41 protein-coding genes are annotated in these 44,948 nt (G+C 48.9%); 23 read left to right on the forward strand and 18 right to left on the reverse strand.

Going from position 1 to position 44,948, the window contains the following annotated elements:
- Both A1D16_RS05950 and A1D16_RS05955 read right to left on the reverse strand, forming a co-directional pair.
- A partial coding sequence (locus A1D16_RS05950) for a hypothetical protein (RefSeq protein WP_290708372.1) occupies window positions 1–630 on the reverse strand: 630 nt, incomplete at its 3' end.
- Between the two features lie 10 nt (window positions 631–640).
- On the reverse strand, window positions 641–2,551 hold the full coding sequence (locus tag A1D16_RS05955; RefSeq protein ID WP_290708373.1) for a patatin-like phospholipase family protein: 1,911 nt from the start codon (window positions 2,549–2,551) through the stop codon (window positions 641–643).
- Window positions 2,552–2,641: 90 nt separating this feature from the next.
- Between A1D16_RS05955 and A1D16_RS05960 the strand changes: the two genes are divergently transcribed.
- The 12 genes from A1D16_RS05960 (at window position 2,642) to A1D16_RS06015 (ending at window position 12,906) form a co-directional block, all read left to right on the forward strand.
- Entirely contained in the window at window positions 2,642–3,907 is a 1,266-nt protein-coding gene (locus A1D16_RS05960) for a hypothetical protein (RefSeq protein WP_290708374.1), read from the forward strand.
- 10 nt (window positions 3,908–3,917) lie between these two features.
- Entirely contained in the window at window positions 3,918–4,292 is a 375-nt protein-coding gene (locus A1D16_RS05965; RefSeq protein WP_290708375.1) for a hypothetical protein, read from the forward strand.
- A 113-nt stretch (window positions 4,293–4,405) separates the two neighbouring features.
- Window positions 4,406–5,476: a serine hydrolase gene (locus A1D16_RS05970; RefSeq protein WP_290708377.1), complete on the forward strand. Its 1,071-nt coding sequence runs from the start codon at window positions 4,406–4,408 to the stop codon at window positions 5,474–5,476.
- A gap of 91 nt (window positions 5,477–5,567) precedes the next feature.
- A complete protein-coding gene (locus tag A1D16_RS05975; protein WP_290708378.1) occupies window positions 5,568–6,326 on the forward strand; it encodes an SDR family oxidoreductase in 759 nt (252 codons plus the stop codon).
- Window positions 6,327–6,342: 16 nt separating this feature from the next.
- Window positions 6,343–7,254 carry a response regulator transcription factor gene (locus tag A1D16_RS05980; RefSeq protein WP_290708379.1) on the forward strand — a complete coding sequence of 304 codons (912 nt, stop codon included), beginning with the start codon at window positions 6,343–6,345 and terminating at the stop codon, window positions 7,252–7,254.
- A 9-nt stretch (window positions 7,255–7,263) separates the two neighbouring features.
- Window positions 7,264–7,797 carry a DinB family protein gene (locus tag A1D16_RS05985; protein WP_290708380.1) on the forward strand — a complete coding sequence of 178 codons (534 nt, stop codon included), beginning with the start codon at window positions 7,264–7,266 and terminating at the stop codon, window positions 7,795–7,797.
- A 105-nt stretch (window positions 7,798–7,902) separates the two neighbouring features.
- Window positions 7,903–8,475: a hypothetical protein gene (locus A1D16_RS05990; protein ID WP_290708381.1), complete on the forward strand. Its 573-nt coding sequence runs from the start codon at window positions 7,903–7,905 to the stop codon at window positions 8,473–8,475.
- 211 nt (window positions 8,476–8,686) lie between these two features.
- The gene (locus A1D16_RS05995) at window positions 8,687–9,286 is read left to right on the forward strand and encodes a helix-turn-helix transcriptional regulator (protein ID WP_290708382.1); all 600 of its coding nucleotides are present in this window, start codon (window positions 8,687–8,689) and stop codon (window positions 9,284–9,286) included.
- A gap of 98 nt (window positions 9,287–9,384) precedes the next feature.
- A complete protein-coding gene (locus tag A1D16_RS06000) occupies window positions 9,385–10,338 on the forward strand; it encodes a hypothetical protein (protein ID WP_290708383.1) in 954 nt (317 codons plus the stop codon).
- Window positions 10,339–10,341: 3 nt separating this feature from the next.
- Window positions 10,342–11,286: a hypothetical protein gene (locus A1D16_RS06005; protein ID WP_290708385.1), complete on the forward strand. Its 945-nt coding sequence runs from the start codon at window positions 10,342–10,344 to the stop codon at window positions 11,284–11,286.
- Window positions 11,277–12,212 carry an arginase family protein gene (locus A1D16_RS06010; RefSeq protein WP_290708386.1) on the forward strand — a complete coding sequence of 312 codons (936 nt, stop codon included), beginning with the start codon at window positions 11,277–11,279 and terminating at the stop codon, window positions 12,210–12,212. Before A1D16_RS06005 ends, A1D16_RS06010 begins: the two co-directional genes overlap by 10 nt.
- Entirely contained in the window at window positions 12,205–12,906 is a 702-nt protein-coding gene (locus A1D16_RS06015) for a phytanoyl-CoA dioxygenase family protein (protein WP_290708387.1), read from the forward strand. Before A1D16_RS06010 ends, A1D16_RS06015 begins: the two co-directional genes overlap by 8 nt.
- Before the next feature lie 480 nt (window positions 12,907–13,386).
- Here A1D16_RS06015 and leuS read toward each other — a convergent pair whose 3' ends face one another.
- Window positions 13,387–16,164: a leucine--tRNA ligase gene (leuS, locus tag A1D16_RS06020; RefSeq protein ID WP_290708388.1), complete on the reverse strand. Its 2,778-nt coding sequence runs from the start codon at window positions 16,162–16,164 to the stop codon at window positions 13,387–13,389.
- 145 nt (window positions 16,165–16,309) lie between these two features.
- On the opposite strand from leuS, the gene A1D16_RS06025 reads away from it, so the two are divergent.
- From A1D16_RS06025 to A1D16_RS06045, 5 genes are all read left to right on the forward strand, one after another.
- The gene (locus tag A1D16_RS06025; RefSeq protein WP_290708389.1) at window positions 16,310–17,182 is read left to right on the forward strand and encodes a permease-like cell division protein FtsX; all 873 of its coding nucleotides are present in this window, start codon (window positions 16,310–16,312) and stop codon (window positions 17,180–17,182) included.
- A 63-nt stretch (window positions 17,183–17,245) separates the two neighbouring features.
- Window positions 17,246–17,506, forward strand: coding sequence for a DUF3098 domain-containing protein (locus tag A1D16_RS06030; protein ID WP_290708390.1), 261 nt, complete (start codon window positions 17,246–17,248; stop codon window positions 17,504–17,506).
- Between the two features lie 14 nt (window positions 17,507–17,520).
- Window positions 17,521–18,351 carry an undecaprenyl-diphosphate phosphatase gene (locus A1D16_RS06035; RefSeq protein WP_290708391.1) on the forward strand — a complete coding sequence of 277 codons (831 nt, stop codon included), beginning with the start codon at window positions 17,521–17,523 and terminating at the stop codon, window positions 18,349–18,351.
- Between the two features lie 30 nt (window positions 18,352–18,381).
- Window positions 18,382–19,722, forward strand: a complete 1,341-nt coding sequence (locus tag A1D16_RS06040) for an MFS transporter (RefSeq protein ID WP_290708392.1) — start codon at window positions 18,382–18,384, stop codon at window positions 19,720–19,722.
- Window positions 19,703–20,566: an MBL fold metallo-hydrolase gene (locus A1D16_RS06045; RefSeq protein WP_290708393.1), complete on the forward strand. Its 864-nt coding sequence runs from the start codon at window positions 19,703–19,705 to the stop codon at window positions 20,564–20,566. The genes A1D16_RS06040 and A1D16_RS06045 overlap by 20 nt, the downstream gene beginning before the upstream one ends.
- Before the next feature lie 19 nt (window positions 20,567–20,585).
- Here the strand turns inward: A1D16_RS06045 and A1D16_RS06050 are convergent, their stop codons facing one another.
- Entirely contained in the window at window positions 20,586–21,380 is a 795-nt protein-coding gene (locus A1D16_RS06050; RefSeq protein ID WP_290708394.1) for a DUF3108 domain-containing protein, read from the reverse strand.
- A 1-nt stretch (window position 21,381) separates the two neighbouring features.
- Window positions 21,382–22,398, reverse strand: coding sequence for a lysylphosphatidylglycerol synthase transmembrane domain-containing protein (locus tag A1D16_RS06055; RefSeq protein ID WP_290708395.1), 1,017 nt, complete (start codon window positions 22,396–22,398; stop codon window positions 21,382–21,384).
- A 21-nt stretch (window positions 22,399–22,419) separates the two neighbouring features.
- On the opposite strand from A1D16_RS06055, the gene ruvC reads away from it, so the two are divergent.
- On the forward strand, window positions 22,420–22,992 hold the full coding sequence (ruvC, locus tag A1D16_RS06060) for a crossover junction endodeoxyribonuclease RuvC (RefSeq protein ID WP_290708396.1): 573 nt from the start codon (window positions 22,420–22,422) through the stop codon (window positions 22,990–22,992).
- On the opposite strand, the gene A1D16_RS06065 is transcribed toward ruvC, so the two are convergent.
- The 6 genes from A1D16_RS06065 to rsmA all read right to left on the reverse strand — a co-directional run bounded on the left by A1D16_RS06065 (window position 22,976) and on the right by rsmA (window position 28,898).
- Window positions 22,976–23,395 carry an HIT family protein gene (locus tag A1D16_RS06065; RefSeq protein WP_290708397.1) on the reverse strand — a complete coding sequence of 140 codons (420 nt, stop codon included), beginning with the start codon at window positions 23,393–23,395 and terminating at the stop codon, window positions 22,976–22,978. The genes ruvC and A1D16_RS06065 overlap by 17 nt on opposite strands.
- Window positions 23,392–23,916: a hypothetical protein gene (locus A1D16_RS06070; protein ID WP_290708398.1), complete on the reverse strand. Its 525-nt coding sequence runs from the start codon at window positions 23,914–23,916 to the stop codon at window positions 23,392–23,394. The genes A1D16_RS06065 and A1D16_RS06070 overlap by 4 nt, the downstream gene beginning before the upstream one ends.
- 249 nt (window positions 23,917–24,165) lie before the next feature.
- A complete protein-coding gene (locus A1D16_RS06075) occupies window positions 24,166–26,535 on the reverse strand; it encodes an alpha-L-rhamnosidase (RefSeq protein ID WP_290708399.1) in 2,370 nt (789 codons plus the stop codon).
- A gap of 112 nt (window positions 26,536–26,647) precedes the next feature.
- Window positions 26,648–27,121 (reverse strand): transcription elongation factor GreA, encoded by a 474-nt coding sequence (greA, locus tag A1D16_RS06080; RefSeq protein WP_290708400.1) that lies wholly within the window; start codon window positions 27,119–27,121, stop codon window positions 26,648–26,650.
- A gap of 96 nt (window positions 27,122–27,217) precedes the next feature.
- Complete coding sequence (locus tag A1D16_RS06085; protein WP_290708401.1) at window positions 27,218–28,141, reverse strand: NAD(P)-dependent oxidoreductase; 924 nt, start codon at window positions 28,139–28,141, stop codon at window positions 27,218–27,220.
- Window positions 28,134–28,898, reverse strand: coding sequence for a 16S rRNA (adenine(1518)-N(6)/adenine(1519)-N(6))-dimethyltransferase RsmA (gene rsmA, locus A1D16_RS06090; protein ID WP_290708402.1), 765 nt, complete (start codon window positions 28,896–28,898; stop codon window positions 28,134–28,136). Before rsmA ends, A1D16_RS06085 begins: the two co-directional genes overlap by 8 nt.
- 77 nt (window positions 28,899–28,975) lie before the next feature.
- On the opposite strand from rsmA, the gene pdxA reads away from it, so the two are divergent.
- Window positions 28,976–30,067, forward strand: a complete 1,092-nt coding sequence (gene pdxA / locus A1D16_RS06095; RefSeq protein WP_290708403.1) for a 4-hydroxythreonine-4-phosphate dehydrogenase PdxA — start codon at window positions 28,976–28,978, stop codon at window positions 30,065–30,067.
- Window positions 30,068–30,073: 6 nt separating this feature from the next.
- Here pdxA and A1D16_RS06100 read toward each other — a convergent pair whose 3' ends face one another.
- The 4 genes from A1D16_RS06100 to A1D16_RS06115 all read right to left on the reverse strand — a co-directional run bounded on the left by A1D16_RS06100 (window position 30,074) and on the right by A1D16_RS06115 (window position 36,151).
- On the reverse strand, window positions 30,074–34,345 hold the full coding sequence (locus A1D16_RS06100; protein WP_290708404.1) for a T9SS type A sorting domain-containing protein: 4,272 nt from the start codon (window positions 34,343–34,345) through the stop codon (window positions 30,074–30,076).
- 91 nt (window positions 34,346–34,436) lie between these two features.
- Window positions 34,437–35,126, reverse strand: coding sequence for a hypothetical protein (locus tag A1D16_RS06105; protein WP_290708405.1), 690 nt, complete (start codon window positions 35,124–35,126; stop codon window positions 34,437–34,439).
- Window position 35,127: 1 nt separating this feature from the next.
- Window positions 35,128–35,967 carry an ABC transporter permease gene (locus A1D16_RS06110; protein ID WP_290708406.1) on the reverse strand — a complete coding sequence of 280 codons (840 nt, stop codon included), beginning with the start codon at window positions 35,965–35,967 and terminating at the stop codon, window positions 35,128–35,130.
- Window positions 35,945–36,151: a hypothetical protein gene (locus A1D16_RS06115; protein ID WP_290708407.1), complete on the reverse strand. Its 207-nt coding sequence runs from the start codon at window positions 36,149–36,151 to the stop codon at window positions 35,945–35,947. Before A1D16_RS06115 ends, A1D16_RS06110 begins: the two co-directional genes overlap by 23 nt.
- Window positions 36,152–36,215: 64 nt before the next feature.
- Between A1D16_RS06115 and A1D16_RS06120 the strand changes: the two genes are divergently transcribed.
- The gene (locus A1D16_RS06120; protein ID WP_290708408.1) at window positions 36,216–36,545 is read left to right on the forward strand and encodes a hypothetical protein; all 330 of its coding nucleotides are present in this window, start codon (window positions 36,216–36,218) and stop codon (window positions 36,543–36,545) included.
- Window positions 36,546–36,610: 65 nt separating this feature from the next.
- Here A1D16_RS06120 and A1D16_RS06125 read toward each other — a convergent pair whose 3' ends face one another.
- Entirely contained in the window at window positions 36,611–38,152 is a 1,542-nt protein-coding gene (locus A1D16_RS06125) for a Gfo/Idh/MocA family oxidoreductase (protein WP_290708409.1), read from the reverse strand.
- 105 nt (window positions 38,153–38,257) lie between these two features.
- A complete protein-coding gene (locus A1D16_RS06130) occupies window positions 38,258–38,998 on the reverse strand; it encodes a dienelactone hydrolase family protein (RefSeq protein WP_290708410.1) in 741 nt (246 codons plus the stop codon).
- Window positions 38,999–39,205: 207 nt separating this feature from the next.
- Here A1D16_RS06130 and A1D16_RS06135 point away from each other — a divergent pair, with 207 nt between their 5' ends.
- Genes A1D16_RS06135 through A1D16_RS06145 form a run of 3 tightly spaced genes read left to right on the forward strand, consistent with a single transcriptional unit; the run spans window position 39,206 to window position 42,116 of the window.
- Window positions 39,206–39,850, forward strand: coding sequence for a DUF2760 domain-containing protein (locus tag A1D16_RS06135; RefSeq protein ID WP_290708411.1), 645 nt, complete (start codon window positions 39,206–39,208; stop codon window positions 39,848–39,850).
- A 17-nt stretch (window positions 39,851–39,867) separates the two neighbouring features.
- Window positions 39,868–41,262 carry a trypsin-like serine protease gene (locus A1D16_RS06140; RefSeq protein ID WP_290708412.1) on the forward strand — a complete coding sequence of 465 codons (1,395 nt, stop codon included), beginning with the start codon at window positions 39,868–39,870 and terminating at the stop codon, window positions 41,260–41,262.
- Window positions 41,253–42,116: a VCBS repeat-containing protein gene (locus tag A1D16_RS06145; RefSeq protein ID WP_290708413.1), complete on the forward strand. Its 864-nt coding sequence runs from the start codon at window positions 41,253–41,255 to the stop codon at window positions 42,114–42,116. The genes A1D16_RS06140 and A1D16_RS06145 overlap by 10 nt, the downstream gene beginning before the upstream one ends.
- A gap of 306 nt (window positions 42,117–42,422) precedes the next feature.
- Here the strand turns inward: A1D16_RS06145 and A1D16_RS06150 are convergent.
- A partial coding sequence (locus tag A1D16_RS06150; RefSeq protein ID WP_290708414.1) for a c-type cytochrome occupies window positions 42,423–44,948 on the reverse strand: 2,526 nt, incomplete at its 5' end.

A 44,948-nucleotide genomic window follows, 5' to 3' on the forward strand; every position in this document is an offset into this window, starting at 1 on the left:
CGCAATTATATCATGGCTCAGGCAGGTAAATACCGTACTGCCAGGCACCTGCAGGCGCGCATCGCCCGACCTGGCCGGGAAATACCCGAACAAAAGGGCTTTTTTTGCCGGGTGATAATAGGCATTGGCTCTTCGAAGGGCATGCGGATACACTCTTAACTTATGTACATAATGATTCCTGGTTTTGGCAGCATCCGGAATCCGCCTGTCTGACCATTGAATTTTTCTTCCCAGTGCCTGTTCAAAATTTTTGATGGTAACCATAATAACCGCATATACCATTTGCTGATGAAAACGCGGATCTCCTACATCCGGATTAAGCCCATCCTGAGCCAATACATGCGGATGATCAAGGTCTACCGGTTCATACAGCACTCCTGAAGCAGGATCAATATCTATAATTTCAATGTAATCGCCGGAAGGCACCGTTCTGTGCCAGCTTTCGGGCGAACGTTGTTTTGACTTATTTGCTTTCCTGTCGAAGGAGTAAAAATCCAGGTCTTCCCATTCTACGCGGTAAGTAATGGTATTAACCGTAACCGTATCAACGGCCAGGGATAATGAAGGATCAAAAGCATAGGCCCTTAGTTTACGAAACGGCGGCCTGGTGTAAGCAGCAGTAGTTGCCATAAAAATTAGTTTAAAGGACAGTTTCCATTTCTTTTACCAGCCAGTAGGGATCTTTGCGAAACTTCTCCATCAATGCTTTTAATTGCAGCACCATGTCAGATACAACCTGTTTATAATGGGCAGAAAGATGATCGTTATACCGGCTTTGCTCCAATAATAGCGCATATTGAAACAACTCATAGGCCGTAGTAAATTGCCCGCAGGCGATCAATGCTTTTCGTTTATTCCTGCCGGTATCGGCTCCTTCCTCTTCGGGCGAAAACCATAAGGTGGTGCCCATTGAGTAGGCCAGGTCTGCCACTTTTTGCATTTCGGGCGAATACATATTGTGTTGCGCCAGCAAAAGGCGGAACTGCTTTTTTCTTTCCGCATAAGCGCTATCCGCTTCTTCTCCCTGGATATCAAAAGCAGGGTTTTTCCTTGCTTTATTATTGGTTTTGCTTAGCGAATAAATAGGAATATAGGTACGACGATAAAAGGTCTGTTGATCTGAATACAGTTTATAATAAATCTGCCGCCTGATTTGTTTCAGGAAAATATCACCCAACAATGTTTTACCCGAACTGACACGGTCCATTACCCAGCGGCTCAATTCTGAAATCGGTCGCTGCCGCAGGTAGTTTACCAATTGATTGCCCAGCTCAACACTGAAACCTGCACCTGGGAAAAGCCGCAGCAATATGTTTTCAAGATCTGGCTGGTGCAGGATTGATACAAAACTGCCGGGCTTGTTTTTATACTTTTTAATGGCGCGCTTAGCAGCAAATGCCGTCAGCATTACCAGTATGCTCAGTACCCCCAAAATAAGGGCCGGAGCCTGCATACCATGTTGCCAGCAATACCAACCCAGGTAAAGCACTAAACACAATCCACCCCAACTCAGTAAGCCCAGGGCCAGCGGAATTTTAGTCCACCAGGCATGCAGTTTGCTCCAATAATTATCCAATGTTTTATTCCGTACCTGCAACGGAATGGCCGGATCGCTGAAAACTGCAGGGTGCATATAATGGCTGGCCACATCGCAAACCAGCAGCAGGTCAAAAGCATCCCCTTTGGAGTTGTTTCGATTAGCCAGCAGGGGTGCTCTTCGGAAGGCATTGAGCAGGGAGTCGAGGCCCTGGTTATCACAGATGCCGCCATCCATGAGGGCAAGTGTTTTAACCGGCTTACCGATGGTTGGTTCAATTTTTAATGCCTGCTCAAGAGCCGAAACAGGGAGCTCTTCGTGAGCGAAATCAGCGGGATACCGCATCGGCTCAAATCCGCCGGGAAAACAGGAGGAACTGGCCAGCACATCCGCAAGCCGGATAGAATCGATCGTATTCCAGGAATCTTTATCTACCAAACTGGCACCATCACTGCCAAAATCACCTCCGCGGGCTAGAGGATTTTCGGGTTCCTGGCAACATTGAAACCGGAAGGATAAACCCGTTGTAAACTCAGAAGCATTAAAACATACTTCTTTTATATGAGACGGTTGGGCTGGCTTGCGCAGATCCCCCAATTTACCGGGAATACCCGCAAACAGTATTTTATGGTAAACCAGGCTAAATGCATTGATCGGGTTCCGGCATTTTCCCTCTGCCGAACCCGCTTTCCAATTCGCATCGTCTTTTAAAACAGTAAATACCTGATTAAGCAGTACCTGCCCCTCCAGCTTCGGATACAGGTGCCGGTAAAACGCGTCAAATGACATTCCGGCGGATTTACAGGCAGCATACACACTTAAGGTAATGGTTCCCCCACTGGCCGAGGAAACAAAATGCACTTGTTCAAGTAAGGGCTGGGTACTGCCATCGGGCTGCAACACCCTTATTTTGTTTAACAATGATAATACACCCAGACCATAAGCGGCGGCACGAAACCCGCCACCGGAAAGTGCCAGCGCAAGCGACTGAAAAGGAGTATCCGGGAAGAGCATGACTTGGAGAAGGTTTAACTATAGAAAGTTAAGACAGCGCAGGGAAGTTACCAAGGGTGTTTTTCCGGTATTTTTTATGGATATTCGCCCATGCGATTATTCTTTTTATGCCTTATCCTTTTCGCATTTAACCTCGTAAACGGACAAACCGAAAACAGGTTTGTGCAGGAAGTAAATGCGCTTGATTCACTCTTACAGAAAACCACCTCTTTCCGGGAACAACTAATCCCTAATCGATTAACGGAGTACCAGCAACTTAAAACGGCTATTCGTCAACGGACAGATACCGCCACTGTTCACCAGCGCTTTTTCCACCTTAGCGAATTGATCAGCCTGGTCCGCGACAATCACCTGGGCTTTTACCAGCGGGTGAATTATTCCCTGTATAAAAGCAATACCCAAATTGACTCCTTGTATGCTTCCGATTATTTCAACACCTGGCCGGTTAGCCCCCTACCTACAGATTCGCTGAAACAAGCGCTTTCAGATCTACCCCGGCAGGAGTTAACCGGCATTTATACATATGGGGAGTATTATAAAATGGCATTGGTTAAAACAGGACCCAGGCAGTACCAGGGCATAGTAGTAGAATCCGCTGTTCCTTATATGAAACCCGGTCAACTTATTGCCTGGTTAACCGAAAAAGGCGATAACCGGTTTTCCGCAATATACCTTCACCCATTGACCCATAATTTTCTCTACCACCCTATTGAACGATTTGAGGAAGGAAAACTGCTCTATTCAAGTTTTTACCAATCCTATTACAACGGGGTATATAGTAAAGCCGGAAATACGGTGGATTATTGCAACCTGCCCGATACCGCAAAACCATTTCTCCTTACGGAACCAAGGCCTTCCGTCCGATATGTGCGGGTAAGCAGTTTCGCCAATAACGGAATACATCGCCGGCAATCCGACAGCCTTGTGCAATTGCTTGGAACAACTTTACCCCTGCCCTACACTATTGTCGACCTTCGGAATAATACCGGCGGTGCCGGATCAATGGCAAAGCCCTATATCAGGTGGATTAAACAACAACGCAAAAAATCAAAGGTACTGGTACTGATCAATGCCAATACCATTAGTATGGGGGAAATAACGGCAGTGCGTTTATCCAAACTGAAAGGGGTATTACTAGCCGGCCAGCAGACTAAAGGCATGTTGGCTTATGGCAGCAATTACGGCAAACATATTCCATTACCCTCCGGAGAATTTTCCTTTTATCCGACCGATATGCGAACCCCCGGCTTATTGTACCTGGAAGATAACGGAATAGCGCCTGCACTACCTTTATCCGGCCATACAGACTGGTTGCTGCAACTCTATCGATACTTGAAAATAGATACACTCAACTAAATCTTCACAGATGCAAAAACGCTTTGAAGCAGGTATAAATATTGCTTTAAAAATCCCGAAAAGCAAGTACCAAGAAACTGTTCGATTTTACAAAGAAATTCTTCAACTGGAAGTGGAAGAAAAGCCGATTGAAAATCCGACGATCTCCCGAACACATGCTGTTAAATTCGGAAACAATATACTATGGCTCGATTGTGTTGATAATTATACGCATTCAGAAACCTGGCTGCAACTCACGGTTCCGGATGTGGAAGAAGCAACTGCTTATCTGAAAGCAAAAAGTATCGATACCTGCGACGAACTGGAAGAGCTTCCTCCCGGCATGCATTGGATTCAGGATCCGGCAGGTACTGTATTTAATATTCAAAAGCGATCAAATATCTAAAATAAAAACGCATCATACACGTTATCTTTTTTTGTAATTCTAGATTTTTATGCCTGTCTTTAAACCTTTTGAATAGTTTCCTGTCCAATGATCAACCAAATCACCAATCCTGTATGAAACCTTTTCTGTTGCTGTCAATAGTTTTATTGACTATTTCCGGCTGTAAAAAAGACGACCCCAAGTCACCGGATACTCCCTCCGATTCCATGTATTTCCCTCCCAATTCTGGTACTGCCTGGGAAGCGCAAACAGTTGCCAGCCTGGGCTGGAACCTGACTGCTATTCAGCCATTAAAGGATTTCCTGGTTGCCAAAAACAGCAAATCCTTTATGATACTGGTAAACGGAAGAATTGTGCTGGAAGAATATTTCAATGGGCATTCTTCTGCTACCGACTGGGAATGGAACAGTGCAGGCAAAACGCTGGTAGCTACCACAACGGGCATAACACAACAGGCTGGCCTGCTGAATATCAATAACCGCGTATCGGATTATATCGGTACCGGCTGGACAAGCATGTTACTGGAAAAAGAAAATCTTATTAAGGTCCGGAACCTGTTAACGATGACCTCCGGAATTGATGATACCAAACAATTGGTTATAAAATCCAACCTTAGTTATGTGGCAGATGCGGGAACCCGCTGGGCCTATGGCAACGTATTTCAAAAGCTAACCGATGTAGTAGCGGCTGCAAGCGGTCAGAACTTTGAATCCTATTTTAATACCAAGCTTAAGAACAAGATAGGAATGGATGGATTCTGGAATTTCGGTACCATTTTCACCATCTATCACAGCACCACCCGCAGCATGGCACGTTTTGGACTACTGGCCCTTAACAAAGGGAAATGGAAAGAAGAACAGGTGGTACCTGAAGCTTACTTTACCGAAAGCACCAGCAGTTCCCAATCCATTAATCCCTCATATGGATACCTGTGGTGGCTGAATGGAAAAACAACCTATATGTTACCCAGCGACCAAACTGTTTATACAGGCACCCTGGTTCCTAATGCCCCGGCCGATATGTATGCAGCAATGGGTGCCAAAGATCAACGCATTTATGTGATTCCAGGCAAAAAAATGGTGGTGATCAGAATGGGAGAAGCGTCGGATGCTGCCAACCCTGATTTTGCCGTGTCGGGTTTTGACAACGCATTATGGGAAAAAATAAATGCTGTCATAAATTGATCATCTGATTTTCGGCTACAAATTCAGCAGATCTGGCTAAACCTGGTAAATAAGGGAACCGGAAATTTGTGCTTCATTAAATCCATAAAAAATGAGTACAAAAATTGCCCTGGTAACAGGTGGCAGCCGCGGTATCGGAAAGGATATAGCATTGGCAATGGCCAAAAAAGGGATAGACCTGATTATTACCTATCATTCCAATAAACAAGCTGCTGAAGAGGTTGTAAATGAAATCAACCAATTGGGGCAAACTGCGGTTGCCTTTCAGCTCGATACCGGCAATACCGGTAGTTTCAGTGCCTTCCTGGGCCAGGTGACCGATTATTTACAGAAAAGCCGGGGATCTGAACAGTTTGATTTTCTTGTCAATAATGCCGGAACCGGCCTCTATGCTCCCATAGCAGAGGTAGCCGAAATTCAATTTGACGAAATCTTTACTATTCACTTTAAGGGTGTATTTTTTCTTACTCAACAATGCCTGCCTTATATTAAAGAACAGGGAGCCATCCTCAACATATCTTCCGGACTAACCCGTATAACCATGGTTGGTTCGTCGGTATACGCATCCGCTAAAGCCGCCGTTGAAACCCTTACGCGTTACCTGGCAAAAGAACTAGGACCCAGGAAAATAAGAGTAAATGTATTGGCCCCTGGTGCCATTGAAACGGATTTTGCCGGTGGCAGGACCAGAGACAATAAAGAGATCAATTCGTATATTGCCGGTATTACTGCTTTGGGCCGGGTAGGCCTGCCCGGCGATATAGGTGGTGTAGCCGCCTTTTTATGCACCGATGAAGCTGGCTGGATAAATGGCCAGCGGATCGAAGTTTCCGGAGGGCAAGCTATTTAAGTAATGAATCAAAGCAATGACAACCAGCCAACCGGTTCGGATTAAAACGATCAGCGAATTTCACCGGATGAGAAATCTGCCGGCACCGGAACATCCGTTGATCAGTGTGCTGAATGTGCATGATTTCCAGTATCCACCCGAAACAAGGCAGTTGAGAATAGTAATGGATTTTTATTCCATTTCACTTAAACGTAACTGTGGGAAAATCCGCTACGGCCAGCAACAATACGATTTTGATGAAGGTGTTTTATATTTTATTGCTCCCAACCAGGTTTTTCAGGTAGAACATAACCCGGAGGAACCCAAACAATCAGGAAGGATGTTGCTCATCCATCCTGATTTTCTTTGGAAAACACCGCTGGCAAAAACCATCCACAACTATGAATTTTTCAGCTATTCCGTAAACGAAGCCTTGTTTCTGTCGGAAAAAGAGGAGGCCATTTTATTAGATATACTCCAAAACATACAGTTGGAATACAATACCAATATTGATCCCTTTTACCAGCGTATCATTGCCTCACAAATTGAAACGTTTCTACATTATTCCGAACGTTTCTACCAGCGGCAGTTCATCACCCGAAAGCCAACGAATCATCAGTTGCTCAACCGGTTGAACCAACTAATTACCGATTATTTCAACAATGAAGCACTTAGCAGGACCGGGTTACCCAGTGTTCAGTACATTGCCGACCAGTTGCATGTTTCCCAGGGTTACCTGAGCAGCTTACTAAAACACCTAACCGGTCAGAGTACCCAATACCATATTCACCAGGCATTAATAGAAAAAGCCAAGATAAAATTATCCACCACTAATTTATCAATAAGCGAAATTGCGTATGAATTAGGTTTTGAACATCCACAATCTTTCAGCAAATTATTCAGAGCAAAAACAAATTTTACGCCTTTGGAATTCAGGCAGTCTTTTTAACTATAAAATATGGATAGCAAACTTATCAGGGAACTATTATGGAGTCAGTTCGGCGCTTGCATAGAAATGCTTTCCAATTGTATTAAAACAGTTCCGGACGATTATTTTTCCACTCATCCACGTGCTTATTTCATCACCTATCATACGATTGTTTTCCTGGATTATTATTCCTGTTTTCCACCGGCAGCATTTTCGACCGGGCTTGCCTTTACCCAATTGCCACCGGAACAATGTCCACCGAACTCCATCGGCGATATGGTACCGGATAAACTATATTCCAATAGCGAAATGCTTGAATACATTGATGCCATTCGAACAAAATGCCAGTTACTGATCAATGGCTTAACAGAAGAAACACTGCAATTGAGGTTTATCGAAGGAAATGAACCTGGTGATATGAACTATTCGTTCCTGGAAATATTCCTCTATAATATGCGCCATACAGCGCACCATATAGGGCAACTACACCTGCTCTTACGGCAGGATTTAAACCTGCATGCCGCATGGGTTTTTCAGGAATCCAACGATTACCAGGGAAGCTAACAAACTACCATATAAACGCATTCTGCAACGGCAACAACTTAAAATATTACCCTAAGTCAAGAAGCAAGAATAGCCTATGCACTAATTTTGAAAAAATCTTGCACAATGCAAACCAGAAAGCTGCATTTAGTTTCAGGTACACTTTTAGCTGCTTTTATAGGCATTCACCTTTTCAACCACCTGATCAGTATTTGGGGAGTAGAGCAGCATATACAACTTATGAACCAGCTCCGAAAAATTTACAGACACCCGGTGGTAGAACTTATCCTATTCCTCTCTATTGGCCTGCAGTTATTTTCCGGCATTCGCCTCGCACGGAGAAAAGAAAAAAACAAGCTGCCTGGTTATGAAAAACTACAGCTGTTTACCGGGCTATACCTTTCCTTCTTTTTACTTATCCACATTGCTGCCATTTTGGTTGGCCGATACTACCTGCACCTCAATACCAATATTTATTTCGGGGCTGCCGGCATCAACTACTTTCCTGTAAACCTTTTTTTTATTCCTTATTATGCGCTGGCAATTTTATCCTTTTTTGGTCATATTGCAGCCTTGTTGAAATCTCGCATCTTACTGATTGCCGGTTTATTCATCACCTTACTTATTTTCTACGGTTTAACCAATCATTTTAGCGGAATTGATTTACCAAAAGAATACATGCTCTTAATCGGCCGATAAGCATCTTCCCGGCTTTTAGGAATTATTACTGATTCGAAACGATCCGCATAGAAAACTAATTTCACCAATTGTAATACCCAGGTATTCCTGCGTGTGTATCTCCAAAAAAATAGCTATCCCTTCAGGTACAGCATCCCTGAACTACGCAACCAGTTCAGTGCAGATCTTATCAAAATTTCCAGGTGGTCTTATCTTTACTAAAAGAAAGCCTTTGGAACTCTCTCAAAAAATAAGCACCGCAAGAAAAATAAAAGGGCTCACCCAGGAAGAACTGGCTGATAAGGCGGCCATTACAGCCCGTACCATTCAACGGATTGAAAGTGGAGAAACCAGGCCAAGACCCTATACCCTGAAAACGCTGGCCGCTGCGTTGGACATACCTTATGAAGAACTTGTCGACCACCAAATCAGCACTGCTGATTCTAGTGATACTAACGACATCCTCCCTACCGACCGCGAACATTACCAATTGCAACTGATTTGCATTTCCTGTTTCAGTTACCTGGTAGTTCCCTTGGTTCATTTTCTTATCCCAGCTATCTTATTAAAAAAGTCAGGGCTTCAAGATCACCGGTTAGTAACCTTTGCAAGAACTGCCATACGCAGGCAAGTTTATTGGACAATTTCCCTATGGCTTATTTTATTTGCCACCATGGGCTATAATTTCATCCGTGTCATTTACTTTGAAAAAACCGGTATTGTAAATTTTCTCTGGCCTTTCTTCCTTTTGTATACAGGCAATGCGGGGCTTATTTTTTTGCACTTGTATCACTTAAAGCGCATAGCATCAATACAGTTTGCTGCCAAATAACTCATTGATTGTCAATATCTGTCGGGCAAATGTCGGGTAAATGTCGGGGGGCAGCATGGCTCACCTGGCTAGTTTTGCTGCAGATAAAACAATCGAATATGGCAAGAAAAAATTCCTTTTTTAGCAGCAGTAGCCTCCTTTTTTTATGTAGCCTCCTGGTCGGAACGGGCACCTTAACCGGACAAACCCGAACCAATGCCACCCAAATAATACCCCTTCACTGGCTGGGAGATAGTATTGACACAGTTTGGGAACCTTATGCCGCATTAGTAATACCCGTAAAACTCAAAGATTGTCCCCGGCAATTTTATATGCAATTTGATTTGGGTGCCCCTTCATCCCTACTTTACCGGAACAAACTATTGTCAATTCAATCAAAATACCCCAGCGTCCTTCAACTGAAGGATACAAGTACTTTAATCGGCCAACTTTGCTTACAGGCTGGCAAAACCGTCATAGAGCAGAAAAACATAGCCATACGGCAATTCGAGAACGACTCTATAAACTGGACCAATCCGGCAAGCATAGAAATAATTGGAACATTTGGCGTAGACCTTATTGATGGGAAAGTAGCTGTCATTGATTATCCTGGCGGAAGTCTTCAACTTTCTGACACCCTGGCTAATACCAGCCCCCATTTAACGCTCTCCAAATTTATTTATCAGCAAAAAAGAATCTTACTGCCAGCAACAATAAACGGCCAGTCAACCCTACTGTACTTCGATACGGGATCCAGTATGTTTGAATTGCTCACGGACAAAGCAACTGCCCAGAATTTATCGACACCGCCCCATCAACCCCTTCGTTACCAGGTGAATTCCTGGGGAAAAACCCTAACAGCAAATAGTATTGCAGCAGCTTCCGGCATTACAGTAAACAACCAACAACTCCCTATTCGGTTTGTCACTTATATAGAGGGTGTAAACAGTGCACAAATTCAACAAATGCAACAAATGGGCATTGGTGGCATGACGGGTAATAAGCTATTTCTTGCTTATAAGCTGGTACTTGATACCAGAAATCAGTATTTTGGCCTTATACCGGAAAACTAAACAATGGCTCCAATTTTCTCAAAACGGCATATTTTCAAGTTTTATATTTCGGTAGCTATCGGCTTCATTTTTTTATTGTTAATGGGCCTGACCTTGCTTTTCGCATACCTGAGTACGCCTGCAAGTCTTGAAAAAATGCCCAAACAATTACTACTGCTACTTGCTGCCATCGCAACCTGTATGCTGGCCTTTTATACCGTGTACAAGTATGTAAAAAACGTTCCTACAATAATCCTTGACGCGGACATTATATATATAGGAAACAATGTTTACGCTTACTCCGAAATAAAAAGAATCCGATTAACCGGTAAACAGGCCTTTCGACTACTTATAGATTTTCCGATGGAAGCAACGGCCATTACATTGGAGGACAACCGAACAATCTTTCTGTTTGATGATATGTACTCAAATTCCTGGGAAATCAAAAGCTTTTTGAAACAAGTAATTCAGGAAAAAAAAGAATATATAGCACCGTCCCCGTCTTTTCTGCCCAAGGATACGGGGAAGAATGAGCTCTACGAAAATTTTAAAGGTAATCCTGTTACATCTCTGAGGGGATTATCTATTGTTACTTTCTGTCTTTTAATCGGATTTGCGTTGTTGACCAATAGCAAGCCACTTTCCGTAGTTACCATTCTTTTCTTTTCCGGGTTTACCAGCGGCTGGATCTTCCTGAATGCCTGGATGATGCATTTTTTCCAGGTATCCGCCCAATATTTTGTTGTAAGAAATCATCTGTATTTTTGGAAAAGAACCGTATACGATCTAAACCAGGTAAAAGAAATTGTTTTTGAAACACAGGGTAAGCTACCTAATTGCGTTCGAATTATTACGAAGGATTTCAGGAGCAAACTTTACCCGGCTTGCACACTTCGCAAAAGGCACTGGCTGGCACTTAAAGAAAAAATCAGAGCTCATAAAATAAAACTGAGGAATGAATGCATTTAGACAAGACCATCGGAAATAGAAGGAACTCACTGGTAGTGCTTGAACTTCCGTTTAATGCAGGTCTGAAAGAACCCTTACCCGGTCATGAACCCGGCGTAAATAAACTACCTGATCACCTAAAAAAATATGGTTTTCATGGGGCCTTACAGCCGGTAGAAGTTCAACGACTTCCTGCTCCGCCCTATACGTCTATAATGGATGCAAAATCGGGTGTAAGGAATGTGCCGACAATTATATCTTATGCAATACAACAGGCGGAGCTACTGCAAACCATACTCAACAGGCATCAGTTTCCCCTCCTACTTGGCGGTGATTGCAGCATCTTAATCGGGACCGCCCTGGCATTGAATAAATTAGGCAGGTATGGCCTATTCTATCTCGACGGACATACCGATTACATGAGTGCGTCGCTTTCCCAAAGCGGCGGTGCGGCCGGAATGGACCTGGCCATCGTTACCGGATACGGGCATCCGAGCCTTACCAATATTGGTCAGCAACAGCCTTATTTTCAGCCATCACATGTTTGGTGTGTTGGCAACCGGGAGTATGAGCAAGCTTATGTTAATGAAATTCTTCAATCTGCTATTCAATATACAGACCTGGCGGGTTTACGAAAAAACGGTTCTAACGCCTGCACCAATAGTTTTCTTCAAATGATTGAACAGGAAAAACTAGACGGCTTCTGGATACACATAGATGTTGATGTACTGGATGATGCCATTATGCCCGCAGTAGATAGCAGAACGCCGGATGGATTAAGCTATGCTGCATTCAAGGAAATCTTGCGCCCGCTCCTGGCAAGTAATAAATTAACCGGCTTGCAAATTACCATTCTCGACCCCGACCTTGACCCCGATGGCTTGTACACCAAAGAATTTATTACTAATTTTTGTGAAATAGTAACCGCAAGTTGGCGTTATGAATAATTTTGAACAGAATGGATTCGAGCTCATTGATTCCGTTTATACGGGAGAAGAAACGGCTCAGATACTGCAAACCATCAACCAACATACAAACCAGCAGAATAGTGTCCAAACAGCCTCTTCTCTTTTTGCCATACGACAGTTTTTTAAAGAAATTCCGGACTGCCTTCCACTTGTTTTTACCAACAAGCTCAAGTCTCTCCTTTTTAACCGTTTTGGCAACGCTTATTTTATCGTAAAGTCGATATATTTTGACAAACCCCCAGCCTCAAATTGGTTTGTAGCCTATCACCAGGACCTGACTATTTCTGTGGATAAAAAAACCGAAATTCCGGGCTACGGCCCCTGGACCACCAAACAGGACCAATTTTCGGTACAGCCCCCGACCGCAATACTTGAAGATAATTTTACGATTCGTATTCACCTGGATACGACAACGGACGAAAATGGCGCCTTGCGCGTAATACCCGGCTCACACCAAAATGGCGTTATTCGTTTAAACGCTGCCGATCTGCAGCAGATGAAGGAGATCGTTTGTACCGTAAAGGCCGGCGGCGTTATGCTGATGAAACCCCTGCTCTTACATGCCTCCGGCAGAACCACCAATAACCGGCAAAGACGGGTAATTCATATAGAATTCAGCCGTTCACCATTACCCGATGCCATACATTGGTCAGAAAAAACCAGTATTCCCTGATATACCACCCATAAAAAACCGCCCCACAAGGAGGCGGTTCAATTTTTTCCGGACGAGACATCAACCTACGGTTTCATAGAAATAGACGATTCAATACTTGCTTCATGCATATTACGCTCTTCATTTTCAGGGAGCCCGGACAATTGTCTATCAATGATGGACACATCAATAAACCTTCTTCATTGGGTTGGATTTTACTCGTTTCACGGACATGGATTCATTACTGCTGTTTCAAAGGATTGGATCAACTGCATTTCACAAACAACTATTTTTCTTAGGATATGATCTTAGTTTTTCAGGAACCGGATAATTAATGCTTTCAATGGATTTGGATCTTTCAGTAGTTGTATTCTGTGTTGCTGATACAAAGATGGTGTGTTTTTTCGCCCTTTTAAAACTCTTTCGGTATTCAAACAAAAACCGTCGATAAACAGACGTTTACGACGGTTTTTTGGATTATTCCTTGTTCTTCACAGGTGCTCAGAGTACAATATTGATCATCCTGTTTTTTACATAGACCACTTTCTTCGGTGTTTTGCCTTCCAGCCATTTCTGTACCAATTCATTTCCCAAAACAATGGCCTCTACCTCTGCCTGTGTAGCCTCTAATGCAATGGTAATTTCTGTTCGGGTTTTACCGTTGATGGCCACCGGGTAAGCTTTAGCCGATTCTCGCACAAATTCCTCCCTGAATTCAGGAAAAGCAGCATCCAGCACCGAGCCCTGCTGCCCCGCTAATTGCCAAAGTTCTTCGCTAATATGCGGCGCATAGGGTGCCAACAATATCAGCAAGGGTAGCAATACTGATTTTTTCCGGCATTTCAGCTCATTCAGTTCGTTAACACAAATCATGAACGTACTAACCCCGGTATTAAAAGAAAACCGTTCGGTATCTTCTTCCACTTTTCGAATGGTGCGATGCAATATCTTGAGTTCAGCGGCAGTAGCAGCTTCATCACTCAGGTTCATGCCTTTCAGCTCATCTACATACAAACGCCAGAATTTTTTCAGGAAACGATGCACCCCTTCAATGCCCTTGGTATCCCAGGGTTTGCTGATTTCCACCGGCCCCAGGAACATTTCATACATCCGGAAGGTGTCAGCTCCAAATTTCTCAACAATATGATCGGGATTAACCGTATTAAATTTGGATTTAGACATCTTCTCCACTTCTGCTCCGCAGGTATAAATGCCGTCTTCCAGTATAAATTCTGCCGCGGCAAATTCAGGTTTCCAGGTTTTAAATGCTGTAGTATCGAGGGTAAACCCATCCACGATATTTACATCCACATGCAGTTTATCTATCAATTTGCCTTCATAGTTCCCAGCTGCGTCCAATAAGCCTTTTGAAACATAGGTATTGGTGCCATTTATCCGGTATACAAACCGGCTGCTGCCCTGTATCATGCCCTGGTTTACCAGCTTTTTATAGGGCTCATCAAATCCGATATACCCCAGGTCATAGAGGGCTTTTGTCCACATCCTGCTGTACAGTAAATGGCCAACGGCGTGTTCGGTTCCGCCTATGTACAGATCCACCTGCCCCCAATAGTCACTCACCGACCGGGCGCAAAATTCTTTTTCATTCCTCGGATCCATATACCGCAAAAAATACCAGGAAGATCCTGCATAACCAGGCATTGTATTGGTTTCCAGTTCGCGCTCTACCCATTCCGGTATATTGGCCAGCGGCCCCTCTCCTTCCGGTCCGGGTTTGTAGGAATCTACATAAGGTAATTGCAGCGGAAGATCTGCTGCGGGCAATGCTTTTGCAACGCCCTCTTTCCACTGAATGGGGAAAGGCTCGCCCCAGTAGCGCTGGCGGCTAAAAGCAGCATCGCGCATGCGGTAATTAACTTTCCGATTACCGATACCCATTGCTTCCAGTTTATCCAGCACAATAGCAGCGGCTTCCCGCATCGGCACTCCATTCAGAAACCCACTATTCTCCAACAGGGCGTCTTTAGTAGGATTTGCCTCTTTCCCATCGTATTGGTCGCCAATAATGTTGGTGATGGGAATAGAAAAATGAACAGCAAAGCGATGGTCCCGTTCATCGCCACAGGGCACCGCCATAATAGCGCCCGTACCATATCCCGCCAGTACATATTCCGATATCCAGATAGGAATTTCCCGGCCATCAAATGGATTAATGGCATAGGACCCGGTAAATACACCGGTTATTTTTTTCTCGGCCATCCGCTCACGCTCGCTGCGGCTCTTCACATAGTCGAGGTAGGTTTCTACGGCAGTTGCCTGTGCGGCAGATTTTAAGCCCTCCACTATGTCTAGTTCCGGGGCAATTACCATAAAATCTACCCCAAAAATGGTGTCGGGGCGGGTGGTATACACCCGCAAGGTTGATACCGAATGCTGCTCGGATTTCACAGCAAAATCAATTTCAGCCCCATAACTTTTGCCGATCCAATTGGTTTGCATTTCCTTCATGGCATCGCTGAATTCGATCTGCTCCAGGCCCTCCAGCAGGCGGTCTGCATATTCAGTGATCCGTAGGTACCATTGCCGTAGTTTTTTCTTGATAACCGGGTAGCCCCCCCGCTCGCTAACGCCGTTTACTACCTCATCATTTGCCAATACAGTGCCGAGCGCCTCACACCAGTTAACTTCTCCATAACCACAGTATGCCAAGCGATAATCCATCAAAATTTCCTGCTTACGGGCTTCCGAAAACCCGGCCCATTCACCGGCAGTAAACTGTAAACCCGGGTTACCCGGACAAACATACCCTGCATTTCCCTGTTCCGCAAAAGCGACCACCAGTTCTGTAATCGGCGCCGCTTTTTTAGCGGTTCGGTTATAGTAGGATTCAAATAGTTGCAGAAAAATCCACTGTGTCCATTTATAATAGGAAGGATCGCTGGTGCGTACCTCCCTGCTCCAATCGAAGCAAAAACCAATATTGTCCAGTTGTTTCCGGAAATTCTGGATATTAGCTTCCGTGCTCACAGCAGGGTGTACCCCATGTTCGAGGGCATATTGTTCAGCCGGCAGCCCAAACGCATCATATCCCATCGGGTGTAATACATTATATCCTTTTAACCGTTTGAACCGGCTGTATATATCACTGGCAATATAACCCAGTGGATGACCCACATGTAACCCTGCACCGCTGGGATAGGGAAACATATCCAGCACATACGCTTTAGGTTTTTCCGAGGTATTGGAAACAAGGTAAGTCATGTTCGTCTTCCACTGCTCTTGCCACTTTTTTTCTATCTGCCTGAAACTATATTCCATGCTTGTGATTTAGATCAACTTTATTTTAAATGTGAAATTGGCCTTAAAAGAACCGGCCAAGGGGCGACAAAAATACAAACTGAACGGCTAAAACCGCTATTTTTGTCCGTATCGACCTAGTACTGACCCATCGAAATTTCAAATCATGACGCAAATCGGAAAATCCTCCGCCAAACGTTCCCAACCATCTTATTTTATGTCCATACTGGGGGTATCCCTGGTACTTTTTATTCTCGGCCTGCTGGGCTGGATTGTTATCAATGCCAATAAACTGGGGCAATATTTTAAGGAAAACGTGGAAGTAAGGGTATACCTGAAAGAGAATATTTCGGCCAAAGACAGCGCCGACCTTTCCCAGTATATTGCCAGCAAACCCTATGTTCGGCAATACACCTATGTTACCAAGGAGGATGCCAAAAAGAAATTTATGGCCGATGGCAATGACGACTGGAAAAATATCCTGGAAGCCAATCCCCTGCCGGCCAGCATTGATTTTACACTGCGGAATGAATATGTGCATTCCGACTCATTGGCTGCCATCCAGGTAGATCTGGAACAGAATATTGCCGTAAACGATGTACAATATCCCCGCTCACTGGTAGACAACCTGAATGAAAACGTCAAAAAGATAAGCCTGATATTACTCATTATAGCCATCGTTCTCTGCGTGGTAGTGATTGTGCTGATCGATAATACCATAAGGCTGGCAATGTTCAGTAATCGCTTCATCATCAAAACCATGCAAATGGTAGGGGCCACCCGCGGCTTTATTGCCAAACCCATGGATCTGCGCGCCATTATTAATGGCGCAATAAGCGGCGTAATTGCCCTGGCCGGGATTATTACCCTCATCTTTTTTGCGGAAAGACAACTACCCGAACTCAAAGCCATGCGAGATATTACCTGGTTATTGGTACTGGGAGGCGGAATCATATTACTAGGAATTATTATATCTCTGCTCAGTACCCACCGGAGTGTGGTTAAGTACCTGAAGATGAAGCTGGATGATTTGTATTAATCCTATCCAGCAAACAGGTGATTTTAGTTTTTACTTTTTCCATTTTACTTTTTACTTTGCAACATGTCTAAAAAAGAAAACGCTGCTCCTACTACCCATACATCGGAAAGCCTGTTTGGCAAGGTAAACTATACCTGGATGTTGATTGGCCTTGCGGTAATTGCCCTGGGGTTATTATTGATGGCAGGGGGCAACAGTTCCGACCCGGCTGTTTTTGACCAGAAAGAAGTGTATAGCAGTACCCGTATTACCATTGCACCCCTGCTTATCCTGGCCGGCCTCGCTATTGAAGTGGTAGCCATCTTCAAAAAGCCTAAAGCCTGATTTATAATTGTTCCATGAACATTATTGAAGCTATTATAATTGCCATCGTAGAGGGCCTGACCGAATTTTTGCCCGTATCTTCTACCGGCCACATGATTATTGCCAGTTCACTGCTGGGCATACATACCGAATCCTTTACCAAGCTCTTTGAAGTAGCCATTCAATTGGGTGCTATCCTTGCAGTAGTGGTTCTGTATTGGAAAAAATTTGTTGATTTTAAGAGTTTTACATTTTATTTTAAGCTGGCGTTTGCGGTTGTACCTGCACTATTACTGGGTTTTCTTTTTTCAGACCAGATAGATGCATTACTTGAAAGTCCGCTTACGGTAGCCATTACTTTATTACTTGGCGGCTTCGTGCTGTTATTCATAGACAAAAGCTTTCAAAACCCAGGTATACACGACGAAACTGAAATTAGCTTCGGCAAAGCATTTATTATAGGCTGCTGGCAGTGTTTGGCAATGATTCCGGGGGTAAGCCGGAGCGCTGCTTCCATAATCGGCGGCATGCAACAACAATTATCCCGCAAGGTGGCGGCTGAATTTTCCTTTTTCCTTGCCGTACCTACCATGGCCGCTGCTTCAGGTTATTCCCTGGTACTGAAAAAATGGACCATGGAAGATGGAACTATTCAAAAAGGATACGAATTATTGCTTAGTTCAAAAGATAACCTGGTGGCATTTGTAGTGGGAAATGTGGTAGCGTTTATTGTTGCTTTACTGGCAATCAAATTTTTTATCGGGTTTCTTCAGAAAAACGGGTTCCGCTGGTTTGGTTATTACCGGATTGCGGCTGGAATAATTCTTCTTATATTGCTGTGGACGGGTATTATTCAGAACGGCTAAGTCCGACCTGTTTTAAAATCAACTTCCTGCATGCAGACGGCACCAAAAAAAGTCATCAACGGTTGGGCTATGTACGATTGGGCCAATAGCGCCTACAATCTAGTTATCACCAGCACCATATTTCCTGCCTATTTTGTTGCCATTACTTCTGCCGGTAATGGCAGTGGCGAACACAAGGTCTCTTTTTTCGGAAGAGAATTTGTGAATACTGCATTGATGGATTACGCACTTTCCCTGGTTTTTTTACTGGTAGCAGTTAGCTCCCCCATCCTTTCCTCCATAGCCGATTATCGCCGAAACAAAAAAGTATACCTGCGCTGGTTTAGCCTTATTGGTTCTGCCGCCTGCCTGGGTTTATTTTTTTTCACCCCCCAGCGCATTGAGCTGGGTATCATTTTTTTTGCGATAGCCGCCCTCGGGTACTGGTCGAGCCTGGTGTTTTACAACTCTTATTTGCCCGATATTGCTGCTCCCGAAGACCAGGACCGGGTCAGTGCCAAAGGATTTGCATTAGGTTATATCGGCAGCGTTACCTTACAGATAATCTGTTTTATCCTAATCCTGAAGCCTACTATCCTGGAAACCCTTTTTGGCATGGATCCCACTGATAAAACACTGGGGCCACGCTTCTCCTTTCTGCTCGTCGGAATCTGGTGGTTCGGCTTCGCCCAACTAACACTTCGGGTGCTGCCACTTAGTAGTAAGGCAGAACGCCAGGCAAAAAAACACGTATTGATAAATGGTTTTCATGAACTAAAGCTGGTTTGGACGCAGTTGAAACAGATAGCAGTACTGAAACGCTTCCTACTGGCTTTTTTTCTATATAATATGGGCGTGCAAACGGTTATGCTGGTTGCCGCCGGATTTGGGAAAAAAGAAATTTTTCCAAACCCGGAAGATGAGCCCAAATTGCTGATAACCATAATTTTAATTCAGCTCGTCGCTATTATCGGCGCCATCGGGTTAAGCCGGCTTTCCCGGAAAATTGGCAATATGTGGGTACTCATCATTGCTGTCAGCATCTGGATTGGCGTGTGTATTGCCGGCTATTATGTAAAAACCCAGACCCAGTTTTATATCCTCGCTTGCTGTGTGGGGTTGGTTATGGGAGGCATTCAGAGCATGAGCAGGAGTACCTATTCCAAATTATTACCTCCCACCCGCGATACCACTTCCTTTTTCAGCTTTTATGATGTAACCGAAAAAATCGCCATTGTAATCGGGATTTTCACGTTCGGCTACCTGGAAGAACTGACCGGTAGTATGCGGAATTCCATCATTGCACTGGGCATTTTCTTCCTGCTCGGATTAATTGCCCTGTTTTATACCAAAAAAGCCTACGATCCAAGCCATGGAACTATACACCATTGATACGGGTAATTTTAAACTGGACGGGGGCGCCATGTTTGGCGTGGTACCCAAAACGCTGTGGAACAAACTTAACCCCGCCGATGAAAACAATTTATGTAGCTGGTCAATGCGCTGTTTGCTGGTACAGGACGGCAACCGCCTGATACTGATCGATACCGGCATCGGCACCAAACAGGATGCAAAATTTTTCTCGCATTATTACCTGCACGGAAACGCCAGCCTCGATAGTTCCTTAGCCCATCATGGCTTTCATCGCGATGATATCACCGATGTTTTTCTAACCCACCTGCATTTTGACCATTGTGGAGGGGCCATTATAAGGGAAGGTGATCAACTGAAACCCGCATTCAAAAATGCCACTTACTGGAGCCATGCAGCACACTGGAACTGGGCCATATACCCGAACGACCGGGAAAAAGCCTCTTTCCTCAAGGAAAATATCCTGCCTATTCAGGAGTCAGGCCAGCTTAAACTCCTTGAAACAGCTGGTAATTACCAGGGAAACAAGTTGGAAAAAATTGCGTTCACCGATAATTTCTCCATTCGTATCGTAAACGGGCATACGAATTCCATGATGTTGCCCCAGTTAAATTACAAAGGCACTACCATTGTGTACATGGCAGATCTTTTACCTTCTGCAGCACACCTTCCTGTTCCTTACGTAATGGCATATGATATGTTTCCCCTAACCACCTTGAATGAAAAAAAGTCTTTCTTAAAAGAAGCTATTGAGCAAAATTACCTGCTCTATTTTGAGCACGATCCGCAAATTGAGCTATGCCACCTGGTGCAAACCGAAAAGGGAATACGTGCCGGAGAAACACTTCCACTAACAGCACTCTGAGCAACTTATTGAAACTAACTTATCGAACACTTACCAGGCTTGATAAGGGGTAGCGAAGGTTGCGGTAGGACATCATATCCACCTTAACACTACCCACACTGATTGGGCTTTCTACCCGAAGCGGTATTTTATTGCCGTCATCACTTACCCAAACCGTCATTTTTTCTCCGCCTTCAAAGATGGTGCCTTTAACCAGGAGTGGCTTAAACTTAATAGCGCGAAACTTACCATACTTGGTTTTGATGGTTTCTTTGCCCATATACCGGATATACAGGTTATAGGTTTCATCATCCAGGAACATGGAAAAGGGAATTTTATCGCCTGGTTTGTATTTCTGAAAATCGATGTTTCGGGCGTAATATATAGAGCTTACGACATCCTGCACACAGTTTGGCACATTGAATGTACCATAATTGGTCACCGCTTTATTGGCTGTATGGTCAAAATTGACTGTTTGAAATTTCGTATACCCGCCTTCATATACGTTCCGGATAAACTTATGCGGCTGTAGAGAGGCGGTATCGATATACGATTCATACTTATCCCGCACTTTGAAAAAACTGTCGTAGAAACTATAGGTTTTACCATCGCCTACCACATGGTATACCGGTTTATTATTAAGGTTGGTAAGCCGCACGTTAAAACTGGCTTCTCCTGCTCCGATATACATGCCAGCCAAGGTATAAAATACTTTGAAGGTGACTGATTCACCATTGACAAAAGCAATATTTCGTACGCCGCAATACTCATTATCCGCATCCAATCGGGTAGACAAGACCACTGTAGCCAGTATAAACAATACAAGTTTTTTCATGCTAAATCTTTTCTTTGACCGGATTAGCTTTTATGAGTTTAATCCGGATAATCAGCAAACTGCCTAAAACAGCCGGCCCAATCAGGTTGATTAGCCAGATACCCAGCGCAGCTGCAATGATGCCAAGCTGATTAGTACTGATCATTCCAAACAACTCCAGTGCCAGTTTACCCCTGATACCAATATCAGCCAGTGCAATGGTTGGAATAATTGCCATAACCAGGAATTGCAGGCTGATTAACCAGGCTGCCACGCCTATCTGCTCCGTTACCCCAAAACATTGCAGTAGTAAGATATACTGAATAATAAAAACCAGGTACCTCAGGAGCGACCATCCAAGCACTCTTAACAAAATTGTAACCGGTAAATCATCCACCACCTGCAAAACAGGCAGCAATTTCGCGGCGCCCGGAATTTTTTCTACCCAACGTACAATCCAGCTTATACGAAGATAAAGCAGGATTCCACAACCTGTCAGAAAGGATAAGAGCCATCCGAGGGCTGGTACCCATAGTTCCTGCAAATCCCAATGAGATGGCAGGTCAATTGCCTGATAGTTCGCATACCATATCCACAGGGCAATGGTGCCTGTACTCAAGGTTACCAGTACCTGGCTAAAGCTTCCAACGAGGGTGAGCGATATGGATGCCAACCGCTTACCCTCCGGAAGGTATACCACCCTTCCTGCATATTCTCCCATTCTATTAGGTGTGTTTACCGCAAATGCCAAGCCCGCTAAAATTGCCTTTAGCGCCGTACCTACAGATATACGATGTAAAGGCGTCACCAGTTCGCGCCACTTAATGGCTTCCAGTCCCCAGTTTACCACCATCAAGCCGATGGCCGCCAATAATTTCCAGGCATGCTGGGTTCGGAGGCTTTGTTGTATTTGCTCCCAGGTAGTGGCCAAATCGGGCTGCTGGCTGAGTTGCCGGTAAATAGACCAGCTCAACCATAGGAATATCAGCGGGCCCAACCAGTAGTTGAGAAAGATTTTAATATTTTTGTTTGGAAGCATCCCTGTTAAAAATAATCGCTGTTGAAAAAATCACCACAAATAATTCTTGGCATTGATCCAGGCACCATAGTAATGGGATACGGGCTGATAGCTGTGAACGGCCAATCGTTGCAACTATTGCATATGGATGTACTTAAATTGAATGCCAAAAAAGACCAGCATATCCGTTTAGAGCAGATTCATCGCCGGGTTGCCGAACTTATTCAACAGTACAAACCTACCAGTTTTGCTATCGAAGCGCCTTTTTTTGGCAAAAACGTGCAAAGTATGCTTAAACTGGGACGGGCACAGGGCGTAGCTATTGCCGCTGCTATCCAGGCTGGACTGGAAGTTTGTGAATATTCTCCCAAAAAAGTGAAGCAATCTATCACCGGCAATGGAAATGCCGACAAAGACCAGGTATGGGCCATGCTGCAGCGAATTGTTACCATCGAAGAAAAACCCGAATTCCTGGATGCTTCTGATGCATTGGCTGTAGCCATTTGCCACCATTATCAAACCAATTCTCCTATACCCGGCCTCGGTACTGCTAAATCCAGGGGCTGGGAAGATTTTATCAAGAAAAACGAACATAGAATCAGGAAACCGGTCTGAACACTTCTGGTTTTTCCAGGTGTGCCAGTATTTTTTCCTGGGCCGCTTTTAATTCTTCAGGGCTTTGTTTAATTTTTGGACGGGTAAAATTAAGATCGTCGGCCGACTGTAATGGTACCAGGTGCAGATGAGCATGGGGTACTTCCAGGCCTATAACGGCCGATCCTACCCGCTGACAGGGAAATGCCTGTTCAATGGCTTTTGCAATAGGTTTTGCAAATACCAGGATTTCAGCCAGGTAAGCATCCGGCACTTCATAAAACTTATCTACTTCCATTTTAGGCACTACCAGTACATGGCCTGGCACCATTGGAAATACGTCCAGAAACGCGTAAAACTTATCGTTTTCTGCAATTTTGTAGGAAGGAATATCGCCGTTGATCAGTTTGGTGAATATGGTCATCTTGAAGTAATTGAATGCAAATCAGCACCCAATGCCATCGTTATTTTAATATCGCGGGTTTCCCAGGTATCAAAAAAAGGCTGCCAGCGACCCATATTGTAGAACATTCCAAACACTTCATTTTCTACATTTTCCGTCCAGATTTCGTCCCTGGTCGGACATTCAACATGCGTCACCCTGCCCGAGGCATTAATGGTGACAACAAAGGTATGATTCCAATTGGGAATGGTATTGGCTTTATAATACGCCGCACTGAAATAATCTACCAGGTTCTGCGTAGCAAACATGTATACCGGGTCTATTTTCACCGCATACCAACGCTTGAGTTCTGCCAATTCATTTTGCCCGAACCCTTTTGGTAAATGATCCAGCTCTATCCGGAACGACTGTTCATGCTGTACAAATACACCATTAACAGGTTCATCTTTGTAGTAATAAATAAAATGTTCCAGGCTATCAGTGGGGGTTAAACGAACCAGTACGGTATCGCCTTCATTAAAAAAAACTCGCGGCCCTACCAATTTATCATTCCGGTACTGGCACTGTAACAGTACATTTCCTTTTTTGTCAAAAAACAGCCAATCGCCCTGTTTGCGTCCTTGTTTATCGATCGCATTCAGTTGAATTCATTCCATTTAATGGTTTTCTGCGCCACCGTAGCCAGTGGAAACAAAAGGACTAAGAACAGAATTCGCCAAATCATGGCGCAAAACTAGCCGCCCATTGTTACCAAACTGTAACCATACTATTACCGGAACGTTACCAAATTGTTACCTGCCGGGTGGTATTGTATGCAGGATGCGGTTCTTACCGGCCTTCAGCAACCGGGTTTGCGAACGTCTATGCATTTCATTTACCGGCAATTGCACCTGTACCCTGGTATCGGCGGGTACCTCCACCAGCAACTCCAATTGATTGCCTGTTTTTTTCCATTCAACAGTCAGGGGCCCATTTTTTGTACCCACCCCTGCCTTCACCCATTCCAAGCGCCTTGTATCAGGCGCTATTAACCAGTCTACCTTCCCTCCTCCTACTACGTCCTTTCCATTGTACCCATGCATTCTTCTGATCCCCGCCAACCAACGGAAGAAAAATTCTGTTACCGTACCAAACATGGGATGATTATGCGAAAACGTATCATCACTGTATTCCCAGTGCTCCCACAAACTGGTAGCCCCCCGATCCATCATGTGCATCCATCCGGGAAAGCCTTCTTTTGTAATAATATCATACGCCAGATCCGCCCTTCCATATTGTGCCAGCACTTCCAGTAAAAACCGGGTGCCAAAAATACCTGTACTCAGGTGACCGTCATTCTTTTCTATAATATCAGCCACCAGGTAGTCAAAGGCTTTTTTCTGTAAGGGTGCGGGAACCAATCCAAAATAAAGGGCATGTGCCTGGGTAGACTGGGTTCCGATTCCGACTTTGCCTGTACTATCGTTTACAAAACGTTCAATAAATCGCTGGCGAACCTGGTTGGCTTCCTTTATATAAACCATGGCTTCGTTCTTTCTCCCCAACTCCATGGCAAATTCCGCCAATAAAGAAATCGAATAATAATAGAAGGAGCTGGCACTTACCGACAAATCTTTGGGAGCAATGGACTCATGATCGCCTATGGTGGTATGTAGTAAATGATCAACCGCTTTGCTTTTTAAAAAATCCACCCATTTTTTCACCTGTGGATACTGGGCCTGCAGCAGCTCCTTTTTACCATAATACCGATACAATTGCCTCAGCAGTTCCGGGTGTGCGACCCCCCATTCCACGGGGCCCGAGCCGCCTCCATAGCCTTCATCTGCAATGCCTACAAAGGGCGCCGTTTCAGTAAAACCTCCATCCGGCCGGGCTGCATCTGCAAAATCCAGTACCGTTTTGGTATAAAATGCTTCCATATCAAATAACTGAATAAACGATTCAGCGGTAGCAACAATATCTCCTCCATATCCAAGTTTTTCGCGATGTGGACAATCCGATTGTACACCAATGAGGTTACTTAGAAAGGTTCTTTTAGAGATGGCCAGCAATTCATTAAGCCTTGGGTCAGAGCAACTGAAACTACCAGTTTCCTGAACGGCAGCATGCAAAACAAGCGCCCGGATGCCGGCAGTGTCAGGAAATCCAGGGTAACCCTGGATTTCCGCATAACGAAAACCATGGTAGGTGAAAGCCGGCCTAAACAGATCCTCTTCTCCGGAGCAGACGAATATATCCTCCTGGTAAGCCGTATCGGGCGCACCCGGCCCACCTGTTCCAGCTGATTTTATTTGCCCGGCTACGCTGGTCATTTTATTCAGGGTTCTGTCAGAATACAGAAGCTCTCCGTATTGCACTTTTAAAATTGTACCTGCAGGTAACCGGGTTTTGACTTGCAGTACCCCGGTTTGGTTGGTTCCGAAATCAAGTAACCAGCCCTTGGTTGTTTGCCAGATCGCTTTGGGCGCAATTTCTTGCGCAATAATAACAGAAGGGCTCTCCTGCGGCTGCAGTGTGCCCGCGGGTGAAACCGCCTTAGTAGCTGGCTGCAGAGGCCTGTTCTGTTTTGCCACGCGCAGGTCGATCCATTCACCCAGGTAAATACTGTTTCTGCGGATATTGCTTTCTCCCACCTGCCAGGAAGGGTCAGTAGCAATAATTTCCTTGCTGCCGTCTTCCCCGACAAGTTCAAGTTGCGCCAATAGGGCAGGTTCGCCCACCGGTAAAACATCCTGCAGGTTAAACCGGCCAAATAAACGAAGCGGCAGGGGGTTATACCAACCATTGCCGACAAGTACTTCCAACCTGTTCTCCTTTCGGTTAAGCAGGCTGGTGATATCATAACTGCTGTAAAAGACCCGGCGTGCGTAGTCTGCTTGCGAAGGCTCCAGTACCCGATTGCCGATTTTTTTTCCGTTCACAGACGCTTCATAATAGCCTAATGCCGTAATATGAAGGGTAGCTGTACGCAGGGGCTTATTCAGCACAAACTCTTTTACAAACAGCGGTGCCGGATTTTCCTGGTAAGCCCGTTGATCCTTAAAAAAATGGGTTTGCTGATCACGGATCCAGGATGCCTCCCATTTTACAGGAATATTTTTCTGAGCGGTAGCTGTTATGCAGAAAATAGGCAGCACCAGACAGGAAAGAAACAATCGCATACCGGTAGTTTGCTTGAAATTAACCTGCTTCTCGTAAAAAACTATCCTGTTCTATCGCGTAAAAAAAAACGGCCATCTTAAGGATGGCCGTTTTTTTATTGCGCATCATCACTTATGCTGAAATCTCTTCTACTTTAAATTTGAGAATACCAGCCGGGGCTTTTACTTCGGCTACCTCACCTACGGTTTTACCCAGCAGGCCCTGCCCAATGGGTGAGGTAACGGAAATTTTACCGGCTTTCAGATCCGCTTCTTTCTCTGAAACGATCTGGTAGGTCATGGTTTTTTTGGTATTCAGGTTAGACACCGTTACTCTGGTAAGTATAGATACTTTGCTGGTATCAATTGAATCTGCTTCAAGAATCCGGGCAATAGCCAGATCGCTCTCCATTTTTTTGATCTTGGCTTCCAGGATTCCCTGCGCCTCTTTAGCCGCATCGTATTCCGCATTCTCACGTAAATCTCCTTTTTCTCGGGCCTCCGCAATTGCCCTGGAGGCAGCCGGACGTTCCACCGCTTTCATATGGTGGAGCTCCTCTTTCATTTGCTCAAGAGTTTCTTTTGACACATAAATTACATCTGCCATAATTAACCTCCTTTGGTTAAAAAGTAAAAAAAAAGAACAACGCCTTCAACAGAAGTGAAAGCGTTGCACTCAGATAGGCAAATATAGGGTTTTTAATTAACCAAACAGTTTCTCCACCACTACTTCCGCCATCTTCAAATAAGCTTCGTGGCTGTATCCTGCAATATGCGGCGTAACCAATACATTGGGCTGCGCACACAACCATTGAAGCGCCGCTTTTTCTGCTTCTGAATAGGTTGTGAGTTGTTCATTTTCAAGCACATCCAAGCCGGCAGCAACTATTTTACCAGTTTCAAGTGCACGGATCACTGCACCTGTATCATGCACTTTTCCGCGGCTGGTATTTAAAAAAACCGGGTTACAGGCTAATTGATCAAAAAACGCATCATTGGCCATATGATGTGTTTCCTCCGTTAACGGTACATGAAAACTGATCACATTTGAATAACGGGCCACCTGCTCCAAGCTGGCTTCTTTAACAAATCCTTTAGCAAATCCAAACCGGTATTTATCATAAGCCAGTACCGTAACCCCAAAAGGTTCCAACAGGCGGGCAAAAGCTCCCCCCGTATGACCAAATCCTATGATTCCCACTGTTTTTCCACTGAGTTCTGTACCGCGGTTGGCATCCCTTATCCACTTTCCTTCGCGTACTTCTGCAGCACTGGAACTAAGTTTATTCAGGAGCGATAAGAGCATTCCCAGTTCGTGTTCTGCCACGGCATTGCGATTGCCTTCCGGGCTGCTGACGCAGCGGATTCCTTTTTCAGCTGCAAAACCAAGGTCTATTAATTCAAGACCGCTGCCTAAGCGCCCCACCCATTTCAAACGGTCCGCTTTTTCCAGAAGCGGGCGATCCAGCTTAATGCGGGTGGTCAGAATCAGCCCGGTTATATCACCAATAATTTCACCCACCTGCTCATAGGTTATAGCAGGTTGATAAATAACCTCAAAACCCAGTTTGCTTAATTTTTCATTCAGCCAGGGATGTACACCTGCTGTTATCAATACCTTATCCATTGTTTCCATTCATTTTGAACGTGAGTGCCGCAAACTCTTCCACAGATAACTGTTCAGCTCTTTTCTGAAAAACAGGATCCAGCAACATTTCAGGTGGAAACAAGGATTTTACAGCGTTGCGAAGTGTTTTACGGCGCTGGTTAAACGCCGTTTTTACCAGCAGGAAAAACTGTTTGCGACCAGCCATCACCGGTATTGTTTTCCGGGGTTGCAGTGCAATTACCCCGCTCATTACCTTTGGCGGGGGATTAAAGCAACCCGGTGCTACATCAAACAGGTAGGCTACATCAAAATAGGCCTGTATCAATACACTGATTACCCCATACACTTTGGAACCCGGCGGAGCGGCCACGCGCTGGGCTACTTCTTTCTGAAACATGCCTACTACTCTTTCCACTTTCCCTTCCCATTCCAACACTTTAAACAAAATCTGGGAAGAGATATTATAGGGGAAATTGCCAACCAGCGTAAAGGGGTCGTCGAAAGGGCAATCAATATCCAGGAAGCTCCGGTGAATCAGCTTTCCTTTCAACGCCGGGTAGGCCGTTTCGAGGTACTGAACTTTTTCTTCATCCAGCTCCACCGCCCTGAATGCTACCCCCTGCAGCTCCAACAGGTATTTAGTGAGTGCGCCACCGCCCGGCCCTACTTCCAGCAAGCGTTCAAAAGGCTGCTGCTGCAAGGCCTCAACGATCTTTCGGCAAATATTCTCATCCCGGAGAAAATGCTGACCCAGTGATTTTTTAAGCGTATACATAAACTGGCGCAAAAATACAGTATTGGGCGCGGCCGCTGAATACTGTATTTTTACTGCTTATTTAAGCATAGTACAAAATGTCAACTGAAACTATACGTCCGATAATTGGTATAAGCTGTGGTGATCTGAACGGCATCGGCCTGGAGCTAATCATTAAAACCGTAGGCAACAGCAAATTGCTGGACCTCTGTACGCCCATTGTGTTTGCCTCTAATAAGGCCATCAATTTTTACCGTAAATCAACCCCCGACAGCAATTTCAACTTCCAGCAAATCAAGGATTTCAGCCGTATCAACCCGAAACAGGTGAATATCTACAATTGCTGGGAAGAAGAAGTAGCCATAACCCCCGGGCAATTAACTGCCGAAGGCGGAAAATATGCGGTACTTTCTCTGACTACCGCCACAGAAGCCTTGCTGGCCGGCCATATTCATGGGCTGGTAACAGCTCCGATCCATAAGAAAAATACCCAGAGCGATGCATTTCCTTATACCGGTCATACGCCTTACCTGAAACAGGCTTTCGGCGCTAAAGAAGTGGTTATGATGATGGTAGCCAGTAACATGCGGGTAGCTTTGCTGACAGAACATGTACCTGTTCAGGAAATAGGCCCTTTTGTTACAAAAGCAGCCATTCTTTCCAAGTTGAAACTGATCGAATCCAGCCTGAAACAGGATTTCGGAATAGACCGGCCCAAAATTGCGGTATTAGGATTAAACCCACATGCCGGTGATGAAGGTCTTATTGGTTCAGAAGAAGAAGCCATTATTAAACCTGCCATCAAGGAATTCAAACAACAAACAGGCGCAATTGTACAGGGTCCCTTTTCAGCGGATGCTTTTTTTGCCAGAGGATACCATGAACGTTTCGATGCAGTACTGGCCATGTACCATGACCAGGGGCTGATTCCCTTTAAATCACTTTCGCATGGCGAAGGGGTAAACTTTACCGCCGGCTTATCGGGTGTTCGTACCTCGCCCGACCATGGAACGGCCTTTGATATTGCCGGTAAAAACCGGGGCGATGAAAGTTCCTTTATCAGCGCCCTGTTCACCTGTGTAGACATAATCAGGCAGCGGTCTTTTTATCGCGAAAACAGGGCAAACCCTATGAAAAAACTCACCAACCGCCTGTTAGCCAATGCGGTTGATGAGAAAATTGAAGAATAAACCGGTTTACCGGAGTACCACTTTATGGGTGATCACCTCCTGGTTATTGGAAACCATACGCAACAGGTAAACACCTCTGGCATATTTTCCCAACCCGGAAATCTGGATGGTATTATTTCCTTTCTGCAATTGTTGAGATTGCTGATATACCAGGCGACCCCGATCATCCATTAATTGGCAATCCAACCATTGTTTTTCTTTTGCAGCAATAATAATTTGGAGATAAGACTGTGCCGGGTTAGGCATTACCGACAACTGCTCCACTACGGAAAGTTTTACCAGCACCACATCACTGATTACCGATTTACCTTCCCGGTTAATAGCTTTGATCCGGTATTGAACACCTGTTGAATGGCCAGGTTTGGTATCATGGAAGCTGGTAGCGTTATAAACCGTACCAATCACTACAAAATTACCGTTACCGTCTTTCCGCAGTACTTCATAATAACTTACCGGTTCTGTTGTACTTATTTCCCAGTTCAGGTGCACACCATCCGGTTGCTGGAAGGCGGTTACTTTTACGAAACGGGTTGACAGGATATAGAGGTACACTCTCCAGTCGCGTTCGGATGATTCGTTGGAATGTCGCTGCACCATGGTTTTAGATCCCGGGCTTGCATCCCCCGTCATAGAACCTGCAGTGCCCATGTAGGCAGACGTGCCTTTAGCAGAACTGTTATCCAGGTCAAATGTATTATCCAATCCATCGTCATCTGTATCCAGTCCACTTAGTGTAATATCATCATCAGCTTTACTGTTCATGTTAAAATCATTGGCTTCAATGATATCGCTAACGCCGTCGCCATCAGTATCACTGTCTCTATAATCCGGTATGCCATCCAGGTCTTCATCATTGGGTGTAATTCCGTTTCCGCCATAACCGTTGAACCCATCATACGCATTATCGATTCCATCATTATCCGAGTCCAATCCGGAAGGTAATTGATAGCTGTTGGTAGCAAGTCCCTCTACATTATCCGGAACACCATCATCGTCCGAATCAATATCGAGGTAATCAGGGTGTGTTCTGCCATCCGTATTCGGATAAACAAAATGACGGACAGTACCTGCATCCAGCATGCCATTGAAATCAATATCTGCATAACCAGCTTCGCGCAGATCGGTTATTCCATCCCCGTCACTGTCCAGGTCATAGGGGTTGGGGCGTCGGTCGTTGTCTTTATTGCGGAAGGGATAACTGTCTGCTCTTCCATCGTTGTTGGTATCGGCACCTGTTCTCAGGATCATAGTTCCGTTATCAATACGGCCATCGTTATTGGCATCTATACCTCCAGCTTCGATAACGTCGTATATACCATCATTATCACTATCCAGATCAAACATATTGGGTATACCATCCCCATCCAGATCGGGCAGTCCTAAGCCTACGCCAGAACCGGCGGCTCCTGTAGACGAAGCATCTACGTTCTGGGAAAGACCATCTCCATCCGGATCGGTAAAATTATCGATACGACCATCTCCATTCGCATCAACGCCACCTGCTTCTACCACGTCAGCAATCCCATCATTATCACTGTCCAGGTCAAACGAGTTTAATGTTCCATCAAGGTCAAAATCGAAACGATCATCAATTCCATCATTATTAACATCCACGAAACCGGGGGTATCAGCATCGCGATAATCAAGCGTACCATCCATGTCTTGATCCAGGTCTGCATCCAGGCCATTGTTTTCAACAAGATCCGGAATACCGTCATCATCATCATCAATATCACAGCCCAAATTAACCCGGTAGCTTACGCAGGTGGTCATATTACAATCACCTTCAATCCGAACATAATAGGTTCTGCTGGTGGAAGGATTTACCGTTAAAGTAGGGCCATATCCTAATGGAATATTAGTACCACAACCGTTTGCATACCAAACATAGCGTGCATTTGTTCCGAAGCTGCCACCATAGGCTGTTAAGGTTACACCACTACCCGGACAAACAGTTGTTTTATTGGCCCTTATACCGGTAGGCGAAACAGTGCTGGGTGACTTTAATGGCAGATAGAAACCGGGTGAAGCATAACGACATCCAGGATTATTAATGTTTCCGCCCGATGCTACCAATACCCTGTAATAGCGCTGATTGGTAGCACTCATAGAGGCAATGGTATAGGTTGAATTGGTGGCTCCGGAAAGATTGGTCCAGTTCAGACTATCGGTACTCGATTGCCATTGATACTGAACGGTACCATCAATAATTGTAGGATCACTTAAAGTAGCGGAGAAGGTTGCCTGTCCGCCCACGCAACCCGCACTTACTGCGGTAGTATTTACAACGGGTTCCGCATCACAAAGTCCAAATTCAATATCATCAATGGCCAGGTCATTTCCACAACCACCTTCTCCCTGGTTTATCACTTCCAGGATAATGGAAGAATATCCACTGGGTAATACAAACCGGATCCCGTGTCGTTCCCAGGCACTATTCGTTATTTCTGGGGTACTCAGGTAGGTAAGTACCAGGCCGGTTACTGCATCTCTGGCACGGAATAATAAACGGGGTGATTTGAAGCCACCAACAGCTGCACAAAAGCTTCGCTGGTTGCTGTTACTGATATTGGCCACCCACACATTCAGGGAATATTTGAGGTTGGAACAAAGATTATTGACCGTAGTACTGAATAATACGCTCTGTTGCACATCCGCATTAACTACCAGCATCTGGCCATTGGGATTGCCTGTATGATCCGGCATGGAATTCCAGTAGGTACTGTTTCCATTTGCGGGATTATTGGTTATCACATAGGAGTTGGTTGGTAATGGGTTGGAGGTAGAACCCGTATATTCTGTAGTGGTACCAAGGGGCATCAGGATAGAGGAACCCGTACCACTGCCGAAATTTTGCGAATACAATACATTATTTATAGCCGGACAAGGAGGAGATTCGCCTGCCACTACTACCACAAATGGAGTAGGCACTGATTCGCCTGCATCATCTGGTTTGCCGTTCAGGTTAAGATCAGGATGAGCGCCATCGGTTGAAACATCCCTAAGATTAACCCCAAAGCCGGAGGCTGTACTACCAAATCCGGTTCCGGTAACCGTTGCCGAGTTATTATAAATTTTTCCTCTTTCAATATTGCGTAACCGCACTGAAATCCGAATCGTAAAATTATTTTCGTTAACCGGGAAGTTTTTTAGCGTTTGAGCGTTTGCCAGTAAACGGGTATTGGTGGTTCCGTTGTAGGAACCGTTCAATGTAACTCCGGCGGGATTAGATACCAGGCTCGCACTGGCACTAACAACATTTGAGGCAAAATTTATGTTTGAAAGCGTATCGAACACCTGTAAGTTAGATATAGGATAATTACCGAAATTCCGGACATAGAGATCGTATACAACATCGTATTCTCCGGGTGTACCCGTAGGGGTTAGGGACACCAGCTTTTTGGCGGATCCTATTCCGGATGTAATACTGGTATTATCAAATGAGCTAAAGGTGGAACTGGCACCCAGGTTAAACCGGTCGCCGGTTAACATATCCAATCGGCTGTGCATACATAATGCGGGTGACGACCTTCTGAAAGAGCCCACAAATTGCCCACCTGCATAGGCCAGTCCTACCAGGTTTACATTGGCACCCGGTAATGGAATTGTATCAATATAAGTTGCTCTGATGGGGGCTGTACCGTAATCGCGGTAGTTCATCGTCATCAACTTATTATCAAAGGCAAAATAAAACTGACCCGTAGGAGTAATGGCGAAATCTCCATTCTGCGTATAAATCTTAACACCGGTTGGCATGGTAACTGGTACCGCTGCACCAATATTACCTGTGGTAAAATCAATACGCTGCAAAGTAAGATTATAGTTCAGGGGAGATCCGGTGGCAGGATTCATATTCACCATCCAGGCATAGCCATCTGAATCAAATGCTGCTGTTAAAATACTATTGAATACCCGAATTGGTGCCAGGTTATTATTCGGACAGGTACCGGGTGCCCATCTCCACACATAGGTGCTGGTTCCCGACCACCTGAAATAATAAATCATATTATCCTTTGGGTTAAAATCAACCAGGGCCCCGGAGGAAGAATAACCGGGTGAAGCGAGGCTGGGTGTACAGTCAAAGGAATTGATTTTGCTTAAAATATTGGTCTGGTCCTTAAACTCCATATAAGCCATACCAAGGGTACCGCTAGCGCAATTGGAGCGGCCAATACCAATTACAATGGAACGGACAGCCGGATCCTGGGCGCGCAGGGTACTTAAAAACATCACCAACAGCAGGCTAAGAAAGCTGGTTTTTAGGAAGGGGGTGGTCATACTCAAGGGTTGGATACCTTTAAAACGACCAAATATTAATTATATTTTTTCTACAAATAAAATAATGGAAAACCCCTAAAATTGAGGGAAACTACTTAAATAAGGCAGGAGATAAGCCCTTATTTATGCTATAGGTTTTGTAAACCAGGGAAACCCGGCCCTTGCCATCCCCGGACGCCTGGGGGGCTTTGGTAGATTTACCACCCTCATATTCCATGGTTACCCCTTTCGGCAGCTTGAAAGTACTGGTATTGAACACAAAAAGAATTTTATCCGGTAACCCCCATTGGGCAAACCGGTTGTATTCCATGTTGGATTCGTAGGTGCCATTTTCTTTCGTGGTGGTCGTAGCTTTCCAAACCAGGGCGGAACTTTCCTCAACCAGCAAGGTGGTTAATACGACATCGCTGTTCTCGGCAATGGGCAATAGTTTAATAATCGCCAGTTTACGGCCATTCACCGAGGTGTACCCACCCGGTACAGAGGTAAACTCTTTCCCTGAAATAAGGGAGTTCAGGCTTACATTCATGCCACCTTTAGGTAAAATGGAGATACCATCGGGTTTAATTATTTTAAATTGATCGGGTTGGCGGAAGTAAACTTTCACCTTTGAGTCGGGAACTTTCATAAAACTCACCTCTACCGAAAGAGTGGCATCCCCGGTATAGTCCTTCACCGATTCGAGCTTTTTTTTAACCGCCTGAAGCAATTGCGCTGCGTCCTGCGCCCTCAGAGATAGGGTAAATAACAGCGTACAGAAGAGAAAGCCAAACTTTTTCATATTAGGATAAAATATCTTTTTTGCGGAATACAAAAATAGTAGCCAGTAGTAGGCCAACAATATGCAGCACCAGGATACCGGCCGATTGAAGTACAGGCTGCCAGGCAACCGGCGCATCAAAAAAACCTTTCCAGCCGATCATGTGGGTGGTAAACAAAAAGGGCTTGATAGTATTAAAAATGGGAATATCCATGGTGCTGAGAATGGTACAAACGATAATTACACTCATAGTGGTAACAATGGGTCCGATAGAGTTTTCCGCAAATACAGAAAAAAAGAAAGCGAGTGCAGGTACCGTTGTCATAGCAATTGCCGCAAATCCAAATGCGGCGAAATAGCGCCACAAGACGTCGGCTTTTTCCAGTATAACTACTTCGGTACTTTTTAAAATCATGAGGTCACCAGTTCCGAAAATCCAAACAGACACCAAGAGCGCCAGAAAGGCCATCCAGATCAATAATAATATGGTGTAAATAACAGAAGCAGTAAACTTAGCCAGTAAGAGGCGGGTTCGGCTAACCGGTTTGGTGATCAATAGGCGAAGGGTACCCATATTGGCTTCTCCGGCAATCTGATCACCAGCTACAAGGGCAATTAATAAGGGTACATGAATAAGAAGGGTCTGCAGCACGATAAAACAAATCAGGTAACCATTCAGGACATTCCCCTGTATATCAAAACTCTGGGTTAGAGATTGCATACCAAATGCCATATAATTTGAGCCATCGGCATAAAAGGCCAGCAATATTAAAGCTACAATTGCACCAATAGCCGCAAAACTGATATAGGTACGCGAACGCTTGAATATCTTAAACAGTTCAATTTGTAAAAGTGGCCACATGTTGATTGCCCGAGGTTAAGGATAAAAAATATGCTTCCAGTGAATTGACCGAGCGGATGGATTGCAGATCAATGTCCATTTGCACCAGGTAACGCGTTAGTAAGGGAACCTGGTCTGGCGGCAGGGGCACCACCAATTCCTGCTTCCATTCTTCTACCGGCAGGTTCCAGGGAGCCCGGGTCACGCAGGTTCCCGTCCGGCACCACCCGCGGACGGCCGGGAAATCGAAGTACACCATCTTCCGCACCGTGCGGGTGATCCTCGACCTGCTCACGGTGAAGTTCCTCGCGAGCTACCAGACCCGACCAATGCACCTCTTCGGCCTCGTCGGCCTGGGGTTGATGTTCGCCGGGACGGTCGCCCTCGCGGCCGCGGTCGCCATGAAGTACACGAGCGGCCCGGGGATGACCTCGAATCCGCTGACGCTGCTCGGCCTGCTCGCCGAGGTGTGCGGTGTGCAGTTCCTGTCGCTCGGCCTAATGGGCGAAGTGATGACGCGGGTCTATTCGAGAGCCAGGGAAAACGGCCGTACCGCGTCCGCGAGATTGCCGAAGGCGTACGCGATCGCGGCGTGCTGACGGCGAAGTGACGAAAAAAGGCGGCCGGTCTGCGACCGGCCGCCCCGAATTCGGTTCATTTCAAATTACGCGCCGGCGGGGTCCTTGCCGCCGATCCACGGGCCTTCGAGCTTCTGGTAAGCCGGCGGTTCGAGCAGGCTGCCCTTGTCGCCGCCGGTCCAGCCGATGACCTGGTTCGGCTTACCGCGTTCCTTCGACCGCTTTTCCCAGGCGGCGGCCCAGGTCGCGTCGGCTTCCGTCGGCTTGCGGGCTTGCTTGTCCCAGAACAGCGCCTTGCCGTTGCGGTAACTGAGCACGCCCATGTTCACGGTGCTGAACGCGGCGGCTCCGAGTTCTGGCGTGCAGAGCGTGTCCTGCTTGCCGGCGGCGACGTGTTCGAGGAAGTCTTCCCACAGGGCGTAGGTCGCGTTCCCCTTCTTCGGGTTTTCGTAGGTGAAGACCGGGGCGTCGTTCTTTTCGCCCGGCTTGACAGGCCCGCCGGCGATCTTCTGGCCGTAGACCTCGAAGCCCTTCATGTAGTCGCCGCCGCCGGTGAACTTGATCGTGGCCAGGTGGCCGCGGATCATTTCGCCGAGCTGGGTGTCGTTGGCCATCGTCGCGGAGACGATGAACTGGCAACCTTCGTCGTAGTCGGCAACCACGGTGGCGGTGTCCGGCACGTCGCGGCCGTCGTACTCGATGTAGATGCCGCCGGCCCCGACGACGCGCCGCGGATAGCGGATCCCCATCGCGGCGATGAGGTGGGTCGTCTGGTGGACGAACAGGTCAGTGAACATGCCGCCGCCGAACGGCCAGTAGCAGCGCCACTGGGCCCAAACGGCGCGGTCGAACGGCATGTCGGCTTCCGCCGGCCCGATCTTCTCGCCGTTGACTTCCTGCTCGTTGCCGAGCCAGGTCTTCCAGTCGATGGTCTTCGGCGACATTTCCTTGGTCAGCGGGTAGTAGCGCCACTGGCCGACGCTGCTGTTGCGGAAGTAGCTGGTCTGGCCCTGGAGCACGTGGCCGATGTTGCCGGCCGTGATGTACTTGTTCGCCTCGGACCAGGTCGGATCGGCCATGCTCTGCACGCCGACGGTCATCACCTTACCCGATTCCTTCCACGCATCGACGACGGCCTGCGATTCGGCGATGGTCCGGGTCATCGGCTTTTCGCAGTAGACGTGCTTGCCCTTCTTGAGGGCGTCGATCGTCATTTTCGCGTGCCAGTGGTCCGGTGTGGCGATGGTGACGACGTCGACGTCGCCGTTGTCGAGGATGACGCGGTAATCCTTGGTGACGCGCTTCTTATCGTCCTTGTCGAGCCCGCAACGTTCGGCCGACGGGTACAGGCCACGCCCCTTGATGAGGTTCGGGACGACCTGGCCGTCCCAGACGTCGCAGACCGCGAACGGGACGACGTTCTTGTTTTCCTTCTGCATCTGCAGCACGACGTCGATGTGCTGCTGACAGCGGCCGCCGACGCCGAGGAAGGCGACGTTGAGTTTGCCGTTGGCTCCGAGCACCTTGGCGTAGGACTTGGCCGGCAGGGCCATCGCGGCACCTGCGACGCCCGCGGCCGCGGACGTTTGCAGGAACCCGCGCCGGGTCGGCTGCGTGGAATTCGACATGGGATCTCCGGAATGGAAAAGGTAGGTTTGGGTTTGGCGAGCCGGGAGCGTAAGCGACCGGAGTTTGGTGGCACTCCGGTCGCTTACGCTCCCGGCTCGCCGGAATCACTTCTTCTTTTGTTCCAGCAACCAGGTGTAGAGTTCATCGGTGCCGTAGGCGTTGTCCCAGGAGTTGTGGGCGACGCCGGGGTATTCGGTGTACTTCGGTTTGCCGCCGGCCTTTTCGATTGCATTGATCATGTCGCGGGACAGGTCGACCTTCACGGCCGCGTCCTTGTCGCCGTGGAAATTCCAGATCGGCAGATCCTTGAGTTTCTCGGCGTCGGCGACGTTGCCGCCGCCGCAAACGGGGGCGATTGCGGCCCACTTCGTGGGGTTGGCTGCCGCCTGGTTCCAGGTGCCGAACCCGCCCATCGACAGGCCGGTCAGGTACACGCGGGCCGGGTCGGTCTTGTACTCCTTCGTCGTGGCTTCGAGCATCGCCAGGGCCCGGTCGCCGTCGGGCTTGCCGGCGAACCAGCGCTGCACCACGGGCGTCTTCGTGTGCTCCGCCTGCGGAATCACCACGATGAACGGGAAGGTCTTCTCGCGTTTCTGAATCGCCGGCCCGATGCCGACTTGCACCGGCTTCTTGCTGCCGCCCTTGGTCTCGCCGGCACCGTGCAGGAACAGGATGATCGGGACTTCCTTCGTGCCGTCGTAGCTGTGCGGCACGAACACGACGTAAGGCGATTCGGTGCCGTCGGCATTCTTGAACGTCTTGTCGACGAATCCCGTTTTCGTGTCGGCGGCCGACGCGGTGCCGGCAAAAACGACGAAGCAGGCGAGGAACAGCGGACGGAACATGGAGAGGCTCCGGTGGCAGGCGTGTGAAGGTAAAGTAACAAATCGCTCGGCGAATCGCCAACGATTACCGGCCGTCGGCCTCGCAATCTGATTTTCAGATGGCAAGGTTTTCCGCGTCGACCCGAAAGCCCGGCGAGCCCATTCGCCTTTTGGACTTTTCGCGGCCGTCCGTAGAATTTCCGCCATCGACTCGAACGTTTCGCGGAGATGGCGATGGAGCAGATGCTGATCGGTGCTGTGCTCGGGGCCGCGTTTTCCGGCTTTGTGCTTTCGGTGGCGATGGTCGCCCGAGCGGGGTCAATCGGCCGGGCCACCTGGGGCCTGACCGTCGCGGGCCGGGCGAACCAGGACGCGGCGTTCGACGCCGCCGTCCGCGGTCTCCTCGGTCAACCCGTGCCGCCGCCGCCCGAACCGGCGAAGGTCGAGGCGCCGAAACCGGTCGCACCGCCGAAGCCGGTCGCGCCGCCAAAACCGACCGGCGAACCGGTCCGAGTGCTCGCATTGCTGCAGGCCGAAGCTCGCCTCGTCGATTTTCTGATGGAAGACATCGCCGGCGCGAGCGATGCCCAGGTCGGACAGGCCGTCCGCGACATTCACAAGAAGGCGGCCGCGGCACTGAAATCGCATATGACCGTCGAACCGGTGCTCGGCGGCACCGAGGGAGATACGGTCACGGTGCCGGTCGGATTCGATCCGTCGGCCGTCCGCGTGACCGGGAACGTGACGGGGCAACCGCCGTTCAAGGGCGAACTCCAACACCCCGGCTGGCGCGTCCGCGACCTGAAACTCCCGACGATTGCCGACGGACAGGATCCGTTCGTCGTCCAACCCGCCGAGGTGCAACTGCCGTAAACCTCCCGAGATCGCCCATGCCCATTCGCCCCCGCCTCGGTGTCACCCGCCTCGAAGACCGCACGACGCCCGTCGTATCCGCATTCGAAATCGCACCGATCGTCGGTTCCGGAGTCGGATTCGACGGCGTCGTCAACTTCGGCGAAAACCTCAACGCACTCGATTCCACCGGCGTCGTGCTGACCGACGCCCGCTACGTCCTCACGGCGGCGCACTGCGTCGATTCCAACGGCGACAAGATCGCGGATGCGGAGAACTACTTCGTCCGCTTTGCGTTCACGAGCGGGCCGGTGGTTCTGACGGTGCCGCGGGCGGCCATCACCATCGAGCCGCGCTGGCAGGGAAGCAACCGGATCGGCGAGGGGGGCGACATCGCCCTTATGCGGTTACCCGCGATCGCTCCCGGCGGTACGAGCATCGGCTTTGCCCCGTACGCTGTGACCGACGAACTCGGCAAAACCGTCACCTTCTACGGTTTCGGATTCGCCGGCACCGGCACGACCGGCGAGGCGAGCGGCAACGCGAACGGAAACGCCGAGGTGCAGCGGCTCGCGATTTCGGGAGCCGGCAATCTCACGCTCGGCTTCAACGGCCAAAGCACCACCATTGCCGCGAACATCACGGCCTCAGCCTTGCAGGCGCAACTTCAGGCATTCACCGGCCTGACCACGGTCAACGTGTTTACGGTCGATTCGCCCGGTAATCCGAACAACGGTGCCTTCGAACTCGTGTTCGAGAACGTCGATACCGCCCTGTTCGGCGGACTGAACGTGCCGCAGGTCACGCTGACGCCGCAGGGCGGATTCGTGGGTACCGCCGTGGCCACGACCCTGCAGGACGGCAACTCCGGAGGCGTGCGACACGTCGGCACCGCGGTCGTGAACCAGTTCGGGCAGTCTGGTGAAACCGACATCTTCGGAGCCGGCTTTCCCTCGGTGGCCGGCGCAAGCGTGCTCGGGGCCGGCGATTCCGGCGGGCCCGCGTTCATCGACGGCAAAATCGCCGGCATCGCCTCCTACGGCACCGACGAATCCCGATTCGGCGACAGCACCTTCTGGGCCCGCGTCTCGGTGCTGCTGCCGACGTTCCTGAATCCGCTGCTCGCCCAGAAGGCGGCCGTCGTCCTCGACATGACGACGCAACCGATCGGAAACGACGGCACGCCCGATTCGGTCCGCGTGTTCCAAGAGGACTACCAGATCGTCGTTGAGGTCAACGGCGTGCGGTACCTCACGGTGCCTGTCAGTACCGTGTCCGGCATCACCGTCCGGGGTTCGGCCGATGGAACCAGCGTGAATGCCGATGGGGCCTACCCGTTCGCGGTGACCGCCACCGACGCGACCTTCTCGCGCACGAATGCCCACAACATCGCCGTGGGAGCGCCCCCGGCGGCGGGCCGCGGGTGCAGGTGATCGACAGTACCAACGGCACCGAACTCGCCAGCTTCTTCGCCTTCGAGTCGACGTACACCGGCGGCGTCAACGTCGCCCGCGGCGACCTCACCGGCGACGCCATCCCCGATCTGATTGTGACGGCCCGCGCCGGCGGCGGACCGCGAGTGGTGGTGCTCGACGGCAAGACCGGAGCCGAGGTCCGCAGTTTCTTCGCCTTCGAGGAATCGTTTACCGGCGGCGTGAACGCGGCCGTCGGCGACCTCAACGGCGACGGTATCGCGGACATCATCCTGACGCCGGGCGTCGGCGGCTCGCCGCGGGTGCGAGCGTTCGACGGGGCGAGTGGCGCGGAACTGCTCAGTTTCTTCGCCTACGACGGCAGTTTCCGCGGTGGGGCGACCATCGCCGTCGGCGACGTCAACGGCGACGGCATTGCGGATTTGGTCACGGCACCGGGTGCCGGCGGCGGCCCGAACGTGCGTATCTTCGACGGCAAGACCGCGACCGAGCTGCGGAGCTTCTTCGCCTTCGACCCGAACTTCCGCGGGGGAATTACGGCCGCCGTCGGAGACGTCACCGGCGACGGCTTTGCCGAAATCTTTGTCGGCGCGGGTGCCGGGGGAAGCCCGCTGGTGAACTCCTACAACGGGCAGACCGGCTCGCTCATCAACTCCTTCAACGCCTACGATTCCGGGTTCAACGGCGGCGTCGCCGTCGGCTTCAGCCCGGACGGCAACGGCGACCCCCGCCTCGTCGTGGCTCCGCTGACGAAGCCCGGCGCAATCAAGTCGTATCGCTTCGACGCCGGGAACATCCTGATCAACAACGCGTCGCAAATCGGCTTCGCCGACGTCGGCGCCAGCATCGGCTGAGGAGCGTCCAGCGGCTAATCCGCGTTCCGATTAGTGCACGCAATCGCTTCGTTTTGGAGCCTGAAAGGCTCCTTCCGTCAGCCCAGGCCGGAGGCCTGGGAATCGGGGATTGGGAGTCTCCCGACCCTGTAAGGGTCGCTCACCCATGTGGCGAGAACGACCCTTATAGGGTCGAAAACGGTGACCGCAGAGTTCCCAGGCCTGCGGCCTGGGCTGGTAGAAGGAGCCTTTCAGGCTCCCAGACCAGGATTCGCCCATGAGAACGCGGAGTAGTCGCTGGACGATTCCTAAGCCGCGTCGCGGCCATCACGGTTTCGCCCGCTGTTCCAGTAGGTACGCGATCAGGTGGAGGAACTCGGGTTCGGGGACGGCGGTGTCGAAATTCGCGGGCATCGGCGACAGTGGCGAGAGCGTGCGTTTCTCGACGTCGTCGGCCGCGATGCGAACCTCCTTGCCCGTCGCGTCGGCGAGTACCAAGGTTTTTCCCTCCTCGCGGAGCAGCAGTCCCGTCACGGTGCGGCCGTCGACGAGGTTGAGCGTCGTCGCCCGAAACGCGGCGTCGACGTTGCGGTTCGGGTCGAGCACGTCTTCGAGCAATCGGTCGGACCCGCGATTGCCGACGCCATCGAGCTGTGGCCCGACTTTCGCCCCGAGGCCGGCGAGTTGGTGGCAGGCGGCGCAGTTCGTCGCGAACGCCTTCTTTCCGATTTCCAGGTCCGGCTTCAGCCCGCGGAACTTGTCGCCGCGGGTGCGAATCAGGTCGGCGATGCGCTGATCGGCCGTTGGCAAGCCTTTCGTGAGTTCGCCAATTCGCGACTTGTGCTTGCCGCCGTCGATGGCCAGGAGTTTCGTCGACACGGATTTATCTTGCAGCAAACGCGGCGACGCTTTCCCCACGGCGACGGCATCGAGGAGTGCTGATGCTCCTGGGGGCGAGCCTGCGAGAGCCGCGGCGATGGCTCCCGAAAGGCGGGCAGGGGAGGTCGGCAACGCGGCGAGGAGCGCGGCCCGCCCGTCGTCGCGGCCGGCCAGCGACTGGGCCACTTTTACCTGCACGGCGAACGGCGTGCCGGGAGTCGCCAGGAGTTTCGCGAGCGTCGGAACCGCCTTCTCGCCGTCGAGCGCGACCAGCGAGGTCGCCGCCGCGGAACGCAGCGGTTCCGGGCGATTGGCCGCGGTCGCCACCGCCGAGATGGCGTCGAACGTCGACTTCAGTTTCAGGGCGGCGGCGAGTTCGATGGCCGATTGCACCGCGGCCGGGTCGGTGCCCGCGAGCCCGTCGCTGCACGATTTCTCGGCGAGCGTCGGCAACTCGGCCGGCAGTTTCCCGCCGCGAGATTGCACGCCTCGCACGAGCCGCTGCAACCCCTGCACCGCGAACGCCGGAGGAGCTTTCTGCGACAGGTAGATGATCGCGTGCGCGGCCTGGTCGTCGGTGCCGAAGCGGCCGACCGGTTCGCAGAAGAAGAGGTCGTTCTTGCCGGAGATTAGTTGCTTCAAAAGAAACGCTGACGCTTCCGACGAGCCAACGGCCACCGCCACGTCGGCGATGGCGTTCGCCTCGGAGTCGGGAAGTTCCGCCACGGCGGCCCAACCGCCCTTGGTTCGCACGCAATTCCGCAGCGCGAGCCGGGCGGCGTACTTGAGGTGCGTGTCCTCGGGCGGACACGATCGAATGACTCGGACCAGTTCGGGAATCTGCCGCGGATCAGGGAACGCGATCAAATGATCGAGCTGGGTTCGGAGCACCTGAGGCTGGGGATCGAGCTTCGCGTTGCCGATGGGCTCGAGCTTGCCGTTGACCTGCATCAGATTCTCGTCGCCGGCCGTGTAGGTACGGAGGAGGTGCGCTTTGGTCAGCGAGTCGGTCGGTTCACCGGACACGCGGAAGGAGAGTCCCTTTCCAATACGAGGACCGAGGTCGACCCAGTTGCGATGGGCCGTATAAGTCGCATTCCCCGCCAGCGGCGAGGGACCCGTGTTCTTGAGGCTGTCGGCATCGCGGCGGCGGATCAGTTCCAGAGTTGCCATCAACCGCACGGTCAGGTTCGGATGGCCGAGCAGTGGGTCGACGTCCTCGGCCTTCGCGGTCGTCAGGTCGGCGAACGGGGCGGTCGGAACCTCGCCCTTGCCGTCGACGCCGCGGTAGACGATGCGCCAGACGCGGCCGCGGTCCTTGTCGCGGCCCGGGTGCTTCAAATCGACTTCGTAGTGACCGATGATCCGGTTGTAAAAGTCGGCGACGTAGAGCGCACCGTCCGGCCCGAGCTTGATGTCGGTGGGGCGGAACCAGGGGTCGGAACTCGTCAGGAAATCGGGTAGTTCCTTGGCGACGGGCGTGCTGCCGTGCCACTCGATTTTGTCGGCATTGATGCGGTTCGTGACCACGTTGCCGAGAAACATGCAGCCGCGGTACTCCTTCGGAAACTGGTCGGCGTCGTACCAAGTCAGACCGCAGAGTGCGGTGCTGCCGTGGCCGTGAACCGTAACGTGCGGCGCGAAACCGAGGCCGTCGTGCGGCTTGCCGAAACTCTGGTACGTCGCGCCGCGGATCAGTTGCGTGATCGGCTTCGAGTGGCAGTCGGCCGTGTACAGGTTGAACCACGGGTCGACGGCTACGCCGAACGGATTGACCTGACCGTAGGTGAAGTTTTCGAGGTGCGTGCCGTCCGGTCGGAAGCGGAAGGTATTCCCGGAAACCATCTTGATCGTGCTGCCGTCGGTGCCCTTCGCCGCGGAGTCGTTCGCAAATCCGTGCGTGGCATAGACCCAACCGTCGGGCAGCAGGGTGAACGAGTTCGTCATCCCGTGCGTGTCCTTGGTGCCGAGACC

Origin of the sequence: Flavihumibacter sp. CACIAM 22H1, assembly GCF_001601815.1 — a bacterium.
Lineage (GTDB): Bacteria > Bacteroidota > Bacteroidia > Chitinophagales > Chitinophagaceae > Flavihumibacter.

Bases quoted from the DNA above. Each gene is read 5' to 3' on its own strand.
- A1D16_RS05955 (WP_290708373.1), bottom strand. From the start codon at position 2,551: ATGCTCTTCCCGGATACTCCTTTTCAGTCGCTTGCGCTGGCACTTTCC.
- A1D16_RS05960 (WP_290708374.1), top strand. From the start codon at position 2,642: ATGCGATTATTCTTTTTATGCCTTATCCTTTTCGCATTTAACCTCGTA.
- A1D16_RS05965 (WP_290708375.1), top strand. From the start codon at position 3,918: ATGCAAAAACGCTTTGAAGCAGGTATAAATATTGCTTTAAAAATCCCG.
- A1D16_RS05970 (WP_290708377.1), top strand. From the start codon at position 4,406: ATGAAACCTTTTCTGTTGCTGTCAATAGTTTTATTGACTATTTCCGGC.
- A1D16_RS05975 (WP_290708378.1), top strand. From the start codon at position 5,568: ATGAGTACAAAAATTGCCCTGGTAACAGGTGGCAGCCGCGGTATCGGA.
- A1D16_RS05980 (WP_290708379.1), top strand. From the start codon at position 6,343: ATGACAACCAGCCAACCGGTTCGGATTAAAACGATCAGCGAATTTCAC.
- A1D16_RS05985 (WP_290708380.1), top strand. From the start codon at position 7,264: ATGGATAGCAAACTTATCAGGGAACTATTATGGAGTCAGTTCGGCGCT.
- A1D16_RS05990 (WP_290708381.1), top strand. From the start codon at position 7,903: ATGCAAACCAGAAAGCTGCATTTAGTTTCAGGTACACTTTTAGCTGCT.
- A1D16_RS06000 (WP_290708383.1), top strand. From the start codon at position 9,385: ATGGCAAGAAAAAATTCCTTTTTTAGCAGCAGTAGCCTCCTTTTTTTA.
- A1D16_RS06005 (WP_290708385.1), top strand. From the start codon at position 10,342: ATGGCTCCAATTTTCTCAAAACGGCATATTTTCAAGTTTTATATTTCG.
- A1D16_RS06010 (WP_290708386.1), top strand. From the start codon at position 11,277: ATGCATTTAGACAAGACCATCGGAAATAGAAGGAACTCACTGGTAGTG.
- A1D16_RS06015 (WP_290708387.1), top strand. From the start codon at position 12,205: ATGAATAATTTTGAACAGAATGGATTCGAGCTCATTGATTCCGTTTAT.
- leuS (WP_290708388.1), bottom strand. From the start codon at position 16,164: ATGGAATATAGTTTCAGGCAGATAGAAAAAAAGTGGCAAGAGCAGTGG.
- A1D16_RS06025 (WP_290708389.1), top strand. From the start codon at position 16,310: ATGACGCAAATCGGAAAATCCTCCGCCAAACGTTCCCAACCATCTTAT.
- A1D16_RS06030 (WP_290708390.1), top strand. From the start codon at position 17,246: ATGTCTAAAAAAGAAAACGCTGCTCCTACTACCCATACATCGGAAAGC.
- A1D16_RS06035 (WP_290708391.1), top strand. From the start codon at position 17,521: ATGAACATTATTGAAGCTATTATAATTGCCATCGTAGAGGGCCTGACC.
- A1D16_RS06040 (WP_290708392.1), top strand. From the start codon at position 18,382: ATGCAGACGGCACCAAAAAAAGTCATCAACGGTTGGGCTATGTACGAT.
- A1D16_RS06045 (WP_290708393.1), top strand. From the start codon at position 19,703: ATGGAACTATACACCATTGATACGGGTAATTTTAAACTGGACGGGGGC.
- A1D16_RS06050 (WP_290708394.1), bottom strand. From the start codon at position 21,380: ATGAAAAAACTTGTATTGTTTATACTGGCTACAGTGGTCTTGTCTACC.
- A1D16_RS06055 (WP_290708395.1), bottom strand. From the start codon at position 22,398: ATGCTTCCAAACAAAAATATTAAAATCTTTCTCAACTACTGGTTGGGC.
- A1D16_RS06065 (WP_290708397.1), bottom strand. From the start codon at position 23,395: ATGACCATATTCACCAAACTGATCAACGGCGATATTCCTTCCTACAAA.
- A1D16_RS06075 (WP_290708399.1), bottom strand. From the start codon at position 26,535: ATGCGATTGTTTCTTTCCTGTCTGGTGCTGCCTATTTTCTGCATAACA.
- greA (WP_290708400.1), bottom strand. From the start codon at position 27,121: ATGGCAGATGTAATTTATGTGTCAAAAGAAACTCTTGAGCAAATGAAA.
- A1D16_RS06085 (WP_290708401.1), bottom strand. From the start codon at position 28,141: ATGGATAAGGTATTGATAACAGCAGGTGTACATCCCTGGCTGAATGAA.
- rsmA (WP_290708402.1), bottom strand. From the start codon at position 28,898: ATGTATACGCTTAAAAAATCACTGGGTCAGCATTTTCTCCGGGATGAG.
- pdxA (WP_290708403.1), top strand. From the start codon at position 28,976: ATGTCAACTGAAACTATACGTCCGATAATTGGTATAAGCTGTGGTGAT.
- A1D16_RS06100 (WP_290708404.1), bottom strand. From the start codon at position 34,345: ATGACCACCCCCTTCCTAAAAACCAGCTTTCTTAGCCTGCTGTTGGTG.
- A1D16_RS06105 (WP_290708405.1), bottom strand. From the start codon at position 35,126: ATGAAAAAGTTTGGCTTTCTCTTCTGTACGCTGTTATTTACCCTATCT.
- A1D16_RS06110 (WP_290708406.1), bottom strand. From the start codon at position 35,967: ATGTGGCCACTTTTACAAATTGAACTGTTTAAGATATTCAAGCGTTCG.
- A1D16_RS06125 (WP_290708409.1), bottom strand. From the start codon at position 38,152: ATGTCGAATTCCACGCAGCCGACCCGGCGCGGGTTCCTGCAAACGTCC.
- A1D16_RS06130 (WP_290708410.1), bottom strand. From the start codon at position 38,998: ATGTTCCGTCCGCTGTTCCTCGCCTGCTTCGTCGTTTTTGCCGGCACC.
- A1D16_RS06135 (WP_290708411.1), top strand. From the start codon at position 39,206: ATGGCGATGGAGCAGATGCTGATCGGTGCTGTGCTCGGGGCCGCGTTT.
- A1D16_RS06140 (WP_290708412.1), top strand. From the start codon at position 39,868: ATGCCCATTCGCCCCCGCCTCGGTGTCACCCGCCTCGAAGACCGCACG.